This is a genomic window from Vibrio sp. PBL-C16, assembly GCF_034321865.1.
In the GTDB taxonomy this organism is placed as follows: Bacteria; Pseudomonadota; Gammaproteobacteria; order Enterobacterales; family Vibrionaceae; genus Vibrio; species Vibrio alginolyticus.
This window is the reverse complement of the sequence record NZ_JAXLNY010000002.1, coordinates 2,998,571-3,056,241: the sequence shown is the minus strand read 5'-3', so window position 1 is coordinate 3,056,241 and position 57,671 is coordinate 2,998,571. Positions and strand designations below refer to the sequence as shown.

The 57,671-nt window shown below is 43.7% G+C and carries 52 protein-coding genes and 2 pseudogenes (2 of these 54 running past the window's edge); 40 read left to right on the top strand and 14 right to left on the bottom strand.

All coding sequences use genetic code 11. From position 1 onward, the window contains the following. The 6 genes from UQW94_RS22290 to UQW94_RS22265 form a co-directional block, all read left to right on the top strand. On the top strand, window positions 1-216 hold the end of the coding sequence (locus tag UQW94_RS22290) for an SPOR domain-containing protein (RefSeq protein WP_213898897.1). The gene continues 804 nt to the left of window position 1, outside the view; the window shows 216 of its 1,020 coding nt (coding positions 805-1,020); the start codon falls outside the window, past its left edge; its stop codon occupies window positions 214-216. Between the two features lie 226 nt (window positions 217-442). After that, window positions 443-1,450, top strand: coding sequence for a substrate-binding domain-containing protein (locus UQW94_RS22285; protein WP_047103689.1), 1,008 nt, complete (start codon window positions 443-445; stop codon window positions 1,448-1,450). A gap of 55 nt (window positions 1,451-1,505) precedes the next feature. Beyond that, window positions 1,506-2,441, top strand: coding sequence for a LysR family transcriptional regulator (locus UQW94_RS22280; protein WP_005379132.1), 936 nt, complete (start codon window positions 1,506-1,508; stop codon window positions 2,439-2,441). A gap of 267 nt (window positions 2,442-2,708) precedes the next feature. After that, on the top strand, window positions 2,709-3,113 hold the full coding sequence (locus UQW94_RS22275) for an SMR family transporter (RefSeq protein WP_005379135.1): 405 nt from the start codon (window positions 2,709-2,711) through the stop codon (window positions 3,111-3,113). Continuing rightward, window positions 3,110-3,439 (top strand): SMR family transporter, encoded by a 330-nt coding sequence (locus UQW94_RS22270; protein ID WP_276445290.1) that lies wholly within the window; start codon window positions 3,110-3,112, stop codon window positions 3,437-3,439. The genes UQW94_RS22275 and UQW94_RS22270 overlap by 4 nt, the downstream gene beginning before the upstream one ends. 578 nt (window positions 3,440-4,017) lie before the next feature. Further along, window positions 4,018-5,055, top strand: coding sequence for an IS110 family transposase (locus UQW94_RS22265; protein ID WP_161440720.1), 1,038 nt, complete (start codon window positions 4,018-4,020; stop codon window positions 5,053-5,055). 957 nt (window positions 5,056-6,012) lie between these two features. Here UQW94_RS22265 and edd read toward each other — a convergent pair. Both edd and UQW94_RS22255 read right to left on the bottom strand, forming a co-directional pair. Beyond that, window positions 6,013-7,809 carry a phosphogluconate dehydratase gene (edd, locus tag UQW94_RS22260; RefSeq protein WP_213877225.1) on the bottom strand — a complete coding sequence of 599 codons (1,797 nt, stop codon included), beginning with the start codon at window positions 7,807-7,809 and terminating at the stop codon, window positions 6,013-6,015. Next, window positions 7,809-8,333 (bottom strand): gluconokinase, encoded by a 525-nt coding sequence (locus UQW94_RS22255; RefSeq protein ID WP_005467756.1) that lies wholly within the window; start codon window positions 8,331-8,333, stop codon window positions 7,809-7,811. The genes edd and UQW94_RS22255 overlap by 1 nt, the downstream gene beginning before the upstream one ends. Before the next feature lie 153 nt (window positions 8,334-8,486). Here UQW94_RS22255 and UQW94_RS22250 point away from each other — a divergent pair, with 153 nt between their 5' ends. Together UQW94_RS22250 and UQW94_RS22245 are read left to right on the top strand one after the other, a co-directional pair. Next, window positions 8,487-9,863, top strand: a complete 1,377-nt coding sequence (locus UQW94_RS22250; protein WP_012841240.1) for a GntP family permease — start codon at window positions 8,487-8,489, stop codon at window positions 9,861-9,863. A 9-nt stretch (window positions 9,864-9,872) separates the two neighbouring features. After that, the gene (locus UQW94_RS22245) at window positions 9,873-10,484 is read left to right on the top strand and encodes a bifunctional 4-hydroxy-2-oxoglutarate aldolase/2-dehydro-3-deoxy-phosphogluconate aldolase (RefSeq protein WP_025624148.1); all 612 of its coding nucleotides are present in this window, start codon (window positions 9,873-9,875) and stop codon (window positions 10,482-10,484) included. A 105-nt stretch (window positions 10,485-10,589) separates the two neighbouring features. Here UQW94_RS22245 and xapA read toward each other — a convergent pair whose 3' ends face one another. Further along, window positions 10,590-11,414: a xanthosine phosphorylase gene (xapA, locus tag UQW94_RS22240; RefSeq protein ID WP_005379149.1), complete on the bottom strand. Its 825-nt coding sequence runs from the start codon at window positions 11,412-11,414 to the stop codon at window positions 10,590-10,592. A gap of 121 nt (window positions 11,415-11,535) precedes the next feature. Between xapA and UQW94_RS22235 the strand changes: the two genes are divergently transcribed. Continuing rightward, on the top strand, window positions 11,536-12,441 hold the full coding sequence (locus UQW94_RS22235; RefSeq protein WP_025622053.1) for a LysR family transcriptional regulator: 906 nt from the start codon (window positions 11,536-11,538) through the stop codon (window positions 12,439-12,441). An 81-nt stretch (window positions 12,442-12,522) separates the two neighbouring features. Here UQW94_RS22235 and gorA read toward each other — a convergent pair whose 3' ends face one another. Next, on the bottom strand, window positions 12,523-13,878 hold the full coding sequence (gene gorA, locus UQW94_RS22230; RefSeq protein WP_269665204.1) for a glutathione-disulfide reductase: 1,356 nt from the start codon (window positions 13,876-13,878) through the stop codon (window positions 12,523-12,525). A gap of 259 nt (window positions 13,879-14,137) precedes the next feature. Then, window positions 14,138-14,977: a 23S rRNA (adenine(2030)-N(6))-methyltransferase RlmJ gene (locus UQW94_RS22225; protein WP_322142568.1), complete on the bottom strand. Its 840-nt coding sequence runs from the start codon at window positions 14,975-14,977 to the stop codon at window positions 14,138-14,140. A gap of 399 nt (window positions 14,978-15,376) precedes the next feature. Between UQW94_RS22225 and prlC the strand changes: the two genes are divergently transcribed. After that, window positions 15,377-17,419: an oligopeptidase A gene (gene prlC, locus UQW94_RS22220; protein ID WP_322142567.1), complete on the top strand. Its 2,043-nt coding sequence runs from the start codon at window positions 15,377-15,379 to the stop codon at window positions 17,417-17,419. A 66-nt stretch (window positions 17,420-17,485) separates the two neighbouring features. On the opposite strand, the gene asnC is transcribed toward prlC, so the two are convergent. Next, window positions 17,486-17,950: a transcriptional regulator AsnC gene (asnC, locus tag UQW94_RS22215; protein ID WP_005389595.1), complete on the bottom strand. Its 465-nt coding sequence runs from the start codon at window positions 17,948-17,950 to the stop codon at window positions 17,486-17,488. Between the two features lie 113 nt (window positions 17,951-18,063). On the opposite strand from asnC, the gene UQW94_RS22210 reads away from it, so the two are divergent. From UQW94_RS22210 to UQW94_RS22200, 3 genes are all read left to right on the top strand, one after another. Beyond that, complete coding sequence (locus UQW94_RS22210; RefSeq protein ID WP_322142566.1) at window positions 18,064-21,189, top strand: EAL domain-containing protein; 3,126 nt, start codon at window positions 18,064-18,066, stop codon at window positions 21,187-21,189. A gap of 89 nt (window positions 21,190-21,278) precedes the next feature. Beyond that, window positions 21,279-22,058, top strand: coding sequence for a class I SAM-dependent methyltransferase (locus UQW94_RS22205; protein ID WP_213904116.1), 780 nt, complete (start codon window positions 21,279-21,281; stop codon window positions 22,056-22,058). Between the two features lie 186 nt (window positions 22,059-22,244). After that, on the top strand, window positions 22,245-22,817 hold the full coding sequence (locus UQW94_RS22200; protein ID WP_318070437.1) for a hypothetical protein: 573 nt from the start codon (window positions 22,245-22,247) through the stop codon (window positions 22,815-22,817). A 68-nt stretch (window positions 22,818-22,885) separates the two neighbouring features. Here the strand turns inward: UQW94_RS22200 and UQW94_RS22195 are convergent, their stop codons facing one another. After that, entirely contained in the window at window positions 22,886-23,764 is an 879-nt protein-coding gene (locus UQW94_RS22195) for a carboxylate/amino acid/amine transporter (protein ID WP_025768287.1), read from the bottom strand. A gap of 64 nt (window positions 23,765-23,828) precedes the next feature. Continuing rightward, window positions 23,829-24,254: a universal stress protein UspA gene (gene uspA / locus UQW94_RS22190; RefSeq protein ID WP_005379165.1), complete on the bottom strand. Its 426-nt coding sequence runs from the start codon at window positions 24,252-24,254 to the stop codon at window positions 23,829-23,831. A gap of 282 nt (window positions 24,255-24,536) precedes the next feature. Between uspA and ftnA the strand changes: the two genes are divergently transcribed. The 18 genes and pseudogenes from ftnA to UQW94_RS22095 all read left to right on the top strand — a co-directional run bounded on the left by ftnA (window position 24,537) and on the right by UQW94_RS22095 (window position 46,254). Beyond that, window positions 24,537-25,064, top strand: coding sequence for a non-heme ferritin (ftnA, locus tag UQW94_RS22185; protein WP_005379167.1), 528 nt, complete (start codon window positions 24,537-24,539; stop codon window positions 25,062-25,064). Window positions 25,065-25,155: 91 nt separating this feature from the next. Then, on the top strand, window positions 25,156-25,479 hold the full coding sequence (gene uspB, locus UQW94_RS22180) for a universal stress protein UspB (protein WP_005379169.1): 324 nt from the start codon (window positions 25,156-25,158) through the stop codon (window positions 25,477-25,479). A 179-nt stretch (window positions 25,480-25,658) separates the two neighbouring features. Then, window positions 25,659-26,675: pseudogene (locus UQW94_RS22175) on the top strand (NAD(P)/FAD-dependent oxidoreductase); the annotation flags it as partial. 129 nt (window positions 26,676-26,804) lie between these two features. Continuing rightward, window positions 26,805-28,910, top strand: a complete 2,106-nt coding sequence (locus UQW94_RS22170; protein WP_322142565.1) for a hypothetical protein — start codon at window positions 26,805-26,807, stop codon at window positions 28,908-28,910. Then, window positions 28,907-29,815, top strand: a complete 909-nt coding sequence (locus tag UQW94_RS22165) for a hypothetical protein (protein WP_322142564.1) — start codon at window positions 28,907-28,909, stop codon at window positions 29,813-29,815. Before UQW94_RS22170 ends, UQW94_RS22165 begins: the two co-directional genes overlap by 4 nt. Before the next feature lie 31 nt (window positions 29,816-29,846). Further along, window positions 29,847-31,106, top strand: a complete 1,260-nt coding sequence (locus UQW94_RS22160; protein ID WP_322142563.1) for a hypothetical protein — start codon at window positions 29,847-29,849, stop codon at window positions 31,104-31,106. Then, a complete protein-coding gene (locus UQW94_RS22155) occupies window positions 31,093-31,605 on the top strand; it encodes a hypothetical protein (protein WP_233072677.1) in 513 nt (170 codons plus the stop codon). Before UQW94_RS22160 ends, UQW94_RS22155 begins: the two co-directional genes overlap by 14 nt. Then, window positions 31,595-33,094 (top strand): tyrosine-type recombinase/integrase, encoded by a 1,500-nt coding sequence (locus UQW94_RS22150; RefSeq protein WP_167415571.1) that lies wholly within the window; start codon window positions 31,595-31,597, stop codon window positions 33,092-33,094. Before UQW94_RS22155 ends, UQW94_RS22150 begins: the two co-directional genes overlap by 11 nt. Before the next feature lie 139 nt (window positions 33,095-33,233). Next, on the top strand, window positions 33,234-34,424 hold the full coding sequence (locus UQW94_RS22145; protein ID WP_167415572.1) for an NAD(P)/FAD-dependent oxidoreductase: 1,191 nt from the start codon (window positions 33,234-33,236) through the stop codon (window positions 34,422-34,424). Window positions 34,425-35,450: 1,026 nt separating this feature from the next. After that, the gene (locus UQW94_RS22135) at window positions 35,451-35,702 is read left to right on the top strand and encodes a hypothetical protein (protein WP_167415573.1); all 252 of its coding nucleotides are present in this window, start codon (window positions 35,451-35,453) and stop codon (window positions 35,700-35,702) included. A 675-nt stretch (window positions 35,703-36,377) separates the two neighbouring features. Continuing rightward, window positions 36,378-36,608 carry a hypothetical protein gene (locus tag UQW94_RS22130; protein WP_167415575.1) on the top strand — a complete coding sequence of 77 codons (231 nt, stop codon included), beginning with the start codon at window positions 36,378-36,380 and terminating at the stop codon, window positions 36,606-36,608. Between the two features lie 142 nt (window positions 36,609-36,750). Further along, window positions 36,751-36,963: a hypothetical protein gene (locus UQW94_RS22125; RefSeq protein WP_322142562.1), complete on the top strand. Its 213-nt coding sequence runs from the start codon at window positions 36,751-36,753 to the stop codon at window positions 36,961-36,963. A gap of 493 nt (window positions 36,964-37,456) precedes the next feature. Further along, window positions 37,457-38,974 carry an ATP-binding protein gene (locus tag UQW94_RS22120; protein ID WP_167415577.1) on the top strand — a complete coding sequence of 506 codons (1,518 nt, stop codon included), beginning with the start codon at window positions 37,457-37,459 and terminating at the stop codon, window positions 38,972-38,974. A gap of 451 nt (window positions 38,975-39,425) precedes the next feature. Then, a complete protein-coding gene (locus UQW94_RS22115; protein WP_167415578.1) occupies window positions 39,426-40,310 on the top strand; it encodes a sce7726 family protein in 885 nt (294 codons plus the stop codon). Beyond that, entirely contained in the window at window positions 40,271-41,182 is a 912-nt protein-coding gene (locus tag UQW94_RS22110; RefSeq protein ID WP_258495830.1) for a sce7725 family protein, read from the top strand. Before UQW94_RS22115 ends, UQW94_RS22110 begins: the two co-directional genes overlap by 40 nt. Then, complete coding sequence (locus tag UQW94_RS22105) at window positions 41,183-42,247, top strand: RES family NAD+ phosphorylase (protein ID WP_167415580.1); 1,065 nt, start codon at window positions 41,183-41,185, stop codon at window positions 42,245-42,247. Window positions 42,248-42,686: 439 nt separating this feature from the next. Beyond that, complete coding sequence (locus UQW94_RS22100; protein ID WP_322142561.1) at window positions 42,687-44,438, top strand: ATP-dependent nuclease; 1,752 nt, start codon at window positions 42,687-42,689, stop codon at window positions 44,436-44,438. Beyond that, window positions 44,425-46,254, top strand: coding sequence for a UvrD-helicase domain-containing protein (locus UQW94_RS22095; protein WP_258495834.1), 1,830 nt, complete (start codon window positions 44,425-44,427; stop codon window positions 46,252-46,254). The genes UQW94_RS22100 and UQW94_RS22095 overlap by 14 nt, the downstream gene beginning before the upstream one ends. Window positions 46,255-46,265: 11 nt before the next feature. Here the strand turns inward: UQW94_RS22095 and UQW94_RS22090 are convergent, their stop codons facing one another. The 3 genes from UQW94_RS22090 to UQW94_RS22080 are packed head-to-tail and all read right to left on the bottom strand — an operon-like array spanning window position 46,266 to window position 49,029. Then, entirely contained in the window at window positions 46,266-46,940 is a 675-nt protein-coding gene (locus UQW94_RS22090) for a hypothetical protein (protein ID WP_322142560.1), read from the bottom strand. A gap of 3 nt (window positions 46,941-46,943) precedes the next feature. Then, window positions 46,944-48,056, bottom strand: coding sequence for a hypothetical protein (locus UQW94_RS22085; protein WP_167415584.1), 1,113 nt, complete (start codon window positions 48,054-48,056; stop codon window positions 46,944-46,946). Then, complete coding sequence (locus UQW94_RS22080; protein ID WP_167415585.1) at window positions 48,049-49,029, bottom strand: hypothetical protein; 981 nt, start codon at window positions 49,027-49,029, stop codon at window positions 48,049-48,051. Before UQW94_RS22080 ends, UQW94_RS22085 begins: the two co-directional genes overlap by 8 nt. A 412-nt stretch (window positions 49,030-49,441) precedes the next feature. Here UQW94_RS22080 and UQW94_RS22075 point away from each other — a divergent pair, with 412 nt between their 5' ends. Further along, a complete protein-coding gene (locus tag UQW94_RS22075) occupies window positions 49,442-49,807 on the top strand; it encodes a hypothetical protein (RefSeq protein WP_167415586.1) in 366 nt (121 codons plus the stop codon). 253 nt (window positions 49,808-50,060) lie between these two features. Continuing rightward, a pseudogene (locus tag UQW94_RS22070) lies at window positions 50,061-50,240 on the top strand (NAD(P)/FAD-dependent oxidoreductase); the annotation flags it as partial. Window positions 50,241-50,334: 94 nt separating this feature from the next. Here the strand turns inward: UQW94_RS22070 and UQW94_RS22065 are convergent. Continuing rightward, window positions 50,335-51,678 carry a sigma-54 dependent transcriptional regulator gene (locus UQW94_RS22065; protein WP_322142559.1) on the bottom strand — a complete coding sequence of 448 codons (1,344 nt, stop codon included), beginning with the start codon at window positions 51,676-51,678 and terminating at the stop codon, window positions 50,335-50,337. Between the two features lie 436 nt (window positions 51,679-52,114). Between UQW94_RS22065 and UQW94_RS22060 the strand changes: the two genes are divergently transcribed. The 5 genes from UQW94_RS22060 (at window position 52,115) to UQW94_RS22040 (ending at window position 55,439) form a co-directional block, all read left to right on the top strand. Further along, window positions 52,115-52,666, top strand: a complete 552-nt coding sequence (locus UQW94_RS22060) for a BON domain-containing protein (RefSeq protein ID WP_005379174.1) — start codon at window positions 52,115-52,117, stop codon at window positions 52,664-52,666. Window positions 52,667-52,711: 45 nt separating this feature from the next. Next, window positions 52,712-52,888: a DUF1328 family protein gene (locus UQW94_RS22055; protein ID WP_005379177.1), complete on the top strand. Its 177-nt coding sequence runs from the start codon at window positions 52,712-52,714 to the stop codon at window positions 52,886-52,888. 8 nt (window positions 52,889-52,896) lie between these two features. Next, window positions 52,897-53,094, top strand: a complete 198-nt coding sequence (locus UQW94_RS22050; protein ID WP_005379178.1) for a hypothetical protein — start codon at window positions 52,897-52,899, stop codon at window positions 53,092-53,094. Between the two features lie 104 nt (window positions 53,095-53,198). Beyond that, complete coding sequence (locus UQW94_RS22045; RefSeq protein WP_005379185.1) at window positions 53,199-53,630, top strand: hemerythrin domain-containing protein; 432 nt, start codon at window positions 53,199-53,201, stop codon at window positions 53,628-53,630. A gap of 144 nt (window positions 53,631-53,774) precedes the next feature. After that, window positions 53,775-55,439 carry a diacylglycerol kinase family protein gene (locus UQW94_RS22040; protein WP_322142558.1) on the top strand — a complete coding sequence of 555 codons (1,665 nt, stop codon included), beginning with the start codon at window positions 53,775-53,777 and terminating at the stop codon, window positions 55,437-55,439. Between the two features lie 206 nt (window positions 55,440-55,645). On the opposite strand, the gene UQW94_RS22035 is transcribed toward UQW94_RS22040, so the two are convergent. After that, window positions 55,646-56,044 carry a hypothetical protein gene (locus tag UQW94_RS22035; protein ID WP_005379193.1) on the bottom strand — a complete coding sequence of 133 codons (399 nt, stop codon included), beginning with the start codon at window positions 56,042-56,044 and terminating at the stop codon, window positions 55,646-55,648. 148 nt (window positions 56,045-56,192) lie between these two features. Then, window positions 56,193-56,630 carry a DUF2383 domain-containing protein gene (locus tag UQW94_RS22030; protein ID WP_005379194.1) on the bottom strand — a complete coding sequence of 146 codons (438 nt, stop codon included), beginning with the start codon at window positions 56,628-56,630 and terminating at the stop codon, window positions 56,193-56,195. Between the two features lie 361 nt (window positions 56,631-56,991). Between UQW94_RS22030 and UQW94_RS22025 the strand changes: the two genes are divergently transcribed. Beyond that, on the top strand, window positions 56,992-57,240 hold the full coding sequence (locus UQW94_RS22025) for a hypothetical protein (RefSeq protein ID WP_005379196.1): 249 nt from the start codon (window positions 56,992-56,994) through the stop codon (window positions 57,238-57,240). Between the two features lie 48 nt (window positions 57,241-57,288). Then, window positions 57,289-57,671 carry the 5' portion of a hypothetical protein gene (locus UQW94_RS22020; RefSeq protein ID WP_033905884.1) on the top strand. 130 nt of this gene lie beyond the right edge of the window, so 383 of the gene's 513 nt are visible here — the first part of the coding sequence; it begins with the start codon at window positions 57,289-57,291; its stop codon lies beyond the right edge, outside the window.

The window sequence follows — 57,671 nt, the reverse complement described above, 5'->3', positions numbered from 1 at the left end:
AACTACGAAAACTCGCACAAAGTATGTCAGCAACTGGGTATGAACTTAGCTAACCCTGCAGAGTTTAAAGCGCTGAGGGCGTCTGGGGTGATGGAAAAAAATCAATGGCCACTGCAACTGCCGTATTGGGGCAAAGATAAGAAAGGTTTGTTCGCCGATCGTGAGCCCAATCAGCTCACCGGAACCTCATTATTGAACGTGGTGTGCGTGAAATAACGACTCAGATATTGCGGTCAAAATATAGAAGAAAGCCCCGAGTTCGGGGCTTTTTTGCGGTCTCAAATATTATCGCTATTTGAGTGGCGTTTCTTTGTGATGCGTTTGCTAACACGCTCTACCACTGATATTCATCTCATTATGCGAATTATTTTCACTGAGCTTGTCGGCAGAGAGTCTATTCGTCATAATGTTACTTGTAACATTACTGATAAATCACATATTTATGGCTCAACAGAATAAGAAAACTCGTACGACATTGCAGGATGTCGCAGACCAGGTTGGCGTCACGAAGATGACCGTTTCACGCTATATGCGTAACCCTGAATCGGTGGCAGAAAAGACTCGGGCCAAGATTGCGACTGCGATTGAAGAGATGGGTTACATCGAAAACCGTGCACCGGCGATGTTGTCAAAGTCCTCCAGTAAAGCCATTGGTATTTTACTGCCGTCTTTGTCCAACCAAATTTTTGCTTCCTTTGTTCAGGGCATAGAGATGGTGACCAAAGCCAATGGCTATGAGACGCTTTTAGCGCATTTTAGCTACGATGAGCTTGAAGAAGAGCGCAAGATCGCGTCATTACTCTCTTATCAAGTCGATGGACTTATTCTAACTGAAAGCCATCACACGCCGCGTACATTACAGATGATCAAAAATGCGGGCATTCCGGTGGTCGAAACCATGGAACTGCCATCGGAGCCGATTGATATGGCGGTTGGACTCGATCATGAAGATGCGTCGTACACCGTGGTTAAGCAGATGCTAGATACGGGGAAGCGTACAATCGTCTATTTTGGCGCGCGTCTGGATACGCGAACCAAATTGCGGATGCAAGGTTACGATCGCGCGATGACAGAAGCAGGGCTAGAACCCAAACATGTATTAACTGGTGATCATTCTAGTTTTTCTTTAGCGCATGATTTGCTCGAACGCGCACTGGAAACGCACCCAACGCTCGATGGGGTGTTCTGTACCAACGATGACATCGCAATTGGCACCATGCTGAGTGCGCAGCAACGTGGCATTCAAGTTCCACAGCAATTGGCAGTGGCGGGCTATAACGCGCTGGATATCGGTCAAACCATCAGCCCGAAACTGATCAGCGTTGATACGCCGCGTTTCCAAATTGGTGTAAAGAGCGCAGAGCTATTAATTGCGCGCCTGAAAGGCGAAACGCAAGAAGAAAAAGTCTTCGATATGGGGTATCAGATCACGTCGGGAGAGAGTGTTTAACTAATTGTTAACTGCTCTTTGTATTCGCTCATCAATGGTATTGGTAGGTTAGGGTATGGCACATCAGCTGGATGCATTGGATCTCAACTTAATGCGTTTATTAAAAGCCGTGGTGGAAAACCGCAGCATCAAGCTGGCCGCAATGCAGCTTGGCATTTCTCAACCGAGCGCCAGCCGTGGCGTGATGAAGTTGAAGCAAGTGTTTGATGACCCGCTTTTTGTGCGTAAAGCACATGGGGTAGAGCCATCACCCATGGCGATTCGTCTCGCCGCCGAGTTCGACAATATGGTTGCACCACTGGAAAAAGTGGTGCAAGAATTTGAAGTGTTCGACCCACTGCAATACCAAGGGCAGATTGCGATTGTAACTGACCCTTATTTGATGGATGAACAAGGGCAGCGACTGCTCACTGGTTGTCATCGAGCCTTTCCCAAAGCGCACTTTGCTTTTTCCAGCTGGAATACTTACTCGCACGATGAAATGTTAGAAGGCGAGCACGATTACTGCATTCTTGACCAAGAGACCGAGCTGTCGAAAGACATTTACATGCGCCCGTTATTCGTAGAAAAACGAGTGATTTTGGCGCGCAAAAACCACCCAACGTTGTCGAAAGTCAGCAATGATTGGGACACGGTGTCCAAACTACCACTCGTCTCTTTGCCTGCGCCTGCGTCATATAAACCGCTTTGTACCGTGGAGTCCGAGTATCGACGCATGGGTTATGAGCCAGTAGTGTTACTGAAGTCCTATAATTTGCGTTTGGCTTGCCAAATGTTGCAAGAAACCGACGCGATTATGTATGCCAGTCAAAGCTCGGCATTGTTGATGCCAGAACTCGCCTCTTACGCAATGCCACCCGTTAATCGTGAGTTTAGCCAGTTTGTTGTCTCTGGCGGTTTCCTTCAAACCAACCGCAACCATCCTTTGCACAGACACCTGCATAAAGTGGTGCGACAAACCCTCAATACGCCGCTGATTTTTACGCAGTGATGTCACTTTATGGCATCGGCTGAATGAGAGTAGATGCTTTAACCTTATCAATGTTGTGTGATTACATAGACAACTTACTTCTTAAGATATTCAAAAATGAATATCTCAATTACCTGTCTCTTTTTCCTACCCAGCGCTAACCTTATCTCAAATAGTCAGGAGAAGTGGCTCATTTTTATCTTTTTAACTTTTTGAATGTCGATACAGGTACGCGGCATTCACCATTCTCCGTTATGCATTTTTTTAATTTCTGATGGAGGATTAATCATGCTAGTTGCACGTCTATTTTTATTGCTCGCCATCGTTGCCGAAGTGGCTGGCACCAGCACTATGTCTCTTATCGGACAAGGGCACGGGTGGTGGGGCTACATCGTAATGTATGTGCTGATCGCAATCTCTTACTACTTCCTCGCATTTGCCGCGAAGAAAATATCTATCGGTGTGGCATACGCTGTCTGGGAAGGGTTGGGTATCTCGTTGATCACCGTGGTGTCGATCATCGCCTTTGATGCCAACTTAAACCATCAAGAGTTGTTTGGTTTGATGTTAGCTGTGGTTGGCATTGTGTGTGTGACCTTAGGGGAATCACATGGTCAGCCTAACGCCAAGAAAAATGCCGATAAACCGGCAAAAGAACGTTCATTTTCTACTAGTACAAGGTGCGAATCATGAGTCAATTTTTTACGATGTCATTTGGATTTGTCGTGATGGCTGCCTTGGTCGATATCATGGCCAATATGGCGCTGACACGCTCAAAAGGTTTTAAATATAAAGGCTGGGGCATTGCGGCGATTGTGTTGGTACTGACAGCATTCACGCTGTTGGCACAAGTGGTGAAAGAGATCGACTTAGCCATTGCTTATGCCTCTTGGGGTGCGATCGGTATCTTGGGTACCGCAGTAGGTGGAGCCTTGCTGTTTAAGCAGAAACTCAAACCAATCGGCTGGTTTGGTATCTTTGTGGTGATTGCTGCCGTCGTGGTGATGAAGACCGCTTGATGTAATTTAATGAATGCTAGATATCGTCATTCTGAGCAGCAAGAGACGAGCGTGATTCAGAATCTACCAACAAAAAGTGCAGTGGCAGAGGGGGTTTCTCTGGCTTCACAGCACGTTGATAGTAGATTCCTGCTCTCGCTTAGGCTCGTCGGAATGACGGATTCATTCGTTTTTTAGAAAGAACCGAGGCCAATCCCAACGCTCGTCATTCTGAACAGTGAGGGACGAGCGTGATTCAGAGTCTACCAACAAAAAGTGCTGTGGGAGAGGGGTTTTCTCTGGCTTCACAGCACGTTGATATTAAATTCCTGCTCTCGCCTAGGCTCGTCGGAATGACGGATTCATTTTTTAGAAAGAACCGTGATCAACCCCCAAAGTTTGTCATTCTGAACAGCGAAGGACGAGCAAGATTCAGAATCTACCAACAAAAAAGTGCTGTGGAAGAGGGGTTTTCTCTGGCTTCACAGCACTTTGCTATTAAATTCCTGCTCTCGCTTAGGCTCGCGATGTATGGACTCCCTCCCTCTGGAGGGAGCTAGAATTTATGGTGTCAAAGCCTAAATCTAAGGAGTCCATACATGAAAAAGTCTACTACTATCGCCATTGATTTAGCAAAGCACTCTTTCCAAGTTTGTAAGCTTCAAGGAAGCTCTGATGAGTTTAATAAAGTATTTACTCGCGAAAAATTAAAAGCTTGGTTAATACAACAACCTCCAACGACCGTGGTTATGGAGGCATGCTCTACAGCCCATTATTGGGGACGGTTCTGCTGCAACCATGGGCATTCGGTTTGCCTCATTGCCCCAAAATATGTCACGGCATATCGAACGGGACAAAAAACAGATAAGAATGATGCAACAGCGATTGCTGTTGCATCTCAGCAAGCTAACGCCCGTTTTGTCGCTTTAAAATCTATTGATGAACAGGCACTACAATCGATCGATAGAATAAGACAGCACTTAACCGATTCGATGACAGCGACAAGTAACATGGTTCGCTCCTTGCTTTCAGAGTTTGGCTTCAATATCCCCAAAGGACATAGCGCCTTTAAAAGGCACATTATTGAAATTCTGGAAGATGGTCAGAACTCACTTCCTGATATCTTAAGAGAGCACATAGCAAACGCATTTCATTTGCATGAGACCTTAGCAAAAAAGAGGGCAGATTTAGAAACGAGCTTAACCCAACACCTCAAGCACCATGATGCATGTAGAAAACTTGAAGCTCTAGAGGGCGTTGGTCCAGTCAATGCTTTAGGGCTTTATCTTTCGTTAGGAGCCAATGGCGGTAACTTCAAAAATGGTCGAGAGGCTTCGGCTTGTATTGGACTTACTCCAAAACAGCATAGTACTGGAGGAAGAGTTACCCTTTTGGGTATCAGCAAAAAAGTTGGACAGAAGAAGTTACGTTCAAGCTTGATACAGGGAGCGCTTGCTGTTGCGAAGGTTGTAAATAAACGAGAGCCAAGGAATGTTAAAGAGACTTGGCTCAAGTCACTGATTCAGCGTGCAGGGTTAATGAAAGCCGCGGTTGCTTTAGCAAATAAGACCACAAGAACAGCTTGGGCATTGCTTCATTATGGCAGTGAGTATCAAGTGCCTCTAACTTACGAGTAGTAAGTCAAAGACGTTATTTACATCTTGATATAGCGAAGAACAGGTAAGACCGACCTTGAAGAGCCAGATCATTCCTTTGGATTATTTCCGCGCTCGCGAAATGGCATCAAGGTGCGAATACATCTAGGGTCGAGTTAGCTACTCATTAAAACCCGAATATACGCATGCATCTAATCTATTCTCGCTAAACAAGTTGTAATAACTCGGGAGTCCATATACGGAATGACGGATTCATTCGTTTTTTAGAAAGAACAGAGGACAATCCTAAAGTTCGTCATTCTGAACAGCGAGGGACGAGCGTGATTCAGAATCTACCAACAAAAAGTGCTGTGGCAGAGGAGTTTTCTCTGGCTTCACAGCACGTTGATAGTAGATTCCTGATCTCGCCTAGGCTCGTCGGAATGACGGATTCACTTTTTAGAAAGAGCAGTGACCAATCCTAAAGCTTGCCATTCTGGACAGCGAGGGACGAGCGTGATTCAGAATCTACAAACAAAAAGTGCTGTGGTAGAGGGGGTTTCTCTGGCTTCACAGCACGTTGATAGTGGATTCCTGAGCTCGCCTAGGCTCATCGGAATGACGGATTCATTCGTTTTTAGAAATAGCGGTGGCCAATCTCAAAGCTCGTCATTCTTAATAGTGAGGGACGAGCGTGATTCAGAATCTACCAACAAAAAGTGCTGTAACAGAGGGGGATTTTCTCTTGCTTCACAGCACGTTGATAGTAGATTCCTAATCTTGCTTAGGCTCGTCGGAATGACGGACTCATTCATTTTTAAAAAGAACCGAGGCCAATCCCAACGCTCGTCATTCTGAACAGCGAGGGACGAGCGTGATTCAGAATCTACCAACAAAAAGTGCTGTGGCAGAGGAGTTTTCTCTGGCTTCACAGCACGTTGATATTAAATTCCTGATCTTGCTTGGGCTCGTCGGAACGACGAGGTCTTTCTTCTCGCCTTAAACAATAAAGCTTGCGCCTTCTTCTGCACTCGATACGTTTTGGCGGATCACGCTAAACAGACCTCGTCCCCAAGTTTGTTGGGTCGATTCGGTATCGAAATGAATCAACTCGCGACCAGTGGTGTCGCTTAAGTTGTTCAGTTCACCCGTTTGGCAATCCAGACGAATCAAATCACCGTTGCGCACCAAACCAATCGCGCCACCACGAATGGCTTCTGGAGAAACGTGAATCGCAGACGGAATTTTACCGGATGCACCAGATAAACGACCGTCCGTCACTAGCGCGACTTTAAAGCCCGCTTTTTGCACGTTCCCTAAAATTGGCATCAGCTTGTGCAGTTCAGGCATGCCGTTTGCCGCTGGGCCGTTGTGTGTGACCACAACGATGCAGTCTTTGTTCAGGTCGCCACGTTTGTACGCGGCCTCCACTTCGTGTTGGCATTGGAATACGATCGCTGGTGCCACAATCACGCGTTGCTCTTCTTTCACCGCAGACACTTTCACCACGGCTTTGCCTAAGTTGCCAGTCAATACGCGAGTGCCGCCAGTATTTTGGAATGTGGCGTCTGGTTTGGCGATCACGTCACCGTCTTGGCTGCCTTGGCACGATGTCCAGGTCAGTTGGCCATCGACAAGGCTCGGTAGCGTCATTTGGTCTTCAAATTCACCAAACACGGGTCTCACATCGCGATGCAAAAGCTCGGATTGGTTCAAGCGGTGCAATAACGCTGGCACGCCCCCCGCGTCTTGGAACGCGTTCATATCGGCTGGGCCGTTCGGGTAAACGCGAGCTAACAAAGGAACCACATCCGACAGATCGCTGATGTCTTGCCAGGTGAGCAAGATGCCAGCAGCACGCGCCACGGCGATCATATGAATGGTGTGATTGGTGCTGCCGCCAGATGCAAGTAGAGCGATGATGCCGTTGACCAAGCTCTTTTCTGTGACCACCTCGGCCAGCGGACGGAAGTGTGCAGAACCCGCCGTCATTGAGGCGATTTTCAGAGCCGAGTGATTGGTTAACGCTTTACGCAGTTGGGTATGGGGATGAATGAATGCTGAACCTGGCAGCATCAAGCCCATGGCTTCGAACACCAACTGGTTGGTATTGGCGGTGCCGTAAAATGTACACGTACCCGCAGAGTGGTAAGCGCGACACTCCATATCCAGCAGAGCGTCTTTGCCGACTTCTCCCGCTGCGTATTTTTGGCGCACGTCGACTTTCTCTTCGTTGCTGATGCCTGTTGCCATCAGACCCGCTGGCACAAACGCCGTTGGTAGGTGTGCGTAAGACAGCGCGCCCATCAGTTGCCCCGGTGCGATTTTGTCACAGATGCCAAGCAGTAATGTGGCATCAAAGACATTGTGACTCAAAGACAACGCCGTTGATTGCGCAATTAAGTCACGCGAAAACAGTGACATATCCATGCCTGCTTGACCTTGAGTCACCCCATCGCACATCGCTGGCACACAACCTGCGACTTGCGCTGTATGGCCGTAGTCCGCCAGCACTTTTTTGATTTGTGCTGGGTAGTCTTGGTACGGCTGGTGGGCGCTCAACATGTCGTTGTAGGCGCTGATCAGCGCGACATTGGCATGAGTAAAATCGAGAATATTTTTCTTTTCAGAAGAGCAAGATGCGGCGACTGCATGAGCTAAGTTACCACAAGATAAACCAACACGGCCTTTGCCAGCTTCGGCTTGCACTTCGGTGCGAGCAAGAAACGCAGCGCGCGCTTCACGGCTGCGCTCGGTCAAACGTTGTGTGACCTCAAGAACAACAGAGTGAGTCATTACGCCACCTCGATCGCTTGCATTTTGATTAGCTCAGCGGCAGAGCGTTCCACCACGTCGCTGATGTCTCCGTCGATACTGACGATCAGAGTTTGAGGCTCGTTGTCTGGGCGCTCTAGCGTCTCGAATTGGCTCTTCACCATGTTTTCTTTCATGAAGTGGCCTTTGCGCATACGCATGCGATTAAGGATCAACTCCATGTCGCCATCAAGGAACAGGAAGGTCACGTTGTCGTTGCCTTCGCGGATCTGATCGCGGTAAATCTTTTTCAGTGCTGAACAGACAATAATGCCGTGTTCGTTTTTGCTTTCTAGGCTGTACGCCGCATCACGAATGCGTTCTAGCCATGGCTTGCGATCATCATCGTTCAGAGGCTGGCCCGATGCCATTTTCTGAATGTTCGCTCGTGGATGAAGATCATCACCATCAATGAATTTACGCCCTAGCTTTTTCGCTAGATGCTCACCAATTGTGCTTTTACCACTAGCACAAACGCCCATAACGATGACACTACTACCAGCCATAACTTATCCTCATAACCAAATTTGCGCGTGATCTCAATTTTTGAATTCACTTTAAAATATGGGTTTATCTTATTCATGTTATCGGTAACATGTTACCGGTAACTGAAATAAATGTGAACCATAACACAAACAATAATTCTTAAAGGTGAACCTATGGAGCAATTAACCCAAGCCCCAGATCCTACGTTCCTACTGACGATTGCAGGCCTTGCCATTGCAGCGTTACTCGTTCTGATCATTAAACTGAAAGTCCATGCTTTTGCTTCCCTTACTATGGTGAGTTTAGGCACAGCAATCGCCACTGGCGTTCCTTCAGAGAAAGTCGTATCGACCATGATGGGCGGCTTCGGCGGCACACTGGCTTCCGTGGCATTGCTGGTTGGTCTTGGTGCGATGATCGGTAAAATTCTTGAAGTGACTGGCGGTGCGAAAGTGCTGGCAGACACTTTGATTGGTCGCTTTGGTAAAGAGCGCGCACCATTTGCTTTGGGCGTCGCTTCATTACTGTTTGGCTTCCCAATCTTCTTCGATGCTGGCCTTGTAGTGATGATGCCTATCATCCTAAGTGTGGCGGCTCGTTTTGGTGGCTCACCAATTAAATACGCGTTGCCTGCAGCTGGTGCTTTTGCGGTTATGCACGCGTTTGTTCCACCACACCCAGGTCCGGTTGCAGCGGCAGAATTCCTTGGCGCAAACATCGGTCTGCTATTGGTGGTGGGTATTTTGGTTGCTATTCCAACTTGGTACCTTGGCGCTTACCTATTTGGTTTGTACGCGGGCAAAAAATTCGATATCCCACTATCTAAAGCCTTCTTTAATGGCGAAGCGATGGTGGATGAGCGCAACGCACCAAAATTTGGCACGGTTATGACCATCCTTGTGCTGCCAGTCCTGCTAATCTGTTTGGATACGGTATTGAACACACTGGCGGTTGCGGGTGTGATTGATGGCAAAACGGCACTGGTTGAGTTCCTACGCATGCTAGGTAAAACCCCAGTTGCGTTGCTGATCACTTTGATTGTCTGTCTGGCTGTGTTTGCCAAAGACTACGGCATGGCAAAACTAGAAAAATTATGTGGTGAGTCATTGGCTCCTATCTGTGGTGTTATCCTAGTAACGGGTGCAGGTGGCATGTTTGGCGGCGTACTGCGTTCAAGTGGTATCGGTGATGCACTGGCTGACGTTCTTACAGATACAGGTATGCCTGTGATTGTGGCGGCGTTTGTTATTTCAACCTGTCTGCGTGTTGCTCAAGGCTCGGCAACGGTAGCGCTCACCACTACGGCAGCTCTTATCGCGCCAGTTGTGGCTGCATCAACAGGTTTGAGTGAACTAGACCTTTGCTTTATCGTAATCGCGATTGCGGGTGGTGCAACGGTACTGTCTCACTTCAATGACTCTGGTTTCTGGTTGGTATCTCGTTTGCTTGAGATGGATGAGAAAACCACATTAAAAACTTGGACGGTAATGGAAACGTTACTTGGCGGTATCGCGTTTATTATCGTCGCAACATTAAGCTTTATTCTTTAGAGGTTCCCCATGACAACACTTGAACAACGATTAAGAGATATCAAAATCGTCCCAGTTATCGCAATCAACGACGTAGCACACGCTCTGCCACTGGCAAAAGTGTTGGTAGAAAACGGTTTACCATGTGCGGAAGTGACATTCCGCACCGAAGCGGCGGCGGAGTCGATTCGCATCATGCGTGAAGCGTACCCAGAATTGTTGATTGGCGCGGGCACCGTTCTGACCACAGAACAAGTGGATATCGCGATCGAAGCGGGCGTGGACTTTATCGTTAGCCCAGGCTTCAACCCAACCACAGTGAAATACTGTCAGCAACGTGGTGTGACTATCGTACCGGGTGTAAACAACCCAAGCTTGGTTGAGCAAGCGATGGAAATGGGTCTGCGTACGTTGAAGTTCTTCCCTGCTGAGCCATCAGGCGGCGTAAACATGCTGAAAGCACTCACGGCGGTTTACCCAGTGGAATTCATGCCAACAGGTGGCGTAAGCCCATCCAACGTGGAAGATTACCTAGCGCTGAAATCGGTTGTGGCTTGTGGCGGTACTTGGATGGTGCCAACCGCAATGATGGACAACGGCGATTGGGAAGGCATTGCTGAATTGGTGCGCGCAGTTAAGTAAAACGCACAAACGGCTCCGAAATACCCCCGAACGTTAGAAAACGTGATACGAAAAAGGGTCATCAAGTTACTTGATGACCCTTTTGCTTTTTGGAATGAAACGGCTTTAGAAGTGATGCTTCATAAAGCGCTTAATAAAGCGAATAAAATCTGCTTCGGCTAGCTTCGCGCACTTCAATGTTTGGGCGTGAGACAATTCTACATCTCCCAAGCCTTCTGCCATGTTGGTGATCGCACACACTGCCAATACGGGTAAGCCGCAATGCGCCGCAGAAATCACTTCTGGCACGACCGACATGCCCACCACATCACCACCGATGATTTGCATCATGCGGATTTCGGCTGCGGTCTCAAAGTTGGGGCCTGTGTAAGAGACAAACACACCTTCATTGAGGTGAATGCCATTGGCTTTGCCGACTTCAAACGCTTCTGCGCGCAGGTCTTTGTCGTACGCATTGGCGAGGCTGAAGAATCTCGGGCCGTACTCTTCATCATTCGGACCGATCATTGGCGATTCAGGCATGGTGTTGATGTGGTCATGAAATACCACCAGAGAACCGACATCAATACGCTCAGGGCGAAGGGAGCCTGCCGCGTTGGTGACGAGCAGAAACTCACAGCCCAGCTTTTTAAAGGTGCGCACGGGCGTGGTCATGACCTTCATTGAGCCGTGTTCGTAGTAGTGACCGCGACCTTTCATGCACACTACGTCTACGCCGCCCATGGTACCAAGCACCAACTCACCAGAGTGGCCTTGCACGGTGCTAACCGGAAAGCCTTCGAGCTCTTCGTATGGAATGACCACTTTGTCTTGTAGCTCGTCTGCCAATACGCCTAAGCCAGAGCCTAAAATAAACGCCGCTTTAGGTTGGAAGTTTGGTTTGCGTTCGCGAATGGTTTGTAGCGCGCCGATTACTGGATCGTGATTCATGTTAGTCACCTTCTGGTTGTGTGTTGATTCCATTGTGTGACTTTCTGCGCTGGTTATCTTTGCTTTATTCGCTACTATCATCCTTAAAAAGAGGATGATGAAATTCGCTAGGACTCAATGCATGAAGTCAGAACCATTTGAGCGCGTGACGCTGAAGATGCTGCGTTACTTTTACGAGGTCGCACAAACCAAGCATTTCACTAAGGCGGCTGAGAATCTCAATATCACCAATTCGCCGTTGAGCAATCGCATCAAAGAGTTGGAAGAGGTGCTTAACGTCAAACTGTTTGAGCGTGATTCAAGAAACGTCATGCTGACGGAGGCCGGACGATTGTTGGAGTCCAAATGCCAACTGATTTTTCAGACCTTGGATGTCTCGCTCAATCAAGTTCAGCAAGTGGGGTTGAACCAGAGAAATATCTTGCGAGTTGGTGTGGTAAGTAGCGCATTTTGGGGCGGATTTGATCGTTTGTTACAGCGCTTCCATGCTGAGCATAGCACTTATCACGCCGACATTTTTGACCTTAACCCAGAGACGCAAAAGAAGCATCTGAGTGAGAAGAAAATCGATGTGGGCATTGTGCGTTTTGCTGATGCACTCAACATTTATCCGTATCAGTCGGTATCTTTGGGCAAAGATGTGTTTGTGGTGGCGGTGTCGGAGCAACATGAGTTAGCCAGCAAATCTTTGCTGCGGCTCCAAGATTTAAAGGCGTGTGAGTTTGCGTTTATGAGTTTGGCGAATTCTGCCTCGGCAAACTTCATCATCAATGCCTGTCTGCAAGAAGGCTTTTCACCCCATATTGGCAAACAAGTGGTGGAGCCAAGCACCTTGATGGCGTATGTGGCAAACAGCAATACCGTGACGTTGGTGCCGTCGACGTTTTCTCAGCATCATTGGCATGGGATTCGTTTTATCAAGCTGAAAGAGTCACTGCGTGCAGACTTGTGTCTGATTCATGACGGTAAGCAGGAGAGTGCTATCAAAGCCGAGTTTATTCGCACGTTATTGGAGAACGCGAGTTAAGCATGGGCTAACAAAAAAAGGTCACCCTAAGGTGACCTTTTCAAATGATTCGCTGAAATCAGCAATGCGATTAGCGCGTAATTAACGCATCGTTACGAACTCTTCAGAGCCCGTTGGGTGGATAGCCACAACAGAGTCGAAGTCTGCTTTGGTTGCGCCCATCTTCATTGCTACGCCGAAGCCTTGGATCATTTCATCTACCGTGAAACCGATGCCGTGTAGGCCAACAACCGTTTCTTCTTCGCCCGCACATACAAGCTTCATCTTACATGGTTGACGGTGCTTAGTAACAGCGGTGTACATCGCAGTAAAGCCAGATGTGTAGACTTTGATGTTGTCTTTGCCGTACTTCTTTTCTGCTTCTTGCGTTGTTAGACCGATAGTGCCGATTGGTGGGTGGCTAAATACCACAGTTGGTACTAAATCGTAGTCCATCTTCGCGTTTGGTTTGTTGTTGAACAAACGCTCAGAAAGTTGACGACCCGCTTTCACTGCTACTGGTGTTAGTTCGATACCGCCTTCCATGATGTCACCCACACAGTAGATGCCTTTCACGTTAGTTTCTTGGTATTCGTCTACCTTGATGTAGCCTTTTTCGTTCGTTGCCACGCCGGTTGACGCTAGGTTGATTGCGTCTGTCGCTGGGTGACGACCGATTGCCCAAATCAGTTGGTCAACGTTTTGGCTTTCACCGTTTTCTAGGTGCAGAGTTAGGCTGCCATCGGCTTCTTTTACCACTTCTTTTGGTACAGAGTGGGTGTGCAGTTTTGGACCTTCTGCGTCCATCACTTCAACCAACGTATCGATGATCATTGGATCGAAGCTACGCAGTGGTGACTCTTTACGTACGAACAGGTGCGTTTCTGTACCTAGCGCGTGCAGTACGCCAGCAATTTCAACTGCGATGTAGCCTGCGCCAACAACCGCAACGCGTTTTGGTTGCTCTGCTAGGTCGAAGAAGCCGTTTGAATCGATGCCGTATTCAGCGCCTGGAATGTTTGGAATAGTAGGACGACCACCAACCGCGATCAGGATGTGATCTGCTGTGTAGTGTTCACCGTTTACTTCGACAGTTTTTTCGTCAACAAACTTAGCAAAGCCTTTAATCACGTTTACTTTATTGTTGCCAAGAACGCGATCGTAAGATTGGTGAATACGACCAATGTACGCCTGACGGCTCTCAACCAGTTTGCTCCAGTCGAAACCTTTCACGTCGACATCAAAACCGTAATCTTCTGCGTACAGGTTCATTGCTTCTGCGATTTGCGCGCCATGCCACATCACTTTTTTCGGTACACAACCTACGTTGACACAGGTACCGCCAAGGTCTTGAGCTTCGATTAGCGCAACTTTCGCGCCGTACATCGCCGCACGGTTTGCAGATGCGATGCCGCCACTGCCGCCACCGATACAGATATAGTCAAAATGAGTCGCCATTACTTTCTCCAAGAGCTTATAAATTTTATCTGGTACATAGATAGATTGGGATGACCTTGTCCGAACTCAATGCCACCGTTATCCCACTATCATAAATCGAATTCGACTAATTCCTAAATGGGAAAAAGCGACAATACTTATGACAAATAGCGATGAGAGGCACAAAAAGAAGAATAAGCACGACTGGAGGGAGAAGGTGAGAGCATAAAAAAGCGCAACGAGAATATCGTTGCGCTTGAAGATATCGGTACTGAAGTGCTTACTCTGGCACAATCCAGTCCACTTTCCAGTGGCCAGTTGCTGGTGCGATCGCGCCTTGCAGGAATGGCAGAATCTCTTTCATCTGGCTTTCCAGTTTCCATGGCGGGTTAATCACAATCATGCCGGATGCCGTCATGCCGCGCTCGTTGGTATCTGGTGCAACACCTAACTCGATTTGCAGAATTTTACGAATGCCCAGTGTTTCCAAGCCTTCGATCATATCTTCGATGTCGTGACGGTTTACCACTGGGTACCAAATCGCGTAGATACCGGTTGCCCAACGTTTATGGCTCTGATGAATCGCTCGTACCACATCGCGGTACTCTTTCGCGAGTTCGTATGGTGGGTCAATCAGCACCAAACCACGACGTTCTTGTGGCGGTAAGCTTGCTTTGAGGCGTTGGAACCCGTCCTCTTTGAAGATGCTCACTTGGCGATCACGATGGAATTCTTGCTCTAACAATGGGTGATCGGCCGGGTGCAACTCGGTCAGCACCATGCGATCTTGTGGGCGGATTTGCGCGCGCGCTACACGTGGTGAGCCTGGGTAGTAACGCAGCTTCTCGCCGTTGTTGAGCACTTTAATGGCATCGATGTAGCTTTTGATGTCTTCAGGAATGCTTGGGTTATCCCAAATACGTGCGATGCCTTGTTTGTATTCGCCCGTTTTTTCAGACCATTCGTGAGTCAGATCGTAACGGCCCACACCCGAGTGGGTATCGTGATAAACGAATGGCTTATCTTTTTGTTTCAGCGCATCAAGAATGAGGCTTTGAACGATGTGTTTGACCACGTCGGCATGGTTGCCAGCGTGGAAGCTGTGGCGGTAACTTAACAAATTAAACTCTCGAAACACTCTTTGGCTGAGTGTGGTCTGTGATTTTCACTCTATGGCGGTATTATACTCAAGTAACTTAAAGATGTAGAACTTCCAATCAAATCTGTTCCTCTGATAAGGGGACGCTATTGAAATTTCTTTAAGTCACCCACACTTACTATTGGTAATCGAATTGAACTAGGTGAGTTTCTCGCACTCAAAAGGGTGTGAAATTTCATTTAGGTATAACAAGACTCAAGGACAGAGTAGCGCTGGTTGACTATATGATGGTCATCGCGGCATAGAGAAAGGGAACGGAGCTCCCCCAATCCATGTTGCTGGCTCGTCTGTAAATTGAGTTGGCCTATCTACACAAAATAGACAGGCAATCACAGAGTCAAAACACAAAAGGAATTATTCATGTCTAATCCTCTTCTGACGTTTACGGACCTACCTCCGTTTTCTCAAATTAAACCAGAACACATCAAGCCTGCCGTTGAGCAAGCGATTGCTGACTGCCGAGCAAAAACCGATGAAGTTCTACAAGACAACGCTCACCCAACTTGGGACAGTGTGATTGCGCCAATTGAAGAAGCGGATGATCGCTTAAGCCGCATCTGGTCGCCAGTGGGTCACATGAACTCGGTAGTGAACAGCGAAGAGCTACGTGAAGCTTACGAAAGTTGCCTACCAATTTTGTCAGAGTACGGCACTTGGGTTGGTCAGCACAAAGGGTTGTACGAAGCGTACAAAACCATCAAAGCGAGCGAAGAATTTGCAACGTTAACTCGTGCCCAGCAGAAAACCATCACTGATGCACTGCGTGATTTCGAGTTATCAGGCATTGGTTTGCCATCCGATGAGCAGCACCGTTACGGCGAGATCAGCAAACGTATGTCTGAGCTGAGCTCTAAATTCTCTAACAATGTGCTGGATGCCACCATGGGTTGGACCAAGCACATCACAGACGAGAAAGACCTAGCAGGTATGCCAGAATCGGCGCTGGCAGCAGCGAAAGCTGCCGCAGAAGCAAAAGAGTTAGATGGTTACCTAATTACGCTAGATATCCCATCTTACCTACCTGTCATGACGTACTGCGATAACCAAGAGTTGCGTAAAGAAGTGTACGAAGCGTACGTGACGCGCGCTTCTGATCGAGGTCCAAACGCAGGCAAATGGGATAACTCAGAAATCATTATTGAGCAGCTAAAACTGCGCCATGAAATTTCACGTATGCTAGGTTTCAATACTTACAGTGAAAAGTCGTTAGCAACAAAGATGGCTGAAACGCCGGATCAAGTGCTGGGCTTCCTGAATGACCTAGCGACACGAGCGAAACCGCAAGGTGAACGTGAAGTCGAAGAGTTACGTCAGTTTGCGAAAAGTGAGTTTGGTGTTGAAGAGCTGAACGTTTGGGATATCGCTTACTACAGCGAGAAACAAAAGCAGCACCTGTTCCAAATTTCGGATGAAGAACTGCGCCCATACTTCCCAGAGTCAAAAGTCGTGAGCGGTCTGTTTGAAGTGCTAAACCGCGTGTTTGGCATGACCGTTACTGAGCGCGAAGGCGTAGACACTTGGCATGAGTCCGTGCGCTTTTTCGATATCTTTGATGCTGAAGGCACACTCCGTGGCAGTTTCTACCTAGATCTCTACGCTCGTGAACACAAACGTGGCGGCGCGTGGATGGATGATTGTCGTGGCCGTCGCGTTACGCTATCTGGCGAGCTGCAAACGCCGGTTGCGTATCTAACGTGTAACTTCAACCGTCCAGTGGGCGACAAACCAGCACTGTTCACGCACGATGAAGTCGTGACGCTATTCCATGAATTTGGTCATGGAATCCACCACATGTTGACGCAAGTTGATACAGGTGCTGTTTCAGGTATTAATGGCGTGCCTTGGGATGCGGTTGAGCTACCAAGTCAGTTCCTAGAAAACTGGTGTTGGGAAGAGGATGCGTTGGCGTTCATTTCTGGTCACTATGAGACAGGTGAGCCGCTACCGAAAGCGATGCTAGACAAAATGCTCGCAGCGAAAAACTTCCAATCTGCGATGGGTATTTTGCGTCAGCTAGAATTCGGCTTGTTCGATTTCACGCTTCACACCGAATATGACCCAGAAGTGGGTGCGCGTGTACTGGAAACTCTGGCGAAAGTGAAAGAGAAAGTCGCGGTAGTTCCTGCGGTTGAGTGGGCGCGTTTTTCACACAGCTTCGGCCATATTTTTGCCGGTGGCTACAGTGCGGGTTACTACAGCTACCTATGGGCTGAAGTGCTGTCGTCAGACGCGTATTCTCGCTTTGAAGAAGAAGGCATTTTCAACAAAGAGACGGGCCTAAGCTTCCTGAACAACATCCTAGAAATGGGGGGCAGTGAAGAGCCAATGGAGCTGTTTAAGCGCTTCCGTGGCCGCGAGCCACAAATCGATGCACTGTTGCGCCATTCGGGTATTGCGGCGTAAATTGAGCAAAAAACATCAAGGCCAACCGAACGGTTGGCCTTTTTTGTACATTTTTTATAAAAAATTTTACGGATTTACGTTTCGGTTGATCGGGTTCTGCAACGATATCAATGTCTCCGTGGACTGAACCTCATCAATGGCTTGCAGCTTGTCGATCAGTACAAATTGCAGCTCTTCAATCGATTTGCACATCAATTTGACGAATATGTTATACGCGCCCGTGGTGTAGTAAGCTTCAACGACTTCGTCGAGCGCGTTGAGTTTTTCTAACGCGGAGTGGTAATCACGAGCTGCATTGAGGTTAATACCAATAAAGCAGCACACATCGTAGCCAAGCTTTTTAGTATTGATGATCACCTCCGTTCCTTCGATGATGTCCGCCGACTTCATCTTCTCGATACGCACATGGATAGTGGCAGGGCTGACATCGAACTGCTTTGCCATTTCTGCGTAGGGCGTTCTGGCGTCAGCCATCAGTGTTTTTAATATTGCGCGGTCAAGGTCGTCGAGTTTCGGCAGGCTCGCATTCATACTATGATTTCCGTTAGGGATAGAGTTTTACCTCCCTTTTATACTCATAGCGGATAGGATTCACAAGGTTTGGCAGGAGTAACTGCGGGTTAACTCCGAGCTATGGAGATAATGTGCAGCGTTTTCTGGTTATTGCCGCGCTATGTTGGAGCGCGTTTGCTACGGCCTCAGATCCGAAGGTGTTGGTCGTGCACTCCTATCATCAGGGTTTTTTCTGGACGGACTCCATACAGCGAGGCATCGAGCAACAGCTGGGCGATCGAGCGCTGGACATGCGTGTGCTCTATCTAGACTCGAAACGTAACCAGAGTGAGCAGTTTTTTGCACAACTAAAATCCTTATATCTTACGAAATTACGCAAAGAGCGATTCGATGCCATTTTAGTGAGCGATAACAATGCGCTTGAACTCATGCAGCGTTTAGCCCCAATCATCAAAGACACCCCAGTTATATTTAACGGCATTAATAACTACCATCCTTCTTTACATCGTTCTCTGAATGCAACCGGAGTCATGGAAGATGTCGATTTGGAAGCGAATCTCGCTCTTATTGAGCGCTTACATCCGAACTACACACAAGTTCTCATCGTCAGTGACCACTCGGTGACCGGTGAGGTGTTGCGTTATCAAATCGACAATTTTGTCCTCAAGTTCCCGCAATATCGAGACAAAATCGTACAACTTGTCCCAGACAGCATCATCGATCTAAAACAACAAGTCGCAAAACTGAGTTCCGATAAAGTCGTCTTGTTCTGGACCTATTACCGAGATAAACAAGGTATGGTTGGCAGCGAGCGTGACTGGGTTGGTGTCAACAAAGTCTCAAACGCGCCGCTGTTTATGGTGCATGACATTGGTTTGGGTCATGGCGCAGTTGGAGGGGTTATTCAAAGTGGTTATCGGCATGGTATTGAGAGCGCAGAGATGCTTGAGTTCGTTTTGGATAACCCTGATCAGCCTCTGCCTGCCGTGAAAAAAAGTGATTCTGAAATAAAGCTCGATTACCAAGCGGTAGCGCGTTGGGGATTGGGGGCTGAACAAGAGGTTTCTGCGGTATTTTTTAATAAGCCAATGAAGCTTTCTGAACGTTTTGCCAAGGAAATTCGCCTGTTTGGTAGTCTGTTTGTGGTGATGTCGGTGGTCATTTTGCTGATGGGTTATTATTTACAGCGGATGCGTCGCAGTGAGAGCGCTGCGCGAGAAAGCCAGGCTATTCTAGAGTCGATTTTCGATCAGAGCATGCAGTATATGGGCATTTTGGATGCCAACGGTGTGCTTAAATCGGGCAACGATCACCTTCAATCCTTACTTTATCACCAAGGACTGCGTTTAGACCGACCACTTTGGTTTCACCCCAACTGGAGTGAAAAAGCACAAGCGTTGCTTGAGGAGTATTTCCACGCGCCTCACCATCAAGTGTCGACGTTTGAAGCTGAAATTTGGAGTAAAGAACACGGCGCATTGGTGTTAGAAGTTTCGCTCAAGCCTTTTTCTCAGCAAGTAGGGAATCATAAGCAATACTTGTTTGAAGCGCGCGATATTACCAGTCGTAAATTGATGGAGGACAAGCTCTACCAACGTGAGTCAACCCTACGCAACTATTACGAGCAGCAGCCCGTGATGATGGTGACGCTTGATAGTAATAACCGAATTCAAGAAGTGAATCGATTTGCTCAACTACTTCTTGGCTACAAACCGATGGACATGCTCGGACATCGCCTGAGGGAGTTCTATTTTGATGACAAAGTGCTGTTCCCTCGCCAAGTGTTATTGCAACCCAACCAGCAAGTGCATGGTGTTTGGCGACGTGAAGTCGAGTATCGTCATGCAAATGGTCATCGTGTTTGGGTGCGCGAGAATATTCGTCCGCTGAGTGAATCTGAGCAACTGCTGATTGTGGGCGAAGATATTACCGAAACCAAACTGCTTTCCGAGAAATTGGAATACCAAGCTCGCTATGACTTACTGACGGGGACTTACAACAGAAACCACTTTGAACTAGAGCTTAAGACCGCACTGTGCGAAGTGGACAGCCATCGTCGAGTCCACGCCATGTTGTACCTCGACTTAGATCAACTAAAAGTCCTCAATGATACGGTTGGGCATGATGCAGGTGATGCGGCGATTCAATTCTGCGCAAGTATGCTGGAAGGCGTTCTGCCGTACAATTCCATCTTGGCTCGAATGGGAGGCGATGAGTTTGCGGTGTTACTCAAAGACTGTGACGAATATGGCGCCATCAATATTGCCAAACTGATCATCTCGACACTAAGCGAACACCTCTTTATTTGGGAAGACACACGCCTGTTCATCAGTTGCTCAATTGGTATCCGTATCATCGATCATACCGCTGATACGCCACAAATGGTGCACGCTCAAGCAGACTCTGCTTGTCACGCCGCTAAAGAGCAAGGCCGTAACCGCTATAATCTATTCAGCTTAGATAACGAAGAGTTGCAGCGTCGTCAGATGGAAATGCAGAGCGTCAATTTGGTGCATGAGGCATTGTCGAATCAACGTTTAGAACTGTTTGCTCAACCGATAAAAAGCTTACAAAAGCACGAGACTCAAATGTATTTTGAGATTTTGGTGCGTATTCGCAATGGGTACGGTGATTATGTTTCTCCTGCGCTGTTTATCCCTGCTTCCGAGCGCTACAACATTGCCCATTGGATTGATAAGCAGGTTATTACTCAAACGCTAGAGTGGTTTGAACAGCGTCCTGAGGTGGTTGAACAGCTTGGTCGCTGTTCGATAAACCTTTCAGGCCAATCTATGGGGAATCAAGAGTTTATTGACTTCTTATTGGACCGATTGGAAAGTTCGACTCTGCCGTGTGAAAAAATCTGCTTAGAAATCACCGAGACAGCAGCGATGAGTAATCTGGATCAAGCCATTGAGCTGTTTACCAAGCTAAAGTCTTTGGGTTGCATGATTGCATTGGATGATTTCGGATCTGGATTGTCTTCATTTGGTTACTTAAAGAAACTTCCTGTCGATATCGTGAAAATTGATGGCCTTTTCGTGCAAGATATCAACGTAAATGAAATGGACCGCGTGATGGTTCGTTCAATCAATGACTTGGCGAAGCAACTAGGCAAAGTGACGGTGGCGGAGTTTGTCGAAAATGACCAGGTCATGCAGCATTTGATAGACCTCGGTGTGGACTACGGCCAAGGCTACGGTATTGGTCATCCTAAGCCGCTTTCTGAGCTAGTGGAGCAACTGACGGTTGTATAACCTCTGCGTAGCAAGCTCAACCTAGCATTAATAGGTAACTTAGGTATACACTCAGCGCCAGTTACCTCGATTTTTATTGGAGCCTCCTTTTGCAACTGCAATTGATCTGTGAAAACCTGTCTCAACAATCTCATCTTGATGAACTCGCTGCGCGTTGGCGGCTTTCTCATACTGACGATAGCGATTTTGCTTTGGTGCTAACCACCGAGCGTCTGGAGCTACGTAAAGTGGATGAGCCAAAGCTGGGTGCAATCTTTGTGGATTTGATTGGTGGTGCGGTCGGTCATCGTCGCAAGTTCGGTGGTGGTAAAGGTCAGGCAATTGCGAAAGCGGCGGGGTTGAACAAAGGGGCAACGCCAACCGTGTTAGACGGCACGGCAGGTCTTGGTCGTGATGCGTTTGTGCTCGCCTCGCTAGGTTGTAAAGTGCAGATGGTCGAGCGTCATCCAGTCGTAGCGGCTTTGTTAGATGATGGCTTGGATCGAGCGAAACAAGACTCAGAAATTGGCACCTGGGTATCTGAGCGCATGTCGTTAATCCATGCTTCTAGCCATGATGCGCTGGAACAATTGGCGCAAGATAAAGACTTTGTCCAGCCAGATGTGGTGTATCTTGACCCGATGTATCCGCACCCAGAAAATAAAAAGAAGTCGGCGCTCGTGAAAAAAGAAATGCGCGTTTTCCAATCGTTGGTTGGCGCCGATTTGGACGCCGATGGTCTGCTAGAACCAGCCATGGCGTTAGCCACAAAGCGTGTAGTAGTTAAACGCCCAGACTATGCTAACTGGCTGAACGAGAAAAAACCGACCATGGCGATTGAAACGAAAAAAAATCGCTTCGATGTCTATGTTAAAGCATCGATGGCATAACTTCCTGACGGCTCAACTTTTCTTGTCACAGTATGGTGTATCGTGCTGTGACTCAGCCTCTCTTTCCTCGTCTCTATTGATAGTTTTCTCTTGCTAATTCCCTTCCCTGACTGTATATCTAACTAAGAATTATTATTATTTCACTTGTTGTGATGCGGTCGATAACTGGGAAGCTGGAGTAGTAGAATGGCTAAACGTTTATGTAAAATGAGTCGCAAACAGATCGCGGCAGAACTTGGTGATATCCATCGTTTAGTTGTCGCACCAAAATTCGTTTGTCGTTCTTGCGCACGCTCTTCATCGGCCAAAGATACCCTTTGTAAGCCAGCCGCAATTCCTCCACAAAAATGCCAAGACAAGCCATTGAGTGAGCAACAAGCATGTGGCTTATTGGTTGAAGCTCTGCCATCACAAGCGATTCCAGTGACCACTAAACAAAGCAACGAAAAAGCCGCGATTGTGAAGCGTGTTGTTGAGCGCGTGAAAGAGAAAAAACAAGCCGAAAAATCTCCGGAGCCAGTAAGACCCGACGCACCAGTATGGTTTGATTTAGCGGATAAAAAATCGCTCAAGAAAGCGAAAAAAACACTGAAAAAGCACTATAAGCAGCAAAAGAAGTTGCTAAAAGTGGCGAAAAAACAACAAAAGTTACTTAAGCGTCAGCGCAAGCTTGAAGCGCGCAATGCGAAACTAGAAGTGTTGCTGCCAACGCCACCTAATGCTTTGATGAACGCAATCTCACAAGCCAAAGTGCATTAATCAAACAAAAAACGCTCTCCAGTCGGAGAGCGTTTTTTATTGTCGAAATGTTTATAGGATTAGCTGCGTTACTTATTGGCGTAACTCATCTCTACACGCTTTTTCACCCAGGTTTCGTTAATCCATAGGGATAGCATGATGATCGCACCGCCAATGGCGAGTCGCATGACATCAACATCGCGGTTCCAAATCACAATGTTTACAATCAAGCCCGCCGGAACCAATGCATTGTTCATTACTGCCAGTGCCCCTGCGTTCACCATAGTCGCGCCTTTGTTCCAAGCAAAGTAACCAAAACCAGAAGCAATCAACCCAAGGTATGTCAGAATGCCCCATTGCGTTGTAGTGGTTGGTAGTTTGTCGAGGTTACCCATGAGCGCGAAAGCCACGGTTGCTACACAAAGTGCACCTAAGTAGAAGTAGCCAAACACGGTGTGTTGTGGCAAATCGACGGGTTCACTCTCCATGATATATTTGTAGCCCACCTGACCGATGGCAAAGCAGAGGTTTGCTCCTTGTACGACCAAAAAGCCCAGTAGGAAATCTTCATTAATGCCTGCAAATTTAATCCAGGCGGCACCAAATACGGCTATTGCTGCGGTAACTAAGTACCAAGGTGAAAAGCGACCTTTCAAGAAGTCATAGATTAGCGTGACGTAAATGGGTGTGAATACGGTGAACAGCAATACTTCTGGCACGGAAAGGAGCAAAAAAGATTGGTAGTAGAAGCAATACATCAAACCGAGCTGGAAGCCACCGACAGTCATCAGTTTCGCGATTAGGGATTTGCTAACGCCACGGAATTTCAAAAAGGGAATGAAAACCAAACTCGCCAGTGCCACGCGCATGAACACCGAGAACCAAGAATCAACCTGACCGGCGAGGTAAACGCCGATCAGGCTAAATGAGAATGCCCAAAGTAGGGTAACTGCGGATAGATAAGCCATGGATGAGAATCTTTATCAACAACAAATGTGCCCGCAGTCTAACCAAGTTTTATCGTTGCGCCAATCAGTCTTTTAGCGGTACGACCAGCATATCGACTGGTGAGCAGTTAATAAGCTGTCGAGTCGAAGATAGAATCTTGCTCCAGAAATCTTGGTGATGACCACAAACCACCAAATCGATACTGTAGTCTTGAATGGTATCGCACAGCTCATTACTCAAATCGCCACTACCGACTAAAGTATGGGCAATTGGGTATTGCGCATATTCTGCGAAGTTTGCCAATTGTGTGCGCGATGCTTCCATTGCTTGATGTTGCGCTTCTGCCATATTGATATCGATAAGCCCGGTGTAGAGTTCTGCGTAGTTCACGTCGATGTGAATAAAAGAGACTTTCGCATCCAGAGGTTTAGCCAGTGATACGGCTTTCTTAATCAACACTTTACTGTCGTCTGAAAGGTCGACTGCCACAAGTATGTGTTTGTAACTCATATTGCTATCTCCTTGTAAGGTCATAGTTTTAGATTAGCACCAACCCCAAAAAAAATTTGCTGAAGTGATCTCATATCGGTGCCGTAGGTACAAAGTCTTGTCTCAGTAATCATGTTATAGTGGCGTTATACCCAAGTGACTTTGATATGCTGAAATAAGCGTAGTGTTACTGACTAGAGTTGAAGTGAAACTTCGCCGTGTCTGCCAGACCAAGCTATTCTCGCAGCGTCACTTATTTCGAGGTTACTTGGGTATATTGCATGCACAATAATAGGAGTTAACATGCTGTCTCAAACTATGGTCGAACAATTGAATGAGCAAATTAACCTAGAATTTTTCTCATCCAATCTATACTTACAAATGAGTGCTTGGTGTGAAGACAAAGGTTTTGAAGGTGCGGCTGAATTTTTACGCGCTCACGCCGTAGAAGAAATGGAGCACATGCAACGCCTATTCACTTACGTGAGTGAAACTGGCTCAATGCCAATCTTAGGCGCTATTGATGCGCCAAAGCATGACTTTGCGAGCCTAGGTGACGTTTTCCGCGAGACATTTGAACATGAGCAAATGATCACGGAAAAAATCAACAAACTGGCGCACGTTGCATTTACTAGCCAAGACTACTCAACGTTTAACTTCCTACAGTGGTACGTGTCAGAACAGCACGAAGAAGAGAAGTTGTTTAAAGGGATTTTAGATAAGATCGAACTGGTAGGTGAAGACGGTAAAGCGTTGTTCTTCATCGACAAAGATCTAGCACAAATGGCGAAAGAAGGTTCATCTTCAATCATGGATGCTCCAGCTGCGTAAACGCGTTTTGGGACGTTGTAAGTAGCGGGTAAAGACGAAGTGTTGATCGTCTTTTTCTCTTGAGCATTGTTGAAGATGTAGGGAGGAAAAGATGATCAGTGGAGACACAATCTTATTTGCGCTAATGGTGGTAACTGGAGTTAATATGGTCCGGTATCTCACCGCTCTTCGTTCTCTAATTTATATCATGCGTGAAGCGCATCCGCTGCTATATCAGCAAGTTGATGGTAATGGTTTTTTTACCACTCATGGAAACGTCACCAAGCAGGTGAGGTTGTATCACTACATTAAAAGTAAAGAATATCATCATCACCACGATGAAATTTTTACTGGTAAGTGTGAAAGAGTGCGTGAATTGTTTGTTCTATCGACCGCGTTGCTCGGCGTGACGCTACTTGCGGCCTTCATTCTCTAAGAGTCAATAATCCAGAAGTTGTTCTGTCTGAGATTTTGCGGACATACAGAGCGCTTAGAGTTTAAGCGCTTTTCCCTTTCGGTATTTGTCGGTAGAATGTCGCGCCTAGAAAGCAAGGATGTGCAATGTGCACATCCTTTTTTATTTTGATTCGATACCAATCAGTCTAAGAGCTACCGATGAGTAAGAAATTTGATGTTGTTGTAATTGGCGCAGGCGCAGCAGGTTTAATGTGTGCTGCAGAAGCAGGCAAGCGAGGCCGCCGTGTTTTGGTGCTCGATCATGCTAAAAAGCCAGGACGTAAAATCCTTATCTCGGGCGGTGGTCGTTGTAACTTCACTAACTACGACGTTTCAGCTAATCACTATTTGTGTCAAAACCCGCACTTTGTTAAGTCGGCGCTCTCCCAATACACTAACTGGGATTTCATCTCGATGGTGTGTAAACATGGCATTGAGTTCGAAGAGCGTGATCACGGCCAGTTGTTTTGTGTCGATGCATTTACGGCCAAAGATATCGTGAAGATGTTGTTAGCTGAGTGTGACATGCCGAACATCGAGCAGCGTTACCAATGCGATGTTCATTCGATTGAAAAAATTGATGAAGGCTTTCGTTTGCATGCTGGTACTGAGGTTGTCGAATGTGAGTCTTTAGTTATCGCAACAGGTGGCTTGTCGATGCCAAAACTGGGAGCGACACCATTTGGTTATAAAGTCGCGGAACAATTTGGTCTTCGAGTTATCCCAACTACGGCAGGGCTTGTACCATTTACTCTGCATAAAGAAGACAAAGAAGACTTTGCTGAGTTATCTGGTATCGCGGTACCTGCGGAAATTACGGCTGAAGATGGCACCATGTTCAAAGAAGCCCTGTTGTTCACACATCGTGGGTTATCTGGTCCAGCAGTGTTACAGATTTCTTCATTCTGGCGGGCCGGACAAAAGGTGTTGATCAATCTTGTGCCAAACGATGATGTTGCTGAGTTATTAGAACGCAGTCGTGAGAAGCATCCAAATCAGTCACTCAAGAATACGCTTGCCAAAGTGCTGCCTAAGCGTCTGGTTGAAGTCTTAATTGAACGTAAAGAGCTAGTCGATAAACCGCTAAAACAGTTCAATCAAAAGGAGCTTGCGGCGATTGTGGAGCGTCTAGAGCATTGGGATATCGCCCCGAATGGCACTGAAGGCTACCGAACCGGGACATTCCTAACACACTAAGTTGTCAAAAAGTTAGTCAATACTACACTTTAGCTGTTGGTTTATATGCTTATTCCAACACTTTTATTTTGTTGGTTTTGATTGAATTAATGACAATAAGGTGTGATTGTGAAATATCATGTTAAAAATGGCAAACCTGGCTTTAACTACACTTGTGATCAAGGGGTAGGTCGATTTGCTTCCCTTTCAAAGTATCATCTTAACCTTCAAGACAGGGACGTGCTGTCTGATTTATTTATTCTCTACTGTGAAGGCAAAAGGTCTAAGACTTTAGAGTCTTGGCTTAAGCGTATGAACAGTACATTATATGCAGCACTTGAATATTTATGCATAGATCATTTACCTACCGATACAAAGGGATGGCGTGAATTAGTCAAGACTGCATATTCAATTACCCTTGTATCTAATGCTAATAAAGCACTATCAACGCGTGTAGATGAGTGGAATAAGAACCTTAGACCTTTTTTAATTTTCATTAAGGAGCGTGATGTTATACCTCCAAATATCATCATTCCAAAAATGAAAAAAACTGGTGAAGTAACTAAAAACAGTAGCTTGAATGATACTTTGATAGGTGAAAAACAAGCGGTTGAAGTTGAGCACACTATTAACAATGTCCTAGTACCAGTCTCATTGTCTAGAAATGATGCTGAATATCTTGATGAGTTCGAATTTGATTTAAAGAGAACACGGGATGTATTGCATGATAGTTTGATGAAATATTGGAAGGCTATCAAAACACATTATGACTTTGCTCAATCTTTGATGGAAGACTTTCCTAAGAAACACCCTATATTGTTGGAACGCTATAAAAATGGTGATCGGTATGATTACTTTTATGACAAGAATGATCTAGGTAAAAATGGTAAACCAAAACCTCCGCGTAGAAGAAATATAGCCAATCCAACGTCATTATTTGGCTCAATGCTGTTTATGTATGTAGTTGGTTCTGAATGTAATGGCATTCTCAATATACATGATCTTCCCAAAGTGAAGTTACCCAACAAGATATCTGATTCCGCAATCACAAGTGATGATGTTGTGTGTTTACCTGAGTTAGGTTTTGAATCTACCGATAATATAAGCCTATCTCACCGATTTGATTGGTGCTTCGGTTACCTGCGCAACGCAGACATTGGTTGCTTGATAGCGTTATTGATGATGCTTAATCCCAAGTTTACCTACATATCACTGCTGCAAGCTAAGGTAAAACATACAGATGGACAACCTTTACTGGAACTTGATGATTTAGGAGTATCTTTTTCTATTGAAAAATCACGTGCATCAGATATGAAAAAAGAACATCTTGATGACGTTAGCATAGATATATTTGAGTTTTTGCATGAAATTCGTGAGAAGCATCAACATCTGATAAAAAACAAGAAACAACATAACTTTCTGTTTTTGGCTTACTCCCAAAAGATAAAAGGGCTAGTAAATCCTAACTCTTGCAAGGTTAGTAAAATCATAACAGGAGTTGAAGATGCACGCTCAACTAAACGAGGGCATAGACGAATTCACCTATCAAGCCATTTTACTTCCTTACTTGATGTAGGGTTAGGCCCCGGTGCGCTAACTCACTCTAAAATTCGTGCAACTGAAGGTGTCTTAGAATGGTTTAGAACTGGTTCGATAACGTCAGCGTCTCGAGTTTTGGGAAACACTAAGAAAGTCGCACTTGAGCACTACATCCCAGCGCCTTTAATAGCCCAATACAATACAAGATTAGTTCGGCGATTTCAGAACTTGTTTATTCTCGCAGCTACATTTGAGGAGAAATACTGCCTTGAAGCTGTAGATTTTAATTCTTGGCAAGAAATCCATCGCTTCCTTATGACGATCCTTGAAGATGAAGATAATAAAAGCCCTCTTGTTGAGCATCTGCGTAAACTGTCTGTGGAAAGCATAGATGATGAGGTGAAAGGAAGTTTAGATGTTCCACTTTCTGAAAATACATTGACAGCACTTTACTTATATCGACTCGCAGCACTAAATAGTTCTGTAAGTTCAAAAGACTTGCTGAAGGTAGATGATGCTACGCAGTTATCACCACTTGCTTTTATTACACTTGCAAATCACCTCATAAATTCGCTTCCTGCGAATAAAGAGTCAAGTATAGCTGAAATGCATAAAAGAGCTACTAAGCAAGCTAGATTGTTACTTAGCAGAACAAACTGGGGTGATCTTTTTATATCAAAAGGGGAAGTGTTATGAAGCCTTTTAATTCTCTTATAGATTTAAATCGGGCACATTCAAGCGATGAAATTATAGATTTTCTTTCGGCGTTTGATGCTATAGATAGCTTTATTGAGACTGATTACAAGGCTAGGTGGTTGCTTTCGGATGTTCATGCTAAAAAGTGGATAATTCGAACACCAAAAACAGGAAAAAAGAATAAAGTAAAAAACCAACAGAGCTGTGAAAAATACAGCTATACCGTCAGCGTTAACTGGGCTAGGCAGTTACCAGATAGAACCTTTCTTACAGATGAAGTTAACCAATCGTTCTTGCACCAGTTACAAAAATGGTTCTTTTTAATAGTTGATGACCCTATAAATCAAGATACTATGGCATCAAAGTCTATCCAGGATGTGGGATCAAAAATATTAACATTTGTAAACTGGCTCTATCTTCACAAGGAAAGGTTTGAGCCCAATAAATACGGTCTTTCTAAGTTATCACAGTCAGATATAAAGCAGTTTTGTAAGGAAGTTATAAGCGGAGGCTCATTTGGTGCACTTCGTTTTGGTCATCGCTTTATGGCTGAAATCGGAATTAACTTGGATAGTCATACTGATCCTTTAAGTCTGGACTCTAGCACAGTAGAAAAAGCTATCTTGTTTTTTAAAACTAATGGGTTATATAAGGAAAATATCCAAGGAATAAAAGTAATCGATAGAAAGGAAGCATACAAAAATAATGCTCTTTCTAAGCAAGATGCTTATGGGCACTCTGGAACTTGGTTCTTTCGGCAGTTTGAGCCAGAGTTGCTTGAGCAGAATAATCAGGTGTTATTACCAGTCAATCAATACACTGATTTTCCATCCCATAGAACACCATTAATTAGAGATATAAAAAAAAAAGGTATATACAGATGCAGGCGCAGAACCGATTGTTAAGCTTTTTAAGAAAGGTTTTCAATACTGGGAAATGTTTAGAGAATTTTTGCCCAACCCAGACACAATAAGACTTGGGGAAATTTCTTCTTATATTTCTCGAAAAGCATCTCCCACCAGTCACACACCTTGGATACCTTTAGAAACGAGCTTGCTTACTTTAAATAAATCTATTGATATGATTTTAAATCATGCAGAGAGCATAGTTAGTTTTTATGAAAAGCTACTAGCTGAGCTTGAAATTAGAGGACATTTGGATAGAGGTAATAATTGTAAATATAAGAAAGTCGATGTATTGAAATCTATTTTACCTGATGAAATTAAAAAAAATTTTAATGTGGTAAGTTTTTCTCGTTTAGATGAAGAATTTAAGGGATTCTCGAAGAATAAAGCACTTGGTGAGAAGTCTGGATTATCTTTTGTTTGTTTGTTGGAAATATTGAAGGCATCTTGCTTTGTTTTAATCGCAGGACTAAAACCAATGAGGATGGAAGAGATAGTTCGTCTGCCATATAACTGCTTATTCTATAAGGGAGGGGATGGATACTGGATGGTTCATGACCTCATGAAGTCAGGCACTAATGAAGAACTACCTGAGACAGCCAAACCTATTCCCAAAATTACAGCAAGAGCAATTCAAACATTACAAAAAATCAATCAAATTACTCAAAAATTTGCTAATGAACCAAGTCAGCATGAAGCTAATTATCTGCTTTATCAGCTAAATACAGGTTCAAATAATAGACAGGGAAGCATTCTTGATTCTGACGCTATTATCGGAACATTAGAGCGATTTTGCGACTTCCATCAAACAACAGTCGATGAGTATGGTCGACGTTGGTATATCAACATCCATGAGATGCGTAAAACATTCCTTCTAACTTTCTTTTGGTCTTTTAAGCATTCATCAATCGATGCGTGTCGGTGGATCGCTGGTCATGCCGATCCTGCACATGTCCTTGCTTACATCGAGTCAAACAATCCAGGCTCAGAAATGACAGAGATAGAAGCTGATTACGCTCGTCAACAAATAGCGTATTTTCATGAAAAAAGTTCTTTGCTTGAAATGCAAAATACTGAGGAGTTATACCAACTTGCTTGTAAGCATTTTAGGGTTAAAGACTATACTTCAATTCCAGAAGATGAACTTGCAGCTTATATAAAGGTCCGTTTGAAAAAAGGTGACTTTTCTATTGTTTTTTATAGCGTTAGTGAGCGCAATGGGTTGATTGAAAAAGCAAAAGTTGCTTTTAGAGTTGTCAAAAAAGATGGGGAGAGCAATGATGGTAAATAAAAAAGCTCAGTCTGTCATTAACTTGTACAGTGAAATGAAAAAGGCTCTCTATGACAACGCTGATAATTATTCCTGGCTGATTTCTAAATGTGATAGGCAAGAAAACCTTGCAAAACTTAAGCGCAGGACAAAAGGAATTGAAGGAATGGCTCTGAACTCCTTCAAGAAATATTGTAAAGGCCATATTCAAGGTGAGGGAAACCTCGATGGCTATGATGTAGTTGACAACCTTAGAAAGGAGATCAATCGGAGACATAAAAATATGCCTCTAGAATCAAGTAATGAAGGATCAAACCTGACGCCACTAGAGGAAGCTAAGCAACAGATAGACAACCTACGCCGTAATCAAGCGGTTTTGGTTAGAGCTTATAACGATCTTAATCGACTGACTCTTGATTTGATAGCTAATTCGAACGGTAATCAACTCGAATACAGCAAACATAAAAAGCTATATGCAGATTATTTTGGCTTGAAGATAAAGGTTGATAATGAAGAGTAAAAAGCAACTATACACTTTTATCCCTGATGTTGAGTTTCCTTCTGTACTTCGCTTTGATGGGAACACCGGTGAAGTTTTAACGAATAAAGATATATCTAAAGGTGTTTACTTGTTTCATTGGCCAGATGGTACAACTTGCTTTCCTATTGAAATGTATCTTGCGTATTTAGTTTCGGAAAGAGAAGTAACCATCACCAAAGAAGATGGAGGAACAGTTGGTACATATGCATCTTCACTATCTCATCTCGCTCGTTACTGTTACCAGCACAATGTTGAGTTTTGGGAATTAACAACCTCGCATATCGATGAATTGATTAGCGAATTGGTCGCTGAGAAAAAGTTTGATGGGTTAACCCGTGCTCGAAATAATGACACAATCACACGCATTATCCTTCCTAAGTGTGTCGCCTTTCTAAAGTGGTTTCAAACAGAACATTGCCCTGCTCAATATCTGATTGGCGTCGATGCGCCTAAAAAAAGATACCAAATTAAGCTTAAAGTCGTTCAAAAAAGAGGTAGAAATGGGCGGAACTTTGGGCCGTCAGAAGTGTTCCCTACGAGTTTGCCTACATCTGCAAATAAGCCCAAAGCACCAATTGCAGCTTCGGTTATTAAGAGGTTATGGGATACATTGAATGACACTCGAGAGGAAATGCAACTCAATAGTCGTTTGTCCCAGCTGTTTGATAAGGAGGATCAAAAGGAACACCTCAACTATATGTATCACAGAAGGCGCATTCAACTTGAGTTGCTTGAAGCTACAGGGCTAAGGCCAAAAGAACTGGTTCGTATTCCCTATAGTTCAAATGTAGAACACATTGAAAGTGCAAGGCTCGAAATTCCTACATACAAACGTGAAGAGGCACGATTTCGTATAATTCCCATAGAACGTAGTGTTGCGATGAGACTTGATTTATTTATGTCTGTCCATCGTGAAAATCTCATAAATAGACTGTTGAAGTACGATCTGATATCTAATGAATCTGAGGTAGATGATATCATCTATTTGGCCCCAGATACTGGTAAGTCGGTAAAACAATCAGCAGCTTATATGGACTTTAAAAGGTTAAGTCAGCGTGCAAATATTGAGGTAAAAAACTGTCAAAGCATGTTTAGGCATCGCTTTGCTACCAATATGGTTAAGCTACACCTAATTTCTTTTATGGACAAGAATCCCTTAAAAAACCTACATAATTTTAATGACAAAGATTATGAAACAATTCTTAAAAAAGTAGCCACTTTCACGGATCACAAAGATCCTAAAAGCTTGAATGAATACATTGATTTGGCATGGGAAGAGCTTGATGTTTTTGAATATGCTTATGAAGTGAAAAATTTACATAGTCGTTTCAATGCCATTACCAAGCTAGTGAGTGACATGAGAAAGCAGATTAAACAACTAAAGTTGAATGAGGGTGTTTTAGAATCAACATTGTGTACGCTGGAGGCGATTGAACGAGAAGCTAACCTTTTGGTTGATAAAAATTAGTAAGAGCGTTATCAACCAAAACATCTTCGTATCTAGACAAGATAAATAAATTTGATTAAGAGAGTAACTCTCTAACAAACACGGTAGAATCCTTCTTTTAAATCTATCTTGAATTTACTGTGAGTGTGCAAAAAAGTCTATGGTACAGCATGATGTTATTGTGATTGGTGCAGGCGCTGCTGGTTTAATGTGTGCCTCTAGCGCAGGACAACGTGGGCGCTCTGTCCTTGTTCTTGACCATGGTAAACGTCCAGGTCGAAAAATTCTTATTGCCGGCGGTGGGCGTTGTAACTTTACTAATTATGATGTGACTGCCAAAAACTATCTAAGCCAAAACCCTCACTTTGTTAAATCAGCATTGGCTCAATATACTAATTGGGACTTCATTTCGATGATCTACAAGCATGGGATTGAGTTTGAAGAACGCGACCACGGTCAGTTATTCTGTGTTAATGAGCATGATTCGAAAGATATCGTAAAAATGTTAATTGATGAGTGTGATGAAACCGGTAATGTTAGTTACAAGTATCAGTGCGAAGTTACTAAAATTGAGCGTATAGTAGATAATTATTTTGTAGTTGAGACCACCAACGGAATCTTTAAGTGTAAGTCTTTAGTTGTTGCAACAGGTGGACTTTCAATGCCACGTTTAGGCGCGACTCCTTTTGGGTGGAAAGTCGCAGAGCAGTTTGGTTTGGGAGTAATAGCCCCACAACCGGCCTTGGTTCCATTTACTCTTGATGGCCGAGAAAAGGGTTTAACAGAGTTAACTGGAACAGCCCTACCAGTGCGTATTAGTTGTAATAACCACGAATTTTTAGAAGCTCTATTGTTCACTCACCGAGGTATTTCCGGTCCGTCAGTTTTACAAATATCTTCATATTGGAATCAAGGTGATATAGTTAAAGTTGACTGGTTGCCTAGCTTGAATATCCTTGACTTGCTTGAGCAAGCAGTAATAAATAATCCTGCTCAAGAGATTAAAACAACGCTGTCCAAAGTGTTACCTAGACGCTTAGTCGAGTACTTTATCGAGCTGAGTGTGTTTGAAAACAAACCACTTCGTCAGTTGAGCAGACGGGATATGGAGAGTATAAGTGCTGCTCTTCACTCTTGGGAAATAAAACCAAATGGTACCGAAGGTTATAGGACAGCTGAAGCAACCACTGGAGGGGTCGATACGGATTATTTATCTTCTAAAACAATGGAAGCTAAGAATGTTTCTGGGCTTTATTTTGTTGGAGAATGTGTTGATGTAACAGGCCATCTTGGAGGTTTTAACTTCCAATGGGCTTGGTCTTCTGGTTGGGTCGCAGGGCAAAACGTATAGAGCCTATTTCTCTTCAAAGTCTAGAAGGTTAGTATGTATCAGGTTGATAAGGTTTTGCTTATCAGCCTTACTCATTTTTGCAATCAAACAAACCAGCTGTGCTGGTATCCTCACAAAAAATAGTTTAACGGCACATTAAGTTCATCTGCATTTTTCTTAATGTGCTTATATCAGGGGTGTGCCTTCCCTTCTCATATTGATTCATTCGCGCACTCGCCGAACTTTCATAAATATCAACACGTATCCTCAGCTCTTTCTGAGAGTAGGAGAGTGGCATATAGGTCAGACTCTTACGTTAAGTATGGCCAGCAGACGTATATGCTGAGAGGAACTGCTTTTATCGAAAAAATTTTTAAATTACAGGTGGCTTAAGTGGTTTTTGGTCACAGATAAAAGTTGCAACAATATATAGCTAGTTTATGTCCACCTTCGAGCTAACTGATGTGGCAAGCTCACATTTGTCCAAGAGTGTGCGGCGCATTAATGGCAAACCTTGTCTTGATTCCTTCTCCAAGCTAAAAAACTTATCGCGCAGGTTGCGTGATGCAACTTGCGTGATGAGTTTGCTTTTATTTGTGGAAAAGAACAAGTAATAACTAAGTAAAGATATCGTTCCTATCAATCAGGTTTATAGTGTCTTTTTCTCTATGAGGTGTGTCCTCTAGACTAAAGCGCCTCCAACGCTTTAGGTGCTAACAGATTCCTGCACAAAATTGATACAAATTGGTTGAAGGGATATTGCTTCCTGCATTTTCTACATGCGATACCAAAATTTATGCATATTTTTGGTATCTATACTAAATTCAACGTTACTTTTGGTATTTGAGCTCAAATACGTGACCAGAAAAGTGTGAAATACCAAAACTAGAGTTAAATTTTGGTGTTGGTTTTAAATAGTAATACTTTGGGCAGCTCCTCCATTAAGATGTATGTACGCTAGACGTGCTGCCCCCTGGCGCTGATAATTAACACCATAAAAATTGATTCAAATATGTATTTTGGCGTTATACCACAAGGAGCACCCCAATGCGTGACCCTAAACGAATAGAAACTACGCTTTCACTTTTGAAGGAGCTTTGGAGCAACAATGCTGACCTTCGGTTCAATCAGTTGATGTATAACCTTCAACGAGAGTTTTCACTCGAGAACGGTGGTAAAGGTCAAATCACGGAAATCTCGCAAGAGGGTATTCAGCATGTTGGTTATGATCTCTTTTACATAGAAGATGACATTTTCATTCAATTTCTAGAGAGAAAGCTAACGCAACAACAGCGCTAGCTTTTGGCTGGATAACAAAACACCTTTGAAGGCTGTGAAAGAATTACTAGTGGTTACTATTCAGCGTGAACGGCCTTAGTAAATGCCACGCACATCTGTTGTATAGCATCACGGTGGACTTTCTTGGTATTGCGAGTACGATCCTCAATCACAATAACTCCACTCATCAAGAGAGTAACTGCTTCACGACGCTGTTGGCTGGAGAAGCGAATTCTTTTAGTTTGTTGTGTCATGTCGTATATCTTAGATGGCGAGCCGCATATTTGATCCGATGACGATGATAAGTAAATATAGCCTTGACATTGTTACGTGTCTACACTCACCTAAACAGGTTCAATAGGATGCGTCTTCGTTAGTTTAAAGTCCGTGATGTACCATTTTTTGTCAAAGCTCATCTACATCACTTAAGTTTAGGTTCGACAATTCGATTTTTTGCTAGTTCAGCTTGAAAGTTTTTTAGTTCCAGATACGACAAAGCCACAGGCAATACCTATGGCTTTGTAAACAGCTACAGAAGGTTTGTTATCCAAATAGAAGAGGGAACAAGTTCTGTGCTCAGCGTCGAGTGTTTTATCTCCAATAGAGGGAAAGCACCTAGATTAACTGTATGTCCTCGGTGGTCTGCTTTGCAACTAGGCCAAAGTTCAATTCGATACAATTATTTCTGTGCAAAATATGCACATTGATTATCAAGTAACGATCGAGTATTCCTCGTTAGTTGAACTGTTGCAGTTTTTGCAATATTTGCCTGAGCAACGAGAAAGCTCAGTGATTGCAGATTCTGCAACAACTCATATCTGCCCCATTGTGTGCCAGCGTCAATTGAGCCTGTTCCCTGATGCTCTGTCATATGGCTTAGTTTCGCTAGTACGTTTAACGTGGCTACATAAGCGGCTACTTCGTTGAGTCACGATGTTTATTCAGTGACTTTGGTAATTGTTGTTCAGTTGCCTTTAGGACAGCTATAATTTTCAGCTATTACTTAGTCGTTATTTGGTACTGGCTAACTCCAAGTAATGATTAGTCTTATCAGCGACAGGAGTTCACAATGAAAGTTTATGGACAAAAAACGATAGAGGTCGTTGTTGATCGACATTGTGATATTTGTGGTGTTAGCGTGATGGTCGATTCAAATGGTGTTCAGTTAGAAGAGGTTGGTGAACTGACTGCCAACTGGGGGGGGGCGGGTCAAAAATGGACGGCATTACTCACCACCTTGATATGTGTGAAAGTTGTTTTCAAGTTGCGCTATCTGCTCTAAAGGAGCATCGTCGAAGCATTGTAATGTTCGATGATGAGCAAGACCTTCCAGATGAAAACTTTGGTGTAGATTGCTCTCGTAGCACTAACTAGTGTGCAAAATATGTACTTTGCTTATCAATCAACTACCGAATTCTCGGCAGTTGGACTGTTGCAATAACTTCCATCTGGCCAAATTGTTCAACAGCCTGCTGCACAAATCCGTCTGAATCAAAAATGCTCCAAAATCGTTTAGAGTCAGTACCCTATGCTACAGAAACTCCATGTGTTTGCCCTACTAAAAGTAATCCCATCAATACCCCATAAATTCTAAATTATGCCATTTGTTTGACATGAGCATCAGTTGCGTATGTTCGATTGTGCTAGCCTCCAAAAAGTCAGCATTACACCACTTTAAAGGGGAAGTGGGCATTCGTACCTCACAAAATTTTATCCAACTATTTTTAGACAGTTAAAACAGCGTGGGTATCAGGCAGAATCGAAGCGGAACGAATATGGTAACTAAGAAGTTTGACCTAAATATAGATCGAATGCTTGAAAACTGGGATGTATTCCATGCAGTTCGGGAAATCATTGCAAATGCTCTCGACGAGCAGATATTGACTGACACAGAGGACATTATTATTTCACGTGATGACCGAGGTCATTGGTGCATAAGGGACTTTGGCCGTGGCCTTAGACACGAGCACTTCACGATGAACGAGAATCAAGAAAAGCTCGAACATCCCGGACTCATCGGAAAATTCGGTGTGGGCTTGAAGGATGCTCTAGCCACATTCGATCGCTTGGGCATCGAGACCCGTATCCGCTCTAAGTTCTGCGATGTCTCCTTCGACCGTTCTGAAAAACATGATTTCTCTGATGTCATCACGCTACATGCCTGTATCTCCGAACCGTCCGACCCTGCATTCGTCGGAACAGAATTCATCTTGAAAGGCTGTTCTACAGATGATATCGAGAAGGCGAAGCGTCTATTCCTGCGTTTTTCCGGTGAAGAATGCCTAGAGAAAAACCAATATGGAGAAGTCTTGCGGAAAGTGGGCAGGGTCTCTTTCATTTACATTAACGGTATCCGCGTCGCCGAAGAAGAAAATTTTCTGTTCTCCTACAACATCACTTCGCTGACGGCTGCTATCAAGAAGGCTCTCAATCGCGAACGAACGAATGTCGGGAGAACCGCCTACTCCGACCGAGTTAAGTCCATTCTGCTCGCTTCCTCTTCGGAAGCAGTTGCTAAAATTCTCGTCAATGACCTCGGTAATTTTGGGAGTGGCTTACTCCACGACGAAATGAAATGGACGGATGTCTCCGTTCATGCATCGAAGATCACCAATGCGTCGGGAAACGTCCTGTTCCTGACGGATGAGGAGATTATGAATGCTCCGCGTTTCGTCGAGGAAGCTCGGGCAAATGGGCGGCAAATAATCACAATCCCGAGTAACGTCAAGGAAAAGCTGTCGGGACAGGTTGATACTGAAGGAAACGTAATACAGGATTTAGGCAATTTCATTTCTGGGTGGAACGATTGTTTCGAGTTCAAATTTGTCCCACTAGAAAAGCTTTCACAGGCCGAAAGAGTGGTGTTTGGCAAGACCGGAAAGCTCGCAGATCTAGTCGGTGGACTTCCTTCGAGGGTTCAGTCGGTGAAGATCTCTGAAACGATGCGCCCCGAGACGGGGGGCTTCTCGGAAGCTAGGGGGCTTTGGACAGGTAAGGAAATTATCATCAAGCGCGACGAACTCGCTTCTGTCGAGAGCTATGCGTCGACCCTGCTTCACGAAATAGCTCATGCTCGAAGCGGAGAGGTCGATGTCACAATCGGTTTCGAACAAGAGCTGACCTCACTCCTCGGGATGGTTGCATCGAAAGCACTACTTACTATAGCTGACGAGCACACAAGAGCCCGATTACCTGAAACCCATACTTCATCGCCGCCCCCACAAACATCGAATCGAGACTCAACTCCAAAGAAAAAAGCAGGCTTTTGGGCAAGGTTTTTCGGCAATCCTTAGGGTAACGTGATAGTGCCCATCATCCATATTCATGCGCAGATTCTGATGAACTGTTCGCTGTACGGATGATTAGTTCATTGATTTAGGAAACTACGTTCTCCGTTTCCTCCAAATTCAGCGTATCCGAACAACATGGCTTAGGACACCTATTCTATTTAAGCTGTTTCTGCCCCCGCCCCGCTTTGACTCAGGTCTATCTGTTTTGAAACCTCCATGTCCAGAGGTGTTCTGACGAGACTTGTAACACAGAAATGCCCCATTTCGTGTTGGTTAGTTTATTAGCTGAGAAAGGTGAAAGCTGGATAACTCACTCTTTATACAAAACTTTTGTGTTAAGTGTGCGGAATATTGAGTATTCATCGATACTTAAACTGTGTCATGTGAGCTATTGTTTATCATTATATATAAAGGGTATAGTTGCGCATCTTTTTACGAGCTCTAATTAGAAACTATGGCAATCACAGCGAGAGAAGCATCAAAATTATTCAATAGCAATAAACTGGCAGCTTTAGCTGACGGTGATTATTCCTATACGGAAAAAGTGGCTAAAGAATTTTTGAATCAAGAAGTTAGCAAAAACGCTGTGTATGATATCTATGAGAATACCTATAAACGGTTAAGCCAAGAGTATCGTTCAGAATACTACTTTAAGAACACCCTAGCTCGTAGACGGTTACTGGGCCGTCATTCCTTAAAAACTGCAACAATGCTATCTGAATTCCGAGTTGGTAAGAGCAAAGCTGATTGTGTCATTCTTAATGGTAAATCTACATGTTATGAAATTAAATCAGAATACGACACGCTAAACCGCTTAGAAGAGCAATTGAATGATTACCTCAAGCTGTTTGACGAAGTCTATGTTGTGTGTTCTGCAAAAAACCTCGAAAGTGTTCTAAACACCGCAGATGAGAGGGTTGGTGTTCTGGAACTCACTCAACAGAACTATTTTAGTGAAAAGCGAGCTGCAACACCTAGAGTTAATCCAATAGACATTGATTTATTAATAAAATCTCTACGAAAGGAAGAGTATTTAGAGCTAGTTAAACGAAATACAGGAGAAATACCCTCCGTTCCAAATAGTAAACTAGTTAGCTTTTGCAAGTCAGCTCTCAAAACAGTAGATTCAGAGCTAATTGCAACAAGTTTCATTGAAGTTCTAAAGGAAAAACGTTTTAATGATAGCGACTTTTTAAATGCATTACCCAGCTCCTTGAGCAATGCAGCGATTAGCTATCAGTTTTCCAGTCACCAAATTGAGGCGCTAAAGAGCATATTCGGGACTTGTAAGGAGAGTAGATGTATTTCCCATACCTTAGAGGAAAGCAGTTTGAACTGACAGCTGTTAGAGAGCTATCTGAATTCCTTTCAACAGATTATTTTAGACCAATAATCGAGCCAGTAAGGCGCAATTTATCCCCCCTTGTAAGAACTGTTAAACACCTCAACGAGAAAGACTTCTCCCCACTTATTGTCATAAACCCTCAGGTCGGTGAATTTTATCATGATCATGAGTCTTTACTGAACGAGTTGGAAAGTAACGAACTTAACTACTTACCTTGCATAGTATTACGAGGGGGAGAATCAATTTCGGCACGTGAAAGTATAAGTCGGTTACAACAGCCTTTCGCAATACGCATTACGGAAGGGGTTGATCAAGAGGGTATAGCGCTCGCTCAAGGTGCGGATTTGGTCGTGGTTGACCATGACCTTCCACCGCTCGCCATAAATAAGCTCAACAATGTAGTCCTTCTTGGTGATTTTTTTCGCAAACAGAAAAGAAATGCGGACTACTTTAAAGAATCCTCATTTTCACACCTGCATGCAACATATTCATCTCAGAAAAACGTTATTGGCTTTGGTGATTATACAATAATAGGAAGTGAGTATAGTGAATCTGGTGGTCCTGCCTATGTGGTAACTATCCACGCATCGTATGTTAATGAAGAAATGTTTGATGAAATGTTTATCCGCCATTATTCGTCTACAGATGATGGAACACCAACTGACCCTGCTGGGAAGTTTGCAGAGGCATTAGCTAAATTCATAACTGAAGCAGATGAAGAGCCAAGCATTTTTTATCAATCAAGTGCACTAGATGAGTTCCGAAAGCTACATAGTAGCGGACACTTTCCTGGGCTAGGTCAGGTTAAAAAACTTTCGATGGAACATCACATTGAAACAGTATGCAACTATCTACAGGGTGAATAAATGGCCCAGTGTTGCTTAAATTGTTTTACAGATAGAGCCATCATCGAGCTAATACAAAGGGAGGGTAATATTACACGTTGCTCTTTTTGCGATTCAGATGAGGTTCTGTGTGTTGCTCCTGATAAGTTGACAGGTCTTTTTGAACTAGTGCTTGGTTGCATAGTTGAAGATGCTCTTGGAGACGAAATTCAAAACGTCTATGTTGATGAATTGAAAATAGTATCAGAAACTGTTCGGCGCCCTTATGAGCTATTTTCGCAAATAATGGGAGATGCATTTAACGAAAAAAAGTTTTCTCTTAATGAAGGAATTGTCGAGTATCAAGATGCGTGGATTGCTTTTAAAAATCACTTAATTAGAGAAAATCGTTTTTTTCCGAATAACTCTCTGTACGGAAAAATTTTCATCAACGAGATCAACAATGAAGAAGCAATAACAAAAGAAGCTGCTGTTTTTCTTCGAACGGTTGACGCTTTGAGTCGTCCCCGAGACAACGGTTCTATCTTTTATAGAGCAAGAGTTTCTGAGAGTGCTCTGGGAGCTCATGAAATGGGAAGTCCCCCACCCGAAATAGCTTCTGCAGGTAGGGCTAATCCTGTCGGCATTCCATACCTGTATGTTGCGGAAGACTTCGATACTTGTTGTCAAGAAGTAAGGCCAAACAATGGCGCAAAGATCTACGTATCGAAAGTTATAGCTGCAAAGGATTTGAAGCTAGTAGATTTGACTGCCCCAAAACAGAAAGTCGCCCTTTTGAAATTTGAAGAAGAAGAAATTGAACTGACACTGAAGTGTTTAAACCTTTTACAACAGTTTTCTGAAGAACTATCAAAACCGGTACTCCCAGAAAAATCACAATTGGATTACCTTCCAACACAGTTTATTTGTGAGTACCTTAGGACGATCAGCTCATACCAAGGAACCCAGTCGTATGATGGTATTGTCTTCAATAGCTCTTATGGTTCAGGACAAAACGTTGTACTATTTTCGGATAATACAGTAATAATCGAAGAGCCCACTGCACATACGGTTACTTCGGTTTCCGTAGAGGTGGAACAGGTTTAATTTGAATGAGATAGGATAGATAAAATTGTTATTAGTGAAGATACTCTCAGGTAATCTGTTAAATGCTATTTTTGGGGGCACAACTTACTTCTATCCATATGGCCGGTTCAGCCCAACCGTTCTGGGTTCCATCTTCTAATTTATCCATTTCTTTGTATCGAAACAACCTTACCGGTTGGTGATAATCTCTCTAATTCATTTCGTCCGCAAAATGTGTTCACAGTTGGCACTTCGTAGCACAGAAGTGCCCCAAAATCATTTAGAGCTAATGCTTATCACACCTTCAGAAGGTCGTACTTGCCCCAATTTTTATAATGAACCAGTATGTGCTTAGTTGACTAATTACTGGATTGCTCGAAGTCTATGGATATGGTGTCTATTTACTTTTATCCGATAAGCCTTTGGCGATCTAGCAGCCCAGATGCTTAGGATGCCCAAAGTGCATATTTCAAAAGTTAGAATTGAAAACTTCCGCAATTTCCGTGAATTGGAAATCAAAACAGATAGAAACATGGTGATTGTGGGAGAAAATAAAGTTGGTAAGAGTAATTTTCTCTTCTCACTCCGACTTGTTTTAGACCCCTCCTTATCTGACCTAGACCGATTCCTAAGTCTAGATGACTTTTGGGATGGATTAGGAGGAGACAAGTTAGGAAGTACAATCAAGATATCCTTAGAAATTAGCGGTATTGACCAATCACCAACGACCTTAGCTGCTTTGGCTGATGGCTTAATTGACATAACAACCCACACAGCGAAAATTACCTATGTTTATCAACCTAAAAACGGGGTGACGATAAGCTCTCTTAATGATTACGAGTACAATATATACCTTGGGAATACTGAAGGTATTCCTATAAATCGTTCCCTACGTCGCTACATACAAATGGAACTATTTCATGCACTGCGGGATTGTGAAAGGGAGTTGAATAACAGTAAGAGAACGCCTTTAAGAACATTTTTGGAACACGTTGGTGATAATCTTACTGAAGAACAAGAGGCTTCAATCCTAGCTGGATTTGAACAAACGCAGATAGCACTTTCTGGTGTTCCAGATTTAGGGCAAATAGAACAGAGTATCAACTCTATGCTCCAAACAATGGTTGGAACCAGACACGTATCTCCTGTTCAGTTGAAACTAGCTCCTCAAGACATCAACAAACTAATCAAGTCTCTTCAATTACTAGTTGATGAAGGAACTAGGGCAATCAATCAATCTAGTACTGGTAGCTCCAACATACTATTTTTGACGTTAAAGTTACTCGAGCTTCAGCACTCAATGAGGATTGGTGAACAAGAGTTTACTTTCTTAGCAATTGAAGAACCTGAAGCCCATCTTCACCCTCATGTTCAAAGATTATTGTTTGAGTATTTCTACAACTCAGAGGCAAACGTAAGTACCCTCCTTACAACACACTCACCACATATAGCGAGCTCAGCTCCAATTAATTCTCTGATCGTACTCAAAGAGTCATTGGATGGAGGCATGCCCTCGACAAAAGGATATTCTCTGGTTAACTCTGCACTATCCCCTGAAGACATAGAAGACATGAGTAGATACTTAACTGTCACACGGGGAGAGGTTTTATTCGCTCGTGGTGTAATTTTGGTAGAAGGAGATGCAGAGGAGTTTTTATTCCCAGAGCTAGCAAGAAAGTTAGGGTATGAGTTGGACAAGAAAGGAATATCTATCTGCTCAGTGGCAGGAACAAACTTTGAACCGTATGTAAAATTCCTATTGAGTATCGGTACACCCTTCGTAGTTATAACCGATCGCGATCCACTAGAACTAGAAGTACCATTAGGTGTCACTAGAATTGATAAGTTACTGAGTATTATTTTACAAAATCACACACTTAACAGTTCTGAAGCAACAATCTTGGCTCAGGGGCGAGTTAACGGAATCTTTACCAACACTCAAACGTTGGAAACTGAATTGGTAAGCTCACTAGACATGAAAAATATCGTTTGCGATATCTTACAGGAAGAGCATGGTTCCCGGCCGCGAGTAGGCCCAATAATCTCTTCGTGGAGACAAAACACTTCACCTGTAGATACGAACGCTATGCTTCGGTACATCAGTGAAATAGGTAAAGGAAGGTTCGCTAAGCGTTTGAGTAACCGACTACCTGAAGGGCAATGTCCAGAATACATAACTGCTGCTTTCGAGTACATTTATGAACTTACATAATATCCCCAGTAAATACAAAGAAGAAGCAGAAGAACTGAATACATTAGGTCAAAGAGATGTGTTCGATTCGACTGGGAATTGCGCAGTCATGGCTGGCCCTGGTAGTGGAAAGACGAAAACACTTGTCTTAAAAGTTGCCAAAATCATAGATGAAGATATCTCAGATTACGAGAGAGTTTCTTGTATTACGTATAGTCGACAATGTTGCAAAGAGCTTCACAACCGTCTTAAAAAAATCGGATTATCTTCTAGTGAGAACTTGTATATTGGCACGGTACACAGTTTTTGTCTGAGTCAAATTGTTGCTCCATTGGCGCACTTGACTGACTCAACATTACCTACTTCTTATAGTGTAGCAACCGAAGATCAGAGAAATGAAGCATTTAACTTAGCTAAAGAACTGGTTGGAGAAACAGTTCGATATTACAGCCAAAGTTTCATGGCAAGCTATCGTATGACGCACCTAGAAAGAGGGCCAACATTTAGCACGACTGATTCCAATTGCGCAAATTTGATAGAGGTCTATGAGGGGCTTTTAAAAGAAAGATGCCTAGTGGATTTTGATGACTTAATACTCATTAGTAGGCGCCTTATTCTGGAATGCAGTTGGATTCGAGATATTTTAAAAGCCAAATTCCCTGTTATCGTTATTGATGAGTATCAGGATCTAGGCAAGCCTTTGCATGACATGGTTATCGCTCTGGCCGAGCATGGTATACGAATTATCGCTGTTGGGGATATAGACCAGTCTATATATGGATTTACAGGAGCTCACCCAGAACTCCTTGAGCATCTAAGTGAACGTGATGATTTCGAAATAGTAGAGATGAAACTTAACTATAGATCGGCTCAAAACATCGTTAGCTTATCGGATGGGTTTGTCAGCCAAGCAAAGGGAATAATAGCCCATCACCAAGATAGAGTTGCAAGCATTACTTGTCATCTATGCCCAGAGGGTCTTGAGCAACAAATTGAACAAGCTTTAAGGCAAGCCCTGAGCATCACTTCAATAACATCGGATAGGGCACTTAGTGACATAGCGATTTTGTACCCCGATGCAAAAACAGGAGATCTTGTTGCAGCTCAAGCCTCACGGCTAGGTATTGTTTATAACCGTACAGACAACAATGCTCCTTACAGAAAGAACCCACTTACAAATTTTATTGAAGACTGTGCCTCATGGGTTAGTTACGACTGGCGAGCAACATCAAACAAAATCTTGTTATCAGAGTTAATTTCGACATTGATTAGCTTCGTGAAAAGCGATATTGATGACATAGACTCTTTAGTTCAAGGCTTTGTATCCTACCTATGGACAGTAAGAGGCAATGTGGAAGAAAGCTCTGCTTATAGCTTTGTTACCGAGCTAGTTAGTATTTGCTTTACTTTTTCAGCCCCTCCCTCCCACATGTCAGATGATTTTAAAGAAGTAGGAAAGATGACTCAGGCACTATCAAGTGAAGGTGCATTGCAGAATGTAAGCCTTACAGTGTTGGGTAATAACAGAGAGAAGTCTAACAAGTTAAATTTAATCACTTATCATTCATGCAAAGGTTGTGAATACGATATTGTTATTGCTATAGGCCTAGATAATGGTGTTTTTCCTAAATTGAAGTGGGACCAAGTTAATTACCAGTGGTGCTACCCAGATGACAAAGAGATGCAAGAAAGAAGGCGACTTTTTTTCGTTGCATTAACGCGAGCAAAACATGACGTTCATTTTTACAAATCTGAATTCTTTTTGACTAGTAGAGGTGACAGAAGGTATTACGGACAAAGCATATTTCTAGATGAACTTGCTAGTCGAATGAGCTAGAGGGAAGGGGCTTAACTTGCCCCCTCTAAAGCCTCTCTAAGCTTGTCGAGTACAAAGTTGACATTGGCAGACTTTAAGCGACAAACACCCAGCCTAGTCAACTCACATAATAACTCCAAACTGCCAAACTCAGCCTTAAATTTCACGCTATCAACCAAATACCGCTTATCTGAAATGATAGTAGTGAAATCATCTCTAATGTCTTTTATACCATTCACTGTGATTTTCGCAGAAGCACCCTGAGACACACGGATGCCATATGAGGATAATTGAGTAACTTCCAGAGAGTCAGCCGAACGCTCTAAGTAACCAACCCAACGCTCGGGGGCTACATTAACTTCAGATAGCACTAACCCTAAACCAGTCATGTCGTGTAGTTTGTTTAAAAACTTCCTTAACGAGCGAGGAGGGTTAGTGATGTACATATATTTAGAGTTCGAAGACCAGTTAAACTGACATGTGTAATAACTTACTGATTCAATCTCAGTAACCTCACCAAATGGGTCTTCAACCACACTTTGTTGGACTTGCTTCTCAACGTATTTACCTGAAAGCTTTGACGGAGTAGATGCAGAAAGCAAAAAGCCCAAACCAGTTTCTTCTGAATATTGTTGTTCCTTCATCAATCTTGACAGCTCGATGAGAGTTAGAGGAAGTTCAGAGTATAGCCATTTTGCTTTAATCATTACTTACACCTTCTTGTCGTATGCTTCAATGGTTTTGGCCAAAGCCTTCTCTGATGCATCTCTAAGATTGACGTTGTACTTCTCATTTTCATAAGGAGTCGCAGCTTTTCTGGTGACATTGTACTCGAGAGTTCTAGAGTTGTACGGATATAGTCCTCTAACGGTGTACATAAATTCCGTGCATAAGTCAGGTCGACCAAAGCGAGCCTCAAATTCCACTTTAGGCCCTTCATGAGCCCTATCTATTGCTGTCCAGATAATTTTGTAAATATAAAAGCCTCGTTTATGAAGCTGCTTAAATTCCGTTGAATCTAATACTCCATCTCCTGCCAGAGCTGCTTTATTGATATAGGAAGCTAATCTGGCTTCAACAGTATCATCCTCATCAAGCTCATCTTTCTCTTCCTGTTCCAAATGATAAACATCCACACTAGAAACATTATCAAAATCAAAGCCAGGAACATTGCGAATTAAGCTATCAAAGAATTCACTTCTACATGCAGCATTAGTGATAGATTGTAACGAAATGGTAAATTCTTCTAGCTCATTACCCGTATCTTTTATTACTTGCGCTTGAACAGCTTTTTTAAGCGTCTCAGAAATTTCTTTAGCTTTTTTTGTTGATGGAAGTTTCATTACAACCCCACCTTTACCTTTCTCTAGCTTTATTTCGCAAGTCTTAAGTGTGCGCTGACGCATCTCTGTTTTGGTGAAATCATGGTCAACATAACTAACTGTTAGCGTTGTTGTATCACCACTTTTAGTAACCTTTACAGAATCATCACCAATTGCGTTCAGATTCGCTTTTACTGCTGAACAAGCCGCTTGGATTTGCGCGTCCTCAATTTCTCCCTTAAGTTTAGAATGCGTTGTTTTGTCTTTCCTGTTCGGATTTTCTAGTAGCTTACCAATCCAGTTGAAATCAAAATAGCTAAGGGTCAAAGAGCTAATTTTTTCAATTAACGCATCTTTAGTAGTGCTGCTAGAGACTAAAATACCTCTTCCTCTTAGGAATAAAACTAACTCACAATGAGTAACTTTCTTGTGCTGTAAAGCGTCAAATATGTTCTTATCAGTAGGGATATAAATGGACGGGCCAGTTTTGAGTTTAGACATCTTCTCGCATCCCTATTTCCATTGGATTAAAGCAAGTTGTGAACTTAGTGATAGTTTCAGCTTCAATAGCCGCCATCTGCTTCTCACGGGCATCGTCATTGCCCCACATTTTTAGATACTCACGTTTTGCTTTCTCAAAATTGACTGAGGCATGCTTACTTGCATCAGTAAACCGAACTCGTATCGTGTAATCACTACTGAGCATCTGATAGTGCGACATAGCGTCGATAAGATAAATAAACTCATCAACCGTTTCCCCTGACTGGTGGTAATAGATGACAAAACCACTATCAAAGTCATCCCCCGATCGATGCTTGATAATTAACCAAGGTGATGTTAACGCTTCAACCGTAGCTGGCTTATCCCATTCGTCACCACAACGACGAGCACGAATCAAATCAGGGTAAAAGAAAGTGAAATCTTTAGGACTAGGGAAACTATCATCAGCCTTCAGCTTTTGCATATCACTTACGACGTCACAAAGACGTTTAATTAAGTGTGGCCCCATTACAATAATTTCTTTGTCTTCCAAAAGTGGGATCTCCCGAAAATCCACTCTTCCCATCAAATCAGAAAAGTCGTAGTCGTATTTATCGTCATGGTTGTAGATGAACAATAGCCCTGCAACATTCCCAAATCCCAAATCATCCAGAAGAAATGTATTTTGCCAACTTTCACTGATGTTTGCGCACTCAACAGACATTGCAAGTGATTTAAGAGCTTTTGAGACAGAACTTGTATTAATAGTCCCAGCCTTGTAACTCTTAAGGTCAGTGTTTAGATATTTAGTATCACCCGAGTATGGGTCATCATAATAAAACACAACATCTGACGGGTGAGTGGTTTTGCCATGATGCTCTGTCACACATTCCCAGTTCTCATCCTTTGGCAAACAAGTTTCCCATTTGAACCACTTAAATATGTCCTTGGAAACTAATTTTGCTAGCTTCTCTATATTTCCAGTTTCTGCCATTACTCATATTCCCACACAAGCAGCGCAATAAGATGCGTACTAAATAAGTTTGATAAGGTGATATTAATTCATTCTTAAGTTTGCAACAATTGACTTTGCGCAAAATATCAACACTGAACTGCACAAGCAGTTCTGGACGGCAAGTCTAGTGATTTACCATACCTGTAGTTAGTTATTCATTCATTGCTAATATTCAATTCTCCGAAACTGATTTCTGCCCCGAAATGAGTTACGTCAGTATGAGATCACACTTGCTCACATCACTGATGGCTTCAGCTTTCTCATCGCAGTAAAGTGTCCATAAGTCTTAGGCCATACCAGTTCCGAGTTTAAATCAATCGCCGATACGTTTTGTTGCTCGTTATGCGGAGAGTTAGTGTGTCAACTCTTATTCAAACTTCAAAGCTGTTCTATGAAGGTTAAAGTACTCATCGTACTCTCTCTATTTTCGCTGCAAGTGCTAGCACGCGGTTACCATTACTTTACGGAAAATTCCGCATCTGAAGGGGGCGTTGGATATTTAGAAGGCACCGCCGCAATTATTGGCCTTTTTTGTGCCTGGAAGTTATTGGAAGGGGCTGTAACCTTCTTTTGTGAAGCTCGTGGATGGAGAAAACTTGTATCTCCAGCTTTGGTCATAGGCTTGTTCTTAGTTAATGATGTCTCTAAGCAAAGTGAAACTCCAAGGTTTTTACACATATTTTTGTTGTTGGCTTACATTTGTGCCTCAATTTATATTTGCTCCAAGCTCTCTGAATCTAATAAAAGAAATAGATGAGCTTAGAAATCCCCCCTAATTGGCTAAAACCTAAGATGTTATGTCCTTAGTATTATTCAATCTGTTATTAAGCAACATGGCGCACAACAATTCCCTTTTTTCTTGCCCTAGTTCACGAGGAGCGGTAATTTGTATTACAGAATTCCAATAAGTTAGGCATGTGAGCGTCCTTATCCAACGGAAGGTAGTTGTCATACGTTATCACCGTTCTAATGGATTATATGTTTGACAACTTTTGGACTGTGTTAGGAATACTGCGGAAGTGACACTCGGCGGTGTCGATACTGATCACTTATCCTCGAAAACCATGGAATGCAAAGACATTAAAGGGCTTTATTTTATTGGTGAAGTGATGGATGTGACTGGTTGGCTAGGGGGCTACAATTTTCAGTGGTGCTGGTCGAGCGGTTTTGTTGCGGGGCAGTGGGTTTAATCAAACACCAAACGCAGCCTAACTGCATAAAAGATAAGATACAAAAAGAGCACTGAATAAAAGTCAGTGCTCTTTTTTGTATTCCCATAGCGAGTTACTCATCTTGATACTTTTCGAGTTTGTTATAGAGCGTTTTCACGCTAATGCCTAACTCCTGCGCTGATTCCGTTTTATTGCCTTGATTCTCTTCAAGGGTATTGAGAATGGCGGCTTTTTCTAGCTCTTCTAGCGAAACGCCCGCCGGAACAAGGTCTTCGATGCTGGTGCCTGTTTCCAATGGTGGTGTGTCGAAGATAAGGTGTTCATCTCGGATGGTGTCATCAGCCAAAATAAATGCACGCTCGATCGTGTGTTTGAGCTCACGGACATTACCTGGCCAGTCATGTGCAGCGATTTTTTGGATCGCAGAGTCAAGAATCGTTTTGGTTTTTGCCTCATTGGCGTTGCGGTGCGCGATAAAGTGCTTGGCCAGACCGACGATATCACCGCCTCGTTCTCGCAGTGGCGGTATCGTTAATGGGAAATGCGATAAGCGGAAAAACAGATCTTCACGCAGGAACTGCTCCTCAATGGCGATTTTAGGATCACGGTTTGTAGCAGCAATGATGCGAGTATTAGCGATATGAACTGTATTACTGCCAACTGGGCGATACTCTCCGGTTTCTAGCACCCGCAATAGCTTCACTTGATGCTCGATAGGCATCTCGGTGATTTCATCTAAAAATAGGGTGCCGCCCTCTGCCTGCTTAAATACACCTTGGTGAGTTTTATTTGCTCCGGTAAAAGCGCCTTTCTCATGGCCAAATAGTTCGCTATCAACCAATTCAGGGCTAATGGCACCACAGTTAATCGCTATAAAGGGCTGTTGTTTACGCTCACTCGCTAAGTGGATGGTCTGCGCCACCAGTTCTTTGCCTGATCCACTTTCACCGACAATAAGGACGTTGGCTTCTGTTTTAGCAACGCGCCTGATCATACGATAGAGCTGATGCATCGGAGAGGAAGAGCCGACCAAAAGACCAAATTGGTCAAGATCGCTGGTGGACACTTTACGCCCTTGATCTTGTTTGTGTTGATAGTATTGGCTGACTTCGCTCAGGGTGTCCGTCAGAATGGCAATATCAACGGGCTTTCTGTAGTGAAAAATAGCACCCAAGTTCATCAGCTTATCCAAGTTCTCGTTTGGAGCGCCTGAGCTAATGATGATCAAGTCCATATCGTAGATGTCTTCGATATTAGAAAGACGTTGATAATCTGCACTAGTAAAGTGGGCGACTTCAACAATCGCAACTTCCGGTTTGAGTTGTAGAAAATCTTCAATCCATTGGTCTGCGGCATCGATGTCATGCAGACGAAATTTGTTCAGTTCCTGGCAAGAAGCGACGGCATTTTTAAGTGATGGATCTTGTATTCTTAGAAACAGGCTTGGCATCGACATAGAAATGTCCTCTTTACTATGACAGAAACAATGTACGTGGATTATTCTCACTTCACAAGACAAAATATTGTCAGCATAGATTTAAGGATTTGTTCGGTATTTTTATGTTGTTAGCCCCTTTTTGATATATATCGGTGAGAGCCATCAGTAGATATTTCCTTTTGTTCAGATTTTTATTTTTAAAATAATAATTTTGCTATTAATTGATTCTGGGGAAATAGCCTTTCTGTTTTATCAGGTTATTTCGGCACAAGTGACGGAGGCTTTATCACCGATTAAAAATTACATTTTTTACGTGTAAATAATTCATGCTTATACTTTATTGCTCATCTCATTTTTACCTCTTTCCTTTATTAGTCACTTAAAAACAATGAGTTATAAAGTTGGCACATGGTTTGCTGCTAGGGAAGTGCAACGTCAATAAAGGAGAATTACCATGAATAACATCGCAGCTAAAATTGTACTTACGTCAGTTCTTGCTACTTCATCTACAGCAGTCTTAGCGAGTGATAAATGGGAAAAAGAATCCATGGACGCTTGGCTAGATGGTAAAGCTGAAACCACACTACTGCTAAACAGCAATCTCAACTCTTTTGATATCAATACCGATGTTGAGAATCAGGTCGTTACCCTTTCTGGTTCGGTAAACAATGATCTTGAAAAATCACTTGCCGAAGAGCTTGTTACTGGTCTTGATGGTGTGAAAAAAGTAAACAACGAATTGTCAGTAGTGAATGAAGGCAAGAAAGAAACTGATTCAGAAGCTTTAGCTACACTGACCGATTCTAAAATCACGACTATAGTTAAAACGCGCCTACTAATGGATACCAATGTGAGTGGTACGGATATTGATGTAACGACAGAACGCAAAACGGTAACGTTGGCAGGTAAAGTTAATTCAGATGCGGAGCATGATCTTGCAATTTCAATTGCAAATAACACCAATGACGTAAATAAGGTGATTGATAAGCTAGAAGTGGTTCAATAATAGCGAGCCGAGTGATTTAACCCACTTTTATTAGGAGGTAACACTATGGTTCGTTGGATGTTTATTTTTCTGGCACTGGCACTAATTTCTGCACTATTAGGCTTTACCGGTATTGCAGGAGCTGCTGCCTCTATCGCGCAAGTGATATTTTACCTATTCCTATTGTCATTAATTGTATCAATAGTGATTGTTCTGCTGGGAAGAAAAAACGTAAATAGATAGGAGATTCCATGCGACTTACGTCATTTATTTACCGTATCGCCGCAGTATTCGGTTTGGTGTTTGCGTTGGCAGCTTGTAGTGAAGAAGGGCCAATGGAACAGGCCGGCAAAAAGATAGATGAAGCCGCCGAAGAAACCCAAAATGCGATTGAAGATGAATGTGAAAACATTAAAGAAAACCTAAACGCTGAAGACCAAGACTGTTAGCCGAATTAGGTTAGGTTTTCTACGCATAGCTATGTAAGAGAGGGGCGGTCAATCACCGCCCTTCCTTTTGTCCCAATTGTTTACAATCAGGTAAGGAGTCAAAGATGAAAAACATATTTGATGTACTGAAAGAGAGTCATGAAAAGCAACGCCTTTTACTCGATGCTCTGATGGAAACGTCTGGAGATTCCCCTGCTCGTGAAGAGTTTTATCACAACCTTAAAGAGGAACTCGAACAGCACGCAGCGGCAGAAGAGCGGTTTTTCTACGCGCCTTTAATAGATAGCGATAAGACCATTGATCTCACTCGCCATGGCATCGCAGAGCATCATGAAATTGATAAAGTGATTGCACAGCTTGATGCAACCGATATGAGCTCGCCAGCGTGGCTCAACCTAATGAAAACCTTGCGTCACAAAGTGTTACACCATCTTGAGGAAGAAGAGCAGCGTTTCTTCCAGTTAGCCGGTAAGGTAATGACCGATAAGCAGAAAATGAAACTAGCGGATGGTTATGTTGAAGAGATGGCAAGCTAGGTAGAGTGTTGGACCTTTTCGTGCCATTTCGGCACGGGAAGGCACTCAATCAAGGCGTTTACTCAAGTTCATGTATCCAAGCTCAATCCCCCGCGTATTCTAACTTCCACTAAAAAGTGCACTCGCTGAAGGCAAGGAGAGCGAATGTTTATCATCAAATATTATATTCTTGGCGCTCTGATCAGTTTATTGGCCGCTATATATACGCCTCAAATTATCGTTAGTTTGCTGTTCTTGTGGATATCTCTTTCTTTAGCGTTGGTCAGCGTAGCCTACGTATTCGACATTCCCTCCATTTTTAGAAAAAACCAAGATGGCAAGATTGTCAGGTGGATTCGCTGGGCATTCATCCCATTTCTATTGGGGGCTAGAGCGTATAACGCCTGGGAAAGACGGCGTGATACAGTGCCTCCAATCCAAAAAGTCAGCGACAATTTATACCTATCTCGCCGTTTGTTTCAGAGTGACTTAGATTTTCTCGAATCCAATGAAATCTCTTGTATTGTCGATGTCACCGCAGAATTTGCAGGCCTTGAAAGTGCGATGGCCGACAAGCAGTTTCATTACCTTTCGATTCCGGTACTCGACCACAAAGCCCCGACGCTAGAGCGTCTTCGCCATGCGATTAACTGGATTGATACTCAAATCTCGTGCTCGCGGGCCGTGGTTGTGCATTGTGCGTTAGGGCGTGGTCGTTCAGTGTTTGTTGTGGCGGCGTATTTACTGAGCAAAGACCCGTCACTGACGGTTGAATCCGTGATGAAAAAAATCAATGACGTACGCAGTACCGCGAGATTGAATAAATTACAGATTAGGACGTTACGAGCGATCAGTGAAAAAGGCGTACTGGGGCTGGATCAATCCACTTGGATGGTGGTTAACCCTGTTGCAGGTGGCGGCAAATGGGAGGAAAACGAACAGCACTTGATTCGTGAGCTAACCAAAAAATATCGCTTGAGTATTCATCAAACCACCACAAACCTCAGCGCCGAGCAGCTAACACAACAGGCAAAAGAAAGTGGAGCTAAGCAAATCATCGTAGCTGGTGGCGATGGCACAGTAACAGAGGTGGCGAGCCAATTGGTGGATACCGACCTAAAACTCGGTATTGTTCCGCTTGGAACTGCCAATGCGTTATGTCATGTGCTCTATGGCGTTGGCGCAAAATTCTCACCGGTCGAAAAAGCGTGTGAAGCGTTGCTTGGCGGACACTGCCAACGTATTGATACTGCGGACTGCAATCAGCGGCTTATTTTATTGGTCTTAGGTATTGGGCTAGAACAGAAGATGATCGAGCACGCTCAGCGAGAAGAGAAAAATGTTTTTGGACAACTCGCTTACCTCACTGGCTTTTTTAATGCTGTAGTGGCGGAAGAAACGCAAGCTTTAACCGTTTCGTTAGACGCTCCCACTGAAGATGGAAACCACGACAAGAATACACAAACGCTTGAAGTCCATAGTTTTGTCGTTGCGAATATCGCTCCATTTAGTACGTTGCTTGCCCAAGGTGGTGATGCGCCGCAGCCTGATGATGGCAAGCTGCATATCACATATTTAGATAACACCGAGTCTTTAGGCGGACGTCTTATCGCATTGTCGGATCTGACATTAACGAGCGTAGGCGCACAGGAAGAATCGACACATTTTCAATACGCGACGGCTCAGAGCGTCACTATTTCTGCGAATAAACCGATTGAGTATGTGATTGATGGTGAACTGTATTCTGATGAGCAACTGGCAATCAAGCTGCGTCCAAAGTCATTGAACGTATTTGTTCCAAGCCAGAGACGTAAATCAGCTTCGCTTTAACACAGATAATCCGCGGATAACGCGCCATTTGCTTCGTATTCTACATGGCGCTTTTTCTGTGTTGTTTGATGATTTGGTGTGCGCCGTAACGTAAAAGGCTATTAAGGTCGCTGCGTAGATGCAGCGGCTTTTGTCTATCTGCACCTTTTTATTAGGTTGATTGGGGATGAGGGTTAAACAAAGTGAAGAAAGAAGGGCGAGTATAATTACTCACCCTGAGGTAAGTGCTTTTCAATTTCATCGTTTTCAACTTGTAAAGCAGCTAACCAATAAGAAACAAGTGCGGTTAAGTTGGTGTCGTCAATGGCTCTAAGCAGGGCTTTTAAATCATCTAACAGTAGTTTATTCATAAAATGCATTTCTTTGTAATTACCTAGCTCGGCAACGCCGTATTCGGTGGCATTTTCTGCAATGAATTGTTCACCATCTTGGTCGAAAAACAGCTTCGCCATCTTTTTGATCATCACTTTTTCTATTTTCACGAATCGATATGCCGCTCTTGCGAGTGTCATATGTGATTGCGGGTTAACGAGAGGCAAACACGTTTGGCGATGGTGTGTCATTTTTACGAGTAGCTCCCTTACTCGATTGTTATCCAATGTCATAGTGACCTCTTTATTTATGACTATTGTCGTGGGACATTTCTCGTGATGGTCATGTTAATGCGCCTGTGAGCTTGTCAGAAATGGCCAAAGCAAGTTGGCCATTTCTTTGATCAATACCGAGCTTTATTGTAAAGGCGACCACCAAGTTTTAGCTAATAAGGCTGATGCTGCTGAGTTTTTCTTTGCAGCTTTTTATATCGCTACGAACTTTCAGCAGAACCGAGTTATCCGCCTGCTCTGGGTGGGAAGTAATCAAATTCTCAATCTCTTTGAGTACCTTGCTTTCGACACCTTCAAGCTGTTCTAAATACATAGACTCTTTGTCAGAGGACACTTCCTTCATCACGTCGCTGTAGACCTCACGCGCCTTGATGGTGTAGGAAACCGGAGTGTCGTCGGCAGATTCTTCATTGTTACTTGCTAGAGAGTAGGGAGTGAGCTCAATGACTGCACGCTCACGTACTCTGAGCAGTTCTACCAACACATTATTCAAAGAAGTGTTGTCGATGTTCTCGATGGCCTTGTTGTAAATTTCATTTCCGCTTTCGATAAGCTCAATGATTGAGGCGATGTTTTCATTTTTCATATGCCACTCCTTATTTACTGGTGATAGGGGTGTTTGAGCGTATGGAATACAAACACGATGTTTCATCTTCAGTTGCAGGTTGTATGCCAATGAACTTTAAGTCTTATTAATCAGTGACTTAATATCTTGTTTTGCAATAACTTGCTAACAGTCGGTAAGGCGCTAAGAAAAAATTACAAGAATGGCGGGGAAAGCCTGGAAAGAATTACACGTACAGATATGGCTTTTTATCGAAACAAAAATAAAATCAATAAAAAACAATAACTTAAAATTATGGCATGGATATGGCTTTGTAGGGAGTAAGTGAGGTCAAACATTGTTTCACTTGATTCACTATTCAACTCATTAACGGAGGCTAGTTATGGCTACTACAAAAGAAAGCACAGTAAAACCTCAAGAGCAGTTAGAAGAAGCATATCACTTAGCGGAGCAAGCCACGACGGAAGCCGTTGGCGCGATGAAAGACCAAGCCAAAGAGAAGCTGGATGTCGGTGCGCAGCAAGTTCAGCAGGCGACTAAGTCGGCAGAAAATGTAATCAAGGAGCGCCCATTGCTGAGCATAGGCTGTGCCTTCCTTGCTGGTTGGGCGGTTTCGAAGCTGATCAAATAATAGTGGTCACCAAGGATTAAGCCACACAACAGAAGGGCGAGGCTTCACATGAATAATTCAGGGCAAGTTACCAATCAGCAATCAGGCTCGGCGGCTTCAGACAGCGGTCGAGCCCCTGATGGGGCCGAAGAACAGGACATCCAACAGACCATTAATGGTTTGAGCAGCATTCTTGCGCAATTGGACCAACTGACGAAATCGCTAAAAGTATGGTCAGGTTCAACGTTGGATTTGTTCCTCTTGGAGATGAAAGTTAACGTGTCCGCAGTGCGTCAGATTTTGCTGTGTACCGTTGTTTTTACCCTATTGTCGGTATTGTTCGTATTCAGTTTGTGCCTTGCCTCTGGGGTGGTGGCTTATCAGTTAACTGCCAACGTATATGTTGCCGTGGGTGTATTTATCACATCATTAGGCTTGGCATTATTTGCTTT

Coding starts and splice junctions, on each gene's coding strand:
- gorA (WP_269665204.1), bottom strand. CDS start 13,878: ATGGCGACTCATTTTGACTATATCTGTATCGGTGGCGGCAGTGGCGGC.
- uspB (WP_005379169.1), top strand. CDS start 25,156: ATGATCAGTGGAGACACAATCTTATTTGCGCTAATGGTGGTAACTGGA.
- UQW94_RS22165 (WP_322142564.1), top strand. CDS start 28,907: ATGAAGCCTTTTAATTCTCTTATAGATTTAAATCGGGCACATTCAAGC.
- UQW94_RS22095 (WP_258495834.1), top strand. CDS start 44,425: ATGAACTTACATAATATCCCCAGTAAATACAAAGAAGAAGCAGAAGAA.
- UQW94_RS22275 (WP_005379135.1), top strand. CDS start 2,709: ATGCTAGTTGCACGTCTATTTTTATTGCTCGCCATCGTTGCCGAAGTG.
- UQW94_RS22030 (WP_005379194.1), bottom strand. CDS start 56,630: ATGAAAAATGAAAACATCGCCTCAATCATTGAGCTTATCGAAAGCGGA.
- UQW94_RS22115 (WP_167415578.1), top strand. CDS start 39,426: ATGGCAATCACAGCGAGAGAAGCATCAAAATTATTCAATAGCAATAAA.
- UQW94_RS22150 (WP_167415571.1), top strand. CDS start 31,595: ATGAAGAGTAAAAAGCAACTATACACTTTTATCCCTGATGTTGAGTTT.
- UQW94_RS22250 (WP_012841240.1), top strand. CDS start 8,487: ATGGAGCAATTAACCCAAGCCCCAGATCCTACGTTCCTACTGACGATT.
- UQW94_RS22040 (WP_322142558.1), top strand. CDS start 53,775: ATGTTTATCATCAAATATTATATTCTTGGCGCTCTGATCAGTTTATTG.
- UQW94_RS22135 (WP_167415573.1), top strand. CDS start 35,451: ATGCGTGACCCTAAACGAATAGAAACTACGCTTTCACTTTTGAAGGAG.
- UQW94_RS22255 (WP_005467756.1), bottom strand. CDS start 8,333: ATGGCTGGTAGTAGTGTCATCGTTATGGGCGTTTGTGCTAGTGGTAAA.
- UQW94_RS22045 (WP_005379185.1), top strand. CDS start 53,199: ATGAAAAACATATTTGATGTACTGAAAGAGAGTCATGAAAAGCAACGC.
- UQW94_RS22080 (WP_167415585.1), bottom strand. CDS start 49,029: ATGGCAGAAACTGGAAATATAGAGAAGCTAGCAAAATTAGTTTCCAAG.
- UQW94_RS22265 (WP_161440720.1), top strand. CDS start 4,018: ATGAAAAAGTCTACTACTATCGCCATTGATTTAGCAAAGCACTCTTTC.
- ftnA (WP_005379167.1), top strand. CDS start 24,537: ATGCTGTCTCAAACTATGGTCGAACAATTGAATGAGCAAATTAACCTA.
- UQW94_RS22245 (WP_025624148.1), top strand. CDS start 9,873: ATGACAACACTTGAACAACGATTAAGAGATATCAAAATCGTCCCAGTT.
- UQW94_RS22125 (WP_322142562.1), top strand. CDS start 36,751: ATGAAAGTTTATGGACAAAAAACGATAGAGGTCGTTGTTGATCGACAT.
- asnC (WP_005389595.1), bottom strand. CDS start 17,950: ATGAATGCGAGCCTGCCGAAACTCGACGACCTTGACCGCGCAATATTA.
- UQW94_RS22235 (WP_025622053.1), top strand. CDS start 11,536: ATGAAGTCAGAACCATTTGAGCGCGTGACGCTGAAGATGCTGCGTTAC.
- prlC (WP_322142567.1), top strand. CDS start 15,377: ATGTCTAATCCTCTTCTGACGTTTACGGACCTACCTCCGTTTTCTCAA.
- xapA (WP_005379149.1), bottom strand. CDS start 11,414: ATGAATCACGATCCAGTAATCGGCGCGCTACAAACCATTCGCGAACGC.
- UQW94_RS22145 (WP_167415572.1), top strand. CDS start 33,234: ATGGTACAGCATGATGTTATTGTGATTGGTGCAGGCGCTGCTGGTTTA.
- UQW94_RS22155 (WP_233072677.1), top strand. CDS start 31,093: ATGATGGTAAATAAAAAAGCTCAGTCTGTCATTAACTTGTACAGTGAA.
- UQW94_RS22035 (WP_005379193.1), bottom strand. CDS start 56,044: ATGACATTGGATAACAATCGAGTAAGGGAGCTACTCGTAAAAATGACA.
- UQW94_RS22075 (WP_167415586.1), top strand. CDS start 49,442: ATGAAGGTTAAAGTACTCATCGTACTCTCTCTATTTTCGCTGCAAGTG.
- UQW94_RS22105 (WP_167415580.1), top strand. CDS start 41,183: ATGGCCCAGTGTTGCTTAAATTGTTTTACAGATAGAGCCATCATCGAG.
- UQW94_RS22085 (WP_167415584.1), bottom strand. CDS start 48,056: ATGTCTAAACTCAAAACTGGCCCGTCCATTTATATCCCTACTGATAAG.
- edd (WP_213877225.1), bottom strand. CDS start 7,809: ATGACTCACTCTGTTGTTCTTGAGGTCACACAACGTTTGACCGAGCGC.
- UQW94_RS22130 (WP_167415575.1), top strand. CDS start 36,378: ATGCACATTGATTATCAAGTAACGATCGAGTATTCCTCGTTAGTTGAA.
- UQW94_RS22065 (WP_322142559.1), bottom strand. CDS start 51,678: ATGTCGATGCCAAGCCTGTTTCTAAGAATACAAGATCCATCACTTAAA.
- UQW94_RS22110 (WP_258495830.1), top strand. CDS start 40,271: ATGTATTTCCCATACCTTAGAGGAAAGCAGTTTGAACTGACAGCTGTT.
- UQW94_RS22195 (WP_025768287.1), bottom strand. CDS start 23,764: ATGGCTTATCTATCCGCAGTTACCCTACTTTGGGCATTCTCATTTAGC.
- UQW94_RS22160 (WP_322142563.1), top strand. CDS start 29,847: ATGTTTAGAGAATTTTTGCCCAACCCAGACACAATAAGACTTGGGGAA.
- UQW94_RS22280 (WP_005379132.1), top strand. CDS start 1,506: ATGGCACATCAGCTGGATGCATTGGATCTCAACTTAATGCGTTTATTA.
- UQW94_RS22055 (WP_005379177.1), top strand. CDS start 52,712: ATGGTTCGTTGGATGTTTATTTTTCTGGCACTGGCACTAATTTCTGCA.
- UQW94_RS22025 (WP_005379196.1), top strand. CDS start 56,992: ATGGCTACTACAAAAGAAAGCACAGTAAAACCTCAAGAGCAGTTAGAA.
- UQW94_RS22050 (WP_005379178.1), top strand. CDS start 52,897: ATGCGACTTACGTCATTTATTTACCGTATCGCCGCAGTATTCGGTTTG.
- UQW94_RS22060 (WP_005379174.1), top strand. CDS start 52,115: ATGAATAACATCGCAGCTAAAATTGTACTTACGTCAGTTCTTGCTACT.
- UQW94_RS22120 (WP_167415577.1), top strand. CDS start 37,457: ATGGTAACTAAGAAGTTTGACCTAAATATAGATCGAATGCTTGAAAAC.
- UQW94_RS22200 (WP_318070437.1), top strand. CDS start 22,245: ATGGCTAAACGTTTATGTAAAATGAGTCGCAAACAGATCGCGGCAGAA.
- UQW94_RS22270 (WP_276445290.1), top strand. CDS start 3,110: ATGAGTCAATTTTTTACGATGTCATTTGGATTTGTCGTGATGGCTGCC.
- UQW94_RS22090 (WP_322142560.1), bottom strand. CDS start 46,940: ATGATTAAAGCAAAATGGCTATACTCTGAACTTCCTCTAACTCTCATC.
- uspA (WP_005379165.1), bottom strand. CDS start 24,254: ATGAGTTACAAACACATACTTGTGGCAGTCGACCTTTCAGACGACAGT.
- UQW94_RS22285 (WP_047103689.1), top strand. CDS start 443: ATGGCTCAACAGAATAAGAAAACTCGTACGACATTGCAGGATGTCGCA.